The 54,040-nt window shown below is 66.5% G+C and carries 60 protein-coding genes (2 of these 60 running past the window's edge); 27 read left to right on the top strand and 33 right to left on the bottom strand.

What is annotated here, in order from left to right; translation table 11 throughout:
* From V9L21_RS18135 to V9L21_RS18125, 3 genes are all read right to left on the bottom strand, one after another.
* Positions 1-256, bottom strand: partial view of a hypothetical protein gene (locus V9L21_RS18135; RefSeq protein WP_337314212.1) — the beginning only. Its footprint begins 743 nt before the window's first position; 256 of the gene's 999 nt are visible here — the first part of the coding sequence; it begins with the start codon at positions 254-256; the stop codon falls past the left edge of the window.
* Positions 257-335: 79 nt separating this feature from the next.
* Positions 336-2,099, bottom strand: a complete 1,764-nt coding sequence (locus V9L21_RS18130; protein ID WP_337314210.1) for an ATP-binding response regulator — start codon at positions 2,097-2,099, stop codon at positions 336-338.
* A gap of 11 nt (positions 2,100-2,110) precedes the next feature.
* Positions 2,111-2,821, bottom strand: a complete 711-nt coding sequence (locus V9L21_RS18125; protein WP_337314208.1) for a response regulator transcription factor — start codon at positions 2,819-2,821, stop codon at positions 2,111-2,113.
* Positions 2,822-3,000: 179 nt separating this feature from the next.
* Between V9L21_RS18125 and V9L21_RS18120 the strand changes: the two genes are divergently transcribed.
* Positions 3,001-3,465, top strand: coding sequence for an Mpo1 family 2-hydroxy fatty acid dioxygenase (locus tag V9L21_RS18120; RefSeq protein WP_337314206.1), 465 nt, complete (start codon positions 3,001-3,003; stop codon positions 3,463-3,465).
* Positions 3,466-3,611: 146 nt separating this feature from the next.
* Positions 3,612-4,553: an RNA polymerase sigma factor RpoH gene (gene rpoH / locus V9L21_RS18115; RefSeq protein ID WP_018906715.1), complete on the top strand. Its 942-nt coding sequence runs from the start codon at positions 3,612-3,614 to the stop codon at positions 4,551-4,553.
* A gap of 59 nt (positions 4,554-4,612) precedes the next feature.
* Here rpoH and V9L21_RS18110 read toward each other — a convergent pair whose 3' ends face one another.
* The 6 genes from V9L21_RS18110 to V9L21_RS18085 are packed head-to-tail and all read right to left on the bottom strand — an operon-like array spanning position 4,613 to position 9,708.
* Entirely contained in the window at positions 4,613-5,455 is an 843-nt protein-coding gene (locus tag V9L21_RS18110) for a DNA alkylation repair protein (RefSeq protein WP_337314202.1), read from the bottom strand.
* 19 nt (positions 5,456-5,474) lie between these two features.
* Positions 5,475-6,092 (bottom strand): SCO family protein, encoded by a 618-nt coding sequence (locus V9L21_RS18105; protein WP_337314200.1) that lies wholly within the window; start codon positions 6,090-6,092, stop codon positions 5,475-5,477.
* Between the two features lie 17 nt (positions 6,093-6,109).
* Positions 6,110-7,015, bottom strand: a complete 906-nt coding sequence (gene cyoE / locus V9L21_RS18100) for a heme o synthase (RefSeq protein ID WP_337314198.1) — start codon at positions 7,013-7,015, stop codon at positions 6,110-6,112.
* Positions 7,012-8,226 (bottom strand): COX15/CtaA family protein, encoded by a 1,215-nt coding sequence (locus V9L21_RS18095; RefSeq protein ID WP_337314197.1) that lies wholly within the window; start codon positions 8,224-8,226, stop codon positions 7,012-7,014. The genes cyoE and V9L21_RS18095 overlap by 4 nt, the downstream gene beginning before the upstream one ends.
* Positions 8,227-8,231: 5 nt before the next feature.
* A complete protein-coding gene (locus V9L21_RS18090; RefSeq protein WP_337314195.1) occupies positions 8,232-8,915 on the bottom strand; it encodes an SCO family protein in 684 nt (227 codons plus the stop codon).
* Complete coding sequence (locus tag V9L21_RS18085) at positions 8,899-9,708, bottom strand: SURF1 family protein (RefSeq protein WP_337314193.1); 810 nt, start codon at positions 9,706-9,708, stop codon at positions 8,899-8,901. Before V9L21_RS18085 ends, V9L21_RS18090 begins: the two co-directional genes overlap by 17 nt.
* A gap of 36 nt (positions 9,709-9,744) precedes the next feature.
* On the opposite strand from V9L21_RS18085, the gene V9L21_RS18080 reads away from it, so the two are divergent.
* Entirely contained in the window at positions 9,745-9,966 is a 222-nt protein-coding gene (locus tag V9L21_RS18080; RefSeq protein ID WP_165442114.1) for a twin transmembrane helix small protein, read from the top strand.
* Positions 9,967-10,040: 74 nt separating this feature from the next.
* On the opposite strand, the gene V9L21_RS18075 is transcribed toward V9L21_RS18080, so the two are convergent.
* The 8 genes from V9L21_RS18075 to V9L21_RS18040 form a co-directional block, all read right to left on the bottom strand.
* The gene (locus V9L21_RS18075; RefSeq protein WP_126747068.1) at positions 10,041-10,922 is read right to left on the bottom strand and encodes a cytochrome c oxidase subunit 3; all 882 of its coding nucleotides are present in this window, start codon (positions 10,920-10,922) and stop codon (positions 10,041-10,043) included.
* A 75-nt stretch (positions 10,923-10,997) separates the two neighbouring features.
* Positions 10,998-11,213 carry a DUF2970 domain-containing protein gene (locus V9L21_RS18070; RefSeq protein ID WP_337314190.1) on the bottom strand — a complete coding sequence of 72 codons (216 nt, stop codon included), beginning with the start codon at positions 11,211-11,213 and terminating at the stop codon, positions 10,998-11,000.
* A complete protein-coding gene (locus V9L21_RS18065; RefSeq protein ID WP_337314188.1) occupies positions 11,210-11,836 on the bottom strand; it encodes a cytochrome c oxidase assembly protein in 627 nt (208 codons plus the stop codon). The genes V9L21_RS18070 and V9L21_RS18065 overlap by 4 nt, the downstream gene beginning before the upstream one ends.
* A 19-nt stretch (positions 11,837-11,855) precedes the next feature.
* On the bottom strand, positions 11,856-11,981 hold the full coding sequence (locus V9L21_RS18060; RefSeq protein ID WP_431769288.1) for a cytochrome oxidase small assembly protein: 126 nt from the start codon (positions 11,979-11,981) through the stop codon (positions 11,856-11,858).
* Positions 11,982-12,004: 23 nt separating this feature from the next.
* A complete protein-coding gene (gene ctaD, locus V9L21_RS18055; RefSeq protein WP_337314186.1) occupies positions 12,005-13,642 on the bottom strand; it encodes a cytochrome c oxidase subunit I in 1,638 nt (545 codons plus the stop codon).
* A gap of 55 nt (positions 13,643-13,697) precedes the next feature.
* A complete protein-coding gene (gene coxB, locus V9L21_RS18050) occupies positions 13,698-14,876 on the bottom strand; it encodes a cytochrome c oxidase subunit II (protein WP_337314184.1) in 1,179 nt (392 codons plus the stop codon).
* Positions 14,877-14,935: 59 nt separating this feature from the next.
* Complete coding sequence (locus V9L21_RS18045) at positions 14,936-15,412, bottom strand: DUF2244 domain-containing protein (protein WP_337314182.1); 477 nt, start codon at positions 15,410-15,412, stop codon at positions 14,936-14,938.
* 168 nt (positions 15,413-15,580) lie between these two features.
* Positions 15,581-16,495, bottom strand: a complete 915-nt coding sequence (locus V9L21_RS18040) for a biotin synthase (protein WP_337314180.1) — start codon at positions 16,493-16,495, stop codon at positions 15,581-15,583.
* Between the two features lie 23 nt (positions 16,496-16,518).
* On the opposite strand from V9L21_RS18040, the gene V9L21_RS18035 reads away from it, so the two are divergent.
* From V9L21_RS18035 to V9L21_RS18025, 3 genes are all read left to right on the top strand, one after another.
* Complete coding sequence (locus V9L21_RS18035) at positions 16,519-17,235, top strand: ComF family protein (RefSeq protein WP_337314178.1); 717 nt, start codon at positions 16,519-16,521, stop codon at positions 17,233-17,235.
* Positions 17,236-17,263: 28 nt separating this feature from the next.
* Positions 17,264-17,725, top strand: coding sequence for a tRNA (uridine(34)/cytosine(34)/5-carboxymethylaminomethyluridine(34)-2'-O)-methyltransferase TrmL (gene trmL, locus V9L21_RS18030; RefSeq protein WP_337314176.1), 462 nt, complete (start codon positions 17,264-17,266; stop codon positions 17,723-17,725).
* 126 nt (positions 17,726-17,851) lie between these two features.
* Positions 17,852-18,145 (top strand): DUF4148 domain-containing protein, encoded by a 294-nt coding sequence (locus tag V9L21_RS18025; RefSeq protein ID WP_337314174.1) that lies wholly within the window; start codon positions 17,852-17,854, stop codon positions 18,143-18,145.
* A gap of 13 nt (positions 18,146-18,158) precedes the next feature.
* Here V9L21_RS18025 and V9L21_RS18020 read toward each other — a convergent pair whose 3' ends face one another.
* Together V9L21_RS18020 and V9L21_RS18015 are read right to left on the bottom strand one after the other, a co-directional pair.
* Positions 18,159-18,629: a MaoC family dehydratase gene (locus V9L21_RS18020; protein ID WP_337314172.1), complete on the bottom strand. Its 471-nt coding sequence runs from the start codon at positions 18,627-18,629 to the stop codon at positions 18,159-18,161.
* 52 nt (positions 18,630-18,681) lie between these two features.
* Entirely contained in the window at positions 18,682-19,302 is a 621-nt protein-coding gene (locus tag V9L21_RS18015) for a ParA family protein (RefSeq protein ID WP_126747076.1), read from the bottom strand.
* A gap of 92 nt (positions 19,303-19,394) precedes the next feature.
* Between V9L21_RS18015 and kefF the strand changes: the two genes are divergently transcribed.
* Together kefF and kefC are read left to right on the top strand one after the other, a co-directional pair.
* Positions 19,395-20,147: a glutathione-regulated potassium-efflux system oxidoreductase KefF gene (kefF, locus tag V9L21_RS18010; protein ID WP_337314171.1), complete on the top strand. Its 753-nt coding sequence runs from the start codon at positions 19,395-19,397 to the stop codon at positions 20,145-20,147.
* Between the two features lie 2 nt (positions 20,148-20,149).
* Positions 20,150-22,000, top strand: a complete 1,851-nt coding sequence (gene kefC, locus V9L21_RS18005; RefSeq protein WP_337314169.1) for a glutathione-regulated potassium-efflux system protein KefC — start codon at positions 20,150-20,152, stop codon at positions 21,998-22,000.
* Between the two features lie 25 nt (positions 22,001-22,025).
* Here kefC and V9L21_RS18000 read toward each other — a convergent pair whose 3' ends face one another.
* Positions 22,026-22,892 (bottom strand): amidohydrolase family protein, encoded by an 867-nt coding sequence (locus V9L21_RS18000; RefSeq protein ID WP_337314167.1) that lies wholly within the window; start codon positions 22,890-22,892, stop codon positions 22,026-22,028.
* 104 nt (positions 22,893-22,996) lie between these two features.
* On the opposite strand from V9L21_RS18000, the gene V9L21_RS17995 reads away from it, so the two are divergent.
* The 6 genes from V9L21_RS17995 to V9L21_RS17970 are packed head-to-tail and all read left to right on the top strand — an operon-like array spanning position 22,997 to position 29,744.
* A complete protein-coding gene (locus V9L21_RS17995) occupies positions 22,997-23,770 on the top strand; it encodes a crotonase/enoyl-CoA hydratase family protein (RefSeq protein WP_337314165.1) in 774 nt (257 codons plus the stop codon).
* Positions 23,767-25,620 carry a feruloyl-CoA synthase gene (locus V9L21_RS17990; RefSeq protein WP_337314163.1) on the top strand — a complete coding sequence of 618 codons (1,854 nt, stop codon included), beginning with the start codon at positions 23,767-23,769 and terminating at the stop codon, positions 25,618-25,620. The genes V9L21_RS17995 and V9L21_RS17990 overlap by 4 nt, the downstream gene beginning before the upstream one ends.
* 24 nt (positions 25,621-25,644) lie before the next feature.
* The gene (locus V9L21_RS17985) at positions 25,645-26,409 is read left to right on the top strand and encodes an SDR family NAD(P)-dependent oxidoreductase (RefSeq protein WP_157615766.1); all 765 of its coding nucleotides are present in this window, start codon (positions 25,645-25,647) and stop codon (positions 26,407-26,409) included.
* 36 nt (positions 26,410-26,445) lie between these two features.
* Positions 26,446-27,435: a Bug family tripartite tricarboxylate transporter substrate binding protein gene (locus V9L21_RS17980; protein WP_337314161.1), complete on the top strand. Its 990-nt coding sequence runs from the start codon at positions 26,446-26,448 to the stop codon at positions 27,433-27,435.
* A gap of 19 nt (positions 27,436-27,454) precedes the next feature.
* Positions 27,455-29,212, top strand: coding sequence for an acyl-CoA dehydrogenase family protein (locus V9L21_RS17975; protein ID WP_337314159.1), 1,758 nt, complete (start codon positions 27,455-27,457; stop codon positions 29,210-29,212).
* A 40-nt stretch (positions 29,213-29,252) separates the two neighbouring features.
* Positions 29,253-29,744 (top strand): MarR family winged helix-turn-helix transcriptional regulator, encoded by a 492-nt coding sequence (locus V9L21_RS17970; protein ID WP_337314157.1) that lies wholly within the window; start codon positions 29,253-29,255, stop codon positions 29,742-29,744.
* A gap of 24 nt (positions 29,745-29,768) precedes the next feature.
* Here V9L21_RS17970 and V9L21_RS17965 read toward each other — a convergent pair whose 3' ends face one another.
* Positions 29,769-30,431 carry a TetR/AcrR family transcriptional regulator gene (locus tag V9L21_RS17965; protein WP_337314155.1) on the bottom strand — a complete coding sequence of 221 codons (663 nt, stop codon included), beginning with the start codon at positions 30,429-30,431 and terminating at the stop codon, positions 29,769-29,771.
* Positions 30,432-30,558: 127 nt separating this feature from the next.
* Between V9L21_RS17965 and V9L21_RS17960 the strand changes: the two genes are divergently transcribed.
* The 4 genes from V9L21_RS17960 (at position 30,559) to V9L21_RS17945 (ending at position 33,401) form a co-directional block, all read left to right on the top strand.
* Positions 30,559-30,993 carry a VOC family protein gene (locus V9L21_RS17960; protein ID WP_337314153.1) on the top strand — a complete coding sequence of 145 codons (435 nt, stop codon included), beginning with the start codon at positions 30,559-30,561 and terminating at the stop codon, positions 30,991-30,993.
* An 18-nt stretch (positions 30,994-31,011) separates the two neighbouring features.
* Positions 31,012-31,431 (top strand): VOC family protein, encoded by a 420-nt coding sequence (locus tag V9L21_RS17955; RefSeq protein ID WP_337314151.1) that lies wholly within the window; start codon positions 31,012-31,014, stop codon positions 31,429-31,431.
* A gap of 37 nt (positions 31,432-31,468) precedes the next feature.
* Positions 31,469-32,977 (top strand): DHA2 family efflux MFS transporter permease subunit, encoded by a 1,509-nt coding sequence (locus V9L21_RS17950; RefSeq protein ID WP_337314149.1) that lies wholly within the window; start codon positions 31,469-31,471, stop codon positions 32,975-32,977.
* 64 nt (positions 32,978-33,041) lie between these two features.
* Complete coding sequence (locus tag V9L21_RS17945) at positions 33,042-33,401, top strand: DUF1428 domain-containing protein (RefSeq protein ID WP_281148333.1); 360 nt, start codon at positions 33,042-33,044, stop codon at positions 33,399-33,401.
* A gap of 15 nt (positions 33,402-33,416) precedes the next feature.
* Here V9L21_RS17945 and V9L21_RS17940 read toward each other — a convergent pair whose 3' ends face one another.
* The gene (locus V9L21_RS17940) at positions 33,417-34,175 is read right to left on the bottom strand and encodes a sulfite exporter TauE/SafE family protein (RefSeq protein ID WP_258502288.1); all 759 of its coding nucleotides are present in this window, start codon (positions 34,173-34,175) and stop codon (positions 33,417-33,419) included.
* 223 nt (positions 34,176-34,398) lie between these two features.
* Between V9L21_RS17940 and V9L21_RS17935 the strand changes: the two genes are divergently transcribed.
* Positions 34,399-34,872: a DoxX family protein gene (locus tag V9L21_RS17935; protein WP_337314147.1), complete on the top strand. Its 474-nt coding sequence runs from the start codon at positions 34,399-34,401 to the stop codon at positions 34,870-34,872.
* Between the two features lie 18 nt (positions 34,873-34,890).
* Here the strand turns inward: V9L21_RS17935 and V9L21_RS17930 are convergent, their stop codons facing one another.
* A complete protein-coding gene (locus tag V9L21_RS17930) occupies positions 34,891-35,640 on the bottom strand; it encodes a Crp/Fnr family transcriptional regulator (protein ID WP_337314145.1) in 750 nt (249 codons plus the stop codon).
* Between the two features lie 29 nt (positions 35,641-35,669).
* Between V9L21_RS17930 and V9L21_RS17925 the strand changes: the two genes are divergently transcribed.
* Together V9L21_RS17925 and V9L21_RS17920 are read left to right on the top strand one after the other, a co-directional pair.
* Positions 35,670-37,337 (top strand): adenylate/guanylate cyclase domain-containing protein, encoded by a 1,668-nt coding sequence (locus V9L21_RS17925; RefSeq protein WP_337314143.1) that lies wholly within the window; start codon positions 35,670-35,672, stop codon positions 37,335-37,337.
* A gap of 119 nt (positions 37,338-37,456) precedes the next feature.
* Positions 37,457-37,819, top strand: a complete 363-nt coding sequence (locus V9L21_RS17920) for an alpha/beta hydrolase (RefSeq protein WP_337314141.1) — start codon at positions 37,457-37,459, stop codon at positions 37,817-37,819.
* Between the two features lie 9 nt (positions 37,820-37,828).
* On the opposite strand, the gene rtcA is transcribed toward V9L21_RS17920, so the two are convergent.
* The 7 genes from rtcA to V9L21_RS17885 all read right to left on the bottom strand — a co-directional run bounded on the left by rtcA (position 37,829) and on the right by V9L21_RS17885 (position 45,110).
* Complete coding sequence (rtcA, locus tag V9L21_RS17915; protein ID WP_337314139.1) at positions 37,829-38,866, bottom strand: RNA 3'-terminal phosphate cyclase; 1,038 nt, start codon at positions 38,864-38,866, stop codon at positions 37,829-37,831.
* On the bottom strand, positions 38,863-39,720 hold the full coding sequence (locus V9L21_RS17910; RefSeq protein WP_337314137.1) for a nucleotidyltransferase domain-containing protein: 858 nt from the start codon (positions 39,718-39,720) through the stop codon (positions 38,863-38,865). Before V9L21_RS17910 ends, rtcA begins: the two co-directional genes overlap by 4 nt.
* A 34-nt stretch (positions 39,721-39,754) precedes the next feature.
* Positions 39,755-40,726 (bottom strand): ribonuclease Z, encoded by a 972-nt coding sequence (locus V9L21_RS17905; RefSeq protein WP_337314135.1) that lies wholly within the window; start codon positions 40,724-40,726, stop codon positions 39,755-39,757.
* Positions 40,723-41,376 carry a zinc-ribbon domain containing protein gene (locus V9L21_RS17900; protein ID WP_337314133.1) on the bottom strand — a complete coding sequence of 218 codons (654 nt, stop codon included), beginning with the start codon at positions 41,374-41,376 and terminating at the stop codon, positions 40,723-40,725. Before V9L21_RS17900 ends, V9L21_RS17905 begins: the two co-directional genes overlap by 4 nt.
* A gap of 64 nt (positions 41,377-41,440) precedes the next feature.
* Positions 41,441-42,670: an RtcB family protein gene (locus tag V9L21_RS17895; RefSeq protein ID WP_337314131.1), complete on the bottom strand. Its 1,230-nt coding sequence runs from the start codon at positions 42,668-42,670 to the stop codon at positions 41,441-41,443.
* Between the two features lie 9 nt (positions 42,671-42,679).
* The gene (locus tag V9L21_RS17890; protein ID WP_337314129.1) at positions 42,680-43,681 is read right to left on the bottom strand and encodes a hypothetical protein; all 1,002 of its coding nucleotides are present in this window, start codon (positions 43,679-43,681) and stop codon (positions 42,680-42,682) included.
* A gap of 277 nt (positions 43,682-43,958) precedes the next feature.
* Entirely contained in the window at positions 43,959-45,110 is a 1,152-nt protein-coding gene (locus V9L21_RS17885) for a slipin family protein (RefSeq protein WP_337314127.1), read from the bottom strand.
* 702 nt (positions 45,111-45,812) lie between these two features.
* Between V9L21_RS17885 and rtcR the strand changes: the two genes are divergently transcribed.
* The 5 genes from rtcR (at position 45,813) to V9L21_RS17860 (ending at position 49,631) form a co-directional block, all read left to right on the top strand.
* On the top strand, positions 45,813-47,423 hold the full coding sequence (gene rtcR / locus V9L21_RS17880; protein WP_337314125.1) for an RNA repair transcriptional activator RtcR: 1,611 nt from the start codon (positions 45,813-45,815) through the stop codon (positions 47,421-47,423).
* A 33-nt stretch (positions 47,424-47,456) separates the two neighbouring features.
* Positions 47,457-47,879 carry an alpha/beta hydrolase gene (locus V9L21_RS17875; RefSeq protein WP_337314123.1) on the top strand — a complete coding sequence of 141 codons (423 nt, stop codon included), beginning with the start codon at positions 47,457-47,459 and terminating at the stop codon, positions 47,877-47,879.
* Entirely contained in the window at positions 47,824-48,300 is a 477-nt protein-coding gene (locus V9L21_RS17870) for an alpha/beta hydrolase (protein ID WP_337314120.1), read from the top strand. Before V9L21_RS17875 ends, V9L21_RS17870 begins: the two co-directional genes overlap by 56 nt.
* A complete protein-coding gene (locus V9L21_RS17865) occupies positions 48,297-49,244 on the top strand; it encodes an ornithine cyclodeaminase family protein (protein ID WP_337314118.1) in 948 nt (315 codons plus the stop codon). Before V9L21_RS17870 ends, V9L21_RS17865 begins: the two co-directional genes overlap by 4 nt.
* 135 nt (positions 49,245-49,379) lie before the next feature.
* On the top strand, positions 49,380-49,631 hold the full coding sequence (locus V9L21_RS17860; protein ID WP_337314116.1) for a hypothetical protein: 252 nt from the start codon (positions 49,380-49,382) through the stop codon (positions 49,629-49,631).
* Between the two features lie 38 nt (positions 49,632-49,669).
* On the opposite strand, the gene V9L21_RS17855 is transcribed toward V9L21_RS17860, so the two are convergent.
* From V9L21_RS17855 to V9L21_RS17845, 3 genes are read right to left on the bottom strand one after another with little or no spacing between them, the layout of a single operon-like run.
* The gene (locus V9L21_RS17855; protein WP_337314114.1) at positions 49,670-51,460 is read right to left on the bottom strand and encodes a cytochrome c biogenesis protein DipZ; all 1,791 of its coding nucleotides are present in this window, start codon (positions 51,458-51,460) and stop codon (positions 49,670-49,672) included.
* 28 nt (positions 51,461-51,488) lie between these two features.
* A complete protein-coding gene (locus tag V9L21_RS17850; protein WP_337314112.1) occupies positions 51,489-52,865 on the bottom strand; it encodes an ATP-binding protein in 1,377 nt (458 codons plus the stop codon).
* Positions 52,866-52,897: 32 nt separating this feature from the next.
* Positions 52,898-53,317 (bottom strand): organic hydroperoxide resistance protein, encoded by a 420-nt coding sequence (locus V9L21_RS17845; protein ID WP_337314110.1) that lies wholly within the window; start codon positions 53,315-53,317, stop codon positions 52,898-52,900.
* Positions 53,318-53,523: 206 nt separating this feature from the next.
* On the opposite strand from V9L21_RS17845, the gene V9L21_RS17840 reads away from it, so the two are divergent.
* On the top strand, positions 53,524-54,040 hold the 5' portion of the coding sequence (locus V9L21_RS17840) for a response regulator (RefSeq protein ID WP_126747108.1). 224 nt of this gene lie beyond the right edge of the window; only the first 517 of its 741 coding nucleotides appear in the window; its start codon is at positions 53,524-53,526; its stop codon lies off the right edge, out of view.

The following is a 54,040-nucleotide window of genomic DNA, read 5'->3' as shown; positions in this document are numbered from 1 at the left end:
AGCGAAAGGCTCTCGCGCCCTGTGCATTCAGCCGGTCGAGAAACGCCGATGCGTCGGCGGAGGGGGCCAAGGCCTCGTACATGAAAGTGCGCGTGGCGGGAGCCGGTGCCGGAGCGGGCGGCGGTGGAGCGGGGGGTGCGGGTGCGGGCGCCGGTATCACCGGCAGGCCGGCAAAGCCACCGCCGCCGCCATCACCTCCTCCACCGCAGGCCGCCAGAGTTGCGGCGAGTGCCGATATCAATAGTTTCGATTGCATGAAATCACTCCCTGAGAGCATTGATGTGTGAGACCGCGCAAAGGTAAAGCGCGCCCCACCCGCACACCAGTGCCAAAGGTCATGTCGCGCCGGTGGGCGCGAGTTCACTCAGGGTTCGAAACAGCTTGCCGGCGTCGACCGGCTTGAACAGCACGGCCACGCCCGAGGCCCGCACGCGCTGCAAGCGTTCGGGCGCGGTTTCGCCGGTGACCAGCAGTAGCGGCATGTCGGTGCCGCGGCGCCGGCGAAGACGCTGGCCGGCGTCGAGCCCGTCGCTGCCCTCGGCCAGGCGGTAGTCGCACACCAGCAGGTCGAAGGGCCGCGCCTGGCCTTCCGCCCGCGCAAGGGCCTCTTCCGCCCGCGCCTCGTCGGCCACGGCCTCCACCTCGATGGACCAGGAGCGCAGCAGCTCGCTCATGGCCTCCCGGATCTCCGCCTCGTCGTCGACCAGCAGCACGCGTCGGGGCAGTGCCTGGGCGCTTGCGGCGCGCTGCCGGTGAGCCTCGGTGCCTTGCATGCTGGAAGCCGCCAGAGGCGCGGCGGCGGGCAGCACCACGCGGAAGTGGGTGCCCCGCCCCGGGCGCGAATGCACCTGCAGCGGATGGTCCAGCAGGCGCGACAGGCGCTGCACGATCGACAGGCCGATGCCCAGCCCCTGCGACCGGTCCCGGCCCGGGTTGCCGACCTGGTAGAACTCTTCGAAGATGCGGCCGATCTGCTCGGGCGCGATGCCGACGCCGGTGTCGCGCACTTCGATCCACACGGCATCGCCGCGCGCCCGCGCCCTCACCGTCACGCCGCCGCTCACGGTGTACTTGAGTGCGTTGTCGATCAGGTTGGAGAGCATGCGGTGCAGCAGCTGCGGGTCGCTGCGCACCCACAATCCGCTCGCGCGCACGCGCAGCTGCAGCTCCTTCTGTTCGGCCTGCGGCGAAAACATGTGGTTGAGCGGCAGGAACAAGGCGTCGAGCTGCACAGCCCGGATCTCCGGCGTGACCACACCCGCGTCGAGCCGCGAAACATCGAGCATGGTGTCGAGCGAGGTGCCCAGCGCGTTCACCGCGCGCATCAGGCGCTCCGCGTGGGCGCCTTCGGGACGGCCGCGCAATTCGTTTTCCAGCGCGGCGCCGAACAGCGCAATGGCATGCAGCGGCTGCCGCAGGTCATGGCTGGCGCTGGCAAGGAAGCGGGTCTTTTCTTCGCTGGCGCGCTCGGTGGCGGCGATCTGCTCCTCCAGCCGCACGGCCAGTGCTTCCTTTTCGAAGCGCAGGGCCAGCGAATCCGCCAGCAGCTGGTGTTCCTGCACGCCCACGCGCAGCATCAGAACGAGATAGATCGTGGCAAAGGCCGCAAGAAAGAGATGGATGGAATCGCCCTGCCACGCCAGGGCAACGATCAGCCCGCCCATCATCGGCAGCGTGTGGCCGAACAGCGCCGCCTTCAGCGGCCGCAGCGATTGCACCGCGCGGGCGCAGTTGCCCATCATCACCACCATCAGCGCGGCGGTGACGGGCAGGTTGCCGGCCGGCACGAAGATCCACGGCGCGAGCGCATCGGCAAACCCGAGCAGCGTCACGATGCGGGTGATCTTGCGGGCCCACCAGGCGCTTTCCGCCGCCGGCACCGACGGGTTCCAGCGCGGCGTGAAATACATGCCCAGGTACAGCGCCAGGTGCAGCACGACGAACGGCAGCACCATGGGGTCGCCCAGTTGCAGGTACATGAACCCGCCGAGCACCAGAACGAAAACCAGGCGAGCCAGGAACGTCGCCTTGTAGTTGAAGTACACCGAAGCCACGTGCTCGCGCAGCACCCGCTGGCTCAGCGGCGTGTCGGCGGCCATGGGCGGCGGGCTCAACGCAGGCTGCTGATCAATTGCGCACGCGAACGCACGCCGAACAGCAGCAGGATGGTCGATACGTGGTTCTTCACCGTGCCTTCGCTCAGGTTTGCTATCTGGGCAATTTCCTTGTTCGCCTTGCCTTCGAGCACCCACTGCAGCACCTGCATCTGGCGCGGGGTGAGTTCCTGCCAAGCGCTGGCGTGGGCCGTTTCGGCGTAGCTGCCGAGCGCCTTCATGACGGGAGGAGGCGCTATTGGCCCTGCACCAGCGTCGAGCAGGCCGCAGGCGCGGATAAAGCCCACCACCTCTTTCAGATCCGCCGACTTGGGGAGGAACGCGCTCGCACCCAGGGCCACCGCGCCTTGGGCCAGCGACGTGTTGCCCGTGCCAGAAAGCACGACGATGCGGGCCGCCGGGTAGCGCAGGCGAAATTCGGCCAGGCCGCTGAGGCCATGGGTGTCGGGTAGCGCCAGGTCCAGCAGCACCAGGCCGATGGCGTCCCGATGCTCTTCGTAGAGCGCCAGCGCACGAGCCACATTGCCGGCTTCGAATACCTCGATGCTCGCGCCGGAAGACGCGGCCTGTGCCTGCACCAGTGCGCGCACGCCGAGCCGCAGCAGATCGTGGTCGTCCACCACCAGGATGGCAGTGGGCGGGCGGGCGGGGCCGGGTTCCACGGTCGAAGGCGACGAAGGGGATGAAGATTCGAGCGGAAGAGCCACGCAGCCGATCTTAGCGACGCCCCGAGTGCGGAACAGTGCCCTAAGTCATGACCCGCGGTTGCGAAAAGCAGGAAGGTTTTGCTACTTTTTCCATAGCACTTGCCGCGCTTGCCATCGCCTGCCGGCGGAGGCACCATGCAGGTACATCGCCGTACCGAGCGACGCTTTGGAGACAGAAAATGATGCACACCGCCGATGCCCCCGCCGCAGCGGGCGACCGCAAGGTCGACCGGCTGCTTGCCCACTATGGCGAAAGCCACCGCAATCCCACCAACGAGCTGATTCACTTCGTCGCGATCCCGGCCATCATGCTGAGCATCGTCGGCCTGCTGTATGCGCTGCACCCTTGGGTGGCGTACGGCTTCGTGGCGGCGAGCCTCGTCTACTACGCCACCCTGCGTTCGGCGGCCTTCCTGATCACCATGCTGGCCGGAACGGCCCTGGTGCTGGCGGCGGTTCAGGCCATGGGCACCCTTGTGCTGCCGATTTCCGCCGCCATCTTTGTGGTGGCATGGATCTTCCAGTTCATCGGCCACAAGATCGAAGGCAGGAAACCTTCGTTCTTCGAAGACATCCAATACCTCTGGGTGGGGCCGCTGTTCGTACTCTCGAGGCTGTTTTTGCGCCTGGGTATCCGCTGGTAAGCCCCGGGTCGGACGCCGCCTCGGGCCGCACCGCCCTCTTGCCGACAGCTTTGGCTATCGCCCCGATAGAAACTTAGGGGGAACCCTTGGCTTAGCACTCCCTCTAATCGAGTGCTAATATGCCCGATACAAAGGAGTTTCCCCTGATGACCACGCTGTCTGGAGCCTCTGCCAACCAGCTCGCCGTCGCCAATCCATGGTCGATGGTGCCGCCGCTGGGCAACCTGGATGCTTATATTTCGGCCGCCAACCGCCTGCCGATGCTCACGCTCGAAGAAGAGCAGGGCTTCGCACGCCGTTTGCGCGACCACAACGACCTCGAAGCGGCCGGTGCGCTGATCCTCTCGCACCTGCGCCTCGTGGTGTCCATTTCGCGCCAATACCTGGGTTACGGCCTGCCGCACGGCGACCTGATCCAGGAGGGCAACGTCGGCCTCATGAAGGCCGTGAAGCGCTTCGACCCCGACCAGGGCGTGCGGCTGGTGAGCTACGCCATGCACTGGATCAAGGCCGAGATTCACGAGTACATCCTGAAGAACTGGCGCATGGTCAAGGTCGCGACGACCAAGGCCCAGCGCAAGCTGTTCTTCAACCTGCGCTCGATGAAGCAGGGCTTCAAGGCCGATTCGGCCGCGGCCGACAACGGCACGCACCGCGACACGCTGAGCCCCGACGAGGTGTCGCAAATGGCGACCCGGCTCAACGTCAAGCCTGAAGAAGTGCTCGAAATGGAAACCCGCCTGTCGGGCGGCGACGTGCTGCTCGACCCGGGTCCGTCGGACGACGGCGATGAAGCCTTCGGCCCGATCGCCTACCTGGCCGACGCCACGCAGGAACCGACCGCCCTGCTCGAATCGCAGCAGCGCGACCGGCTCTCGAGCGACGGCATTGCCACCGCACTCGAGGCGCTGGACGAGCGCAGCCGCCGCATCGTGGAAGAGCGCTGGCTCAAGGTCAACGACGACGGTTCGGGCGGCATGACGCTGCACGACCTGGCGGCGGTGTACGGCGTGAGCGCCGAGCGCATTCGCCAGATCGAAGTCGCGGCCATGAAGAAGATGAAGAAGGCGCTGGCCGATTACGCGTAAGCCTCGCTCGGCTCTTCGCCTAGAAAAAAAGCCCGGCCATGCCGGGCTTTTTCATTCATTCATGCCTGCTTCGAAAGGGTTCGCAGCGCGCGCTTGGCGATGTACCGGGTTGCCGGCGTGTCCGACTCATCGATCCAGCGCGTGCAAAGCCGGTCGACCCACTCCGGCTGGGTCTTGCTCGCGTCGTTGAGCCAGTTGGCCACCGAGTTCTGCACATAGCGGCTGGTGTCGGCGCGCAGCGGCTCAATGAGCGGCAGCGCGCGCCAGGGCTCGGCCTTGAGCGCCTCGATCTGCGCGCACCACACGCCGCGCGGGCGCGTGAGTTCGCTGGCAAAGCGGCGGATGTTCGGGTCGGCATCGGCCACCCATGGCTGCAGCAGCGCCAGCGACTCGTCGAGCGAGGCAATGACCGCTTCGCGCACCGCCATCCAGGCGATTTCGCGCACGCCGAAGTGCGGATCGGCGGCGAACCGGTGCACCGCCTGCAGCTGCGCCGCCAGTGGCAACCCGGAAAGCGCCACCCACTGCGCGGCCCAGCAGCGCGCCACGTCGCTGGCGTGGGTGGCCAGCCGGTGCGCGACGGCATCGCGCTCGGCATGCAGCGCCGCCAGGTCGTAGAGCGCACGCGCAATGTGGCCGTGCCGCTGCATCGGCTTGAAGGCGCCGAGCATGGCGAGCGTGTCGGCCAGCCGCTCGCTCGCCGGATCCAGGCCGATATGGCCCGCAACGCTGCGCGCAAGCTGCGGCAGCTCCAGCGCCAGGAATTCGTTGAGGTTGACGGTCTCGAGCAAACCGTCGTTCAGCGCGCGCAGCACCTCGGGCGGAATGAGCGCAATGCGGAACGCGCCCTTGCGCGTCTTCAGGTGATCGACCGGCGCGAAGGCAACAACGGCAGCGTCCATCGGCTGGTTGAATGCCCGTTCAGGCCTTGAGCAGCGCCTTCACGTCGGACACCATGGGCGCCACGCCGGTGCCGTAGCGTGCGTAGAGCCGCACGCGGCCCTCGGTGTCGTAGACGAAGCTGGCCGCCGAATGGTCCATCGAGTAGCTGGTCGGGGTCTTGCCCTCGACCTTCTTGTAGTAGACCTTGAAGTCCTTGGCGGTCGCGGCGAGCTGCTCGGGCGTGGGAATCAGCGCGACGAAAGCCGGATCGAACGCGCCCATGTAGGCCTTGAGCACCTCGGGCGTGTCGCGCGCCGGATCAACCGTGACGAACACCACTTGCAGCTTGTCGCCGTCGCTGCCGAGCTGCTGCTTGACCTGGGCCATTTCGGTCATGGTGGTCGGGCACACGTCCGGGCATTGGGCGTAGCCGAAGAACAGCACCACCACCTTTCCCTTGAAGTCGGCCATGGTGCGGACCTTGCCGTCGGCGTCTTTCAGTGAAAAGTCCTTGGCGTAATCCGCGCCGGTGATGTCCACCGCGTTGAAGCTCGGCTTGGGTTCGCTGCAGGCCGAAAGCCCCAGGCCGAGGGTGGCGGCAGCGCCGGCCCATCCCGCACTGCCAACGATCAACCTGAGAGCATTTCGCTTGTTCATGGATACGGACATTTCGATCAGCGGAGATAGTGGTCGACGAGCAATGCCGCGAAGAGCACGCTCAGGTGAATGAGCGAAAACCGGAAGGTCTTGCGCGCCAGCGCGTCGGAGTAATTGCGCCAGAGCGCAAAGGCATAGCCCGTGAAACCGATGCTCACGCCCACCGCCACCGCCAGGTAGAGCCAGCCGCTCATGCCGTAGATGAATGGCATCAGGCAGGCCGCGAAAAGGATGAAGGTGTACAGCAGCACCTGCAGCCGCGTGAACTCGTTGCCGTGCGTCACGGGCAGCATCGGCAGGCCGGCCTTGCGGTAATCCTCGACACGGTAGAGCGCCAGCGCCCAGAAGTGGGGCGGCGTCCACAGGAAGATGATGAGAAAGAGGATCAGCGCCTCGGGGCCCACATCGCCCGTCATCGCTGCCCAGCCCAGCACCGGCGGCATTGCGCCCGAGGCGCCGCCGATCACGATGTTCTGCGGCGTCAGCGGCTTGAGGATGACGGTGTAGATCACCGCGTAGCCGACGAAGGTCGCAAAGGTCAGCCACATGGTGAGCGGGTTGACCTTGAACCACAGCAGCGCCGAGCCGGCCACGCACAGCAGCGCGGAGAACACCAGGGCCTGCAGGTCGCTGAGCTGGCCGCGCGCGGTGGGGCGCCACGCAGTGCGCTTCATCTTGGCGTCGATGCCCTTTTCGACCAGGCAGTTGAACGCCGCCGCCGCACCCGCGACCAGCCAGATGCCCGCGCACGCCAAGAGGGCGCGCTGCACGTCCGGCCATGTCGGCGCACCGGGTACGGCCAACACCATGCCGATGAGGGCGCAGAAAACGATCAGCTGCACCACGCGCGGCTTGGTCAGCGCATAGAACTGGCGCAGCACGTTGGCGGTGCTCGCCTGCTCCACGGAAATCGGCGTGCTCACGCGGTGGCTCCCCTCTGGTTGTCGTGCAGGGCGCCGGGCGCCTTGTCTTTATTGTGTACGGTGGCGGCAGCGGTTCCGCGGCGGCTTTCGCAAATCGCCCAGGTCAGCACCACGGCCAGCGCCGCGGCGCCGCCGGTGTGCAGCACGGCGGCCGCGAGCGGCCAGCCGAGCAGCACGTTGCCCAGGCCCGTGGCAAGCTGGAGCAAGGCCAGGCCCGCGAGCCATCCGGCTTGAGGCCGCAGCGGCTCGATGCGGCGCAGGCGCCACGCGAGCACGCCCAGCGCGGCAAACACCGCGTAGGCCATCAACCGGTGCGCATAGTGAATGGCGGTAAGCGCCGAAAAATCGAGCGGAGCGCCGCTGCCGGTCACGCCAAGGTGGCGCCAGATTTCGAAGCCCTGCGCAAAGTTCATCGGCGGCCACCAACTGCCTTGGCAGGTCGGAAACTGGGTGCAGGCCAGCACGGCGTAGTTGGTGCTGACCCAGCCGCCGAGTGCAATCTGCAGCAGGAGCAATGCAGAAGTGGCAAGCAACCCGTTGCGCATTGCGGGCGATACAGCAGTGGGTAGCCGGTCCGCGGCGGCCTGCCGGTAGCGCACGGCCTGGATGCATAGCAGCACGAGCAGCACCACAGCGCCCAGCAAGTGAAGCGTGACGATGGCGGGAAAGAGCTTCCAGGTTACGGTCAGCGCGCCGAATGCACCCTGCAGGCAGACCCAGACCAGCGTTACCGCCGGCCACCACGCGCTGAGCGTGGCGTGTTCGCCCTCCGCCGGCACGGGCAGGCGGCGCTGGCGCCGCCGCACGACCCAGGTGGCTCCCGCAAGCGTCAGGATGAGCACGCCCACGCCGGTGGCGAGATAGCGGTGGACCATCTCGACCCATGCCTTGCTGTGCGTGACCGGGCCGGTCGGCTGGGCCGACTGCGCCATCGCAATCTCGTGGCGCGCGCCGACCGGGCTCGCGTTGCCGTAGCAGCCGGGCCAGTCAGGACAGCCCAGGCCCGAATCGGTGAGCCGCGTGAAGGCGCCGAAGAGCGTGAGGTCGAAAGTGAGGAACAGCGTGAGCACGGTGAGCGCGTGCAGCCGGCGCGCCGGACCGGCGCCGGCATTGCGGCGCCACACCCACACCAGCGGGCCGAGCGCGATCAGCACGCCGGCCGCCATCAGCCAGGCGATCGGAGTGAGGTCGTAGAGCGAGCCGGTGTCCATGCGTGTCAGCGGCCGGACTCGTCCCAGGAGGCGGAGGCGCGCAGCAGGCGGTCGAGGTCGCGCTTGGCGCGGCTGGCGCCCTTGGCGTCCATGCCGGCCGGAAAACGCATCATCCAGTTGCCCATGGGATCGACCACGTACAGGTGCTCGGCCAGGAAATGGCCTTGGACGGGCGCAAACCACTGGGCAAGCTGCTCGGCCGGCACGCGCAGCACGGTGGCGCCGCGCAGGCCGTTCTCCAGGCGCGCGGGCACGGGTGCCGCGTCGCTCACGAGCCAGACGCGGTCGAGCCGGTCTTTCTCGCGGCCCAGGCTTTCGCGCAGCTGGCGCTGCAGATAGAGCTGTTGCTCGCAGAGCGCATTGCAGGCCGCGTCGGCCACCGCAACCAGCAGCCACTGCCCCTTGAGCGTGGCAACGTCGACCGGCGCGCCATTGCGGTCGGTGGCGGTGAGCGCCGGCAGCACGCGCTGCGGATCGATGAGCTCGCCGTAGACGCTGCGGCCCTCGGGCCGGATCACGTAGTAGGTGAAGTAAGACGCGATGACGGGGGCCGCGCACATCAGCATCACGGCAATCATCTTCCAGCGCCCGACGACCGTGCGGCGGCCTTCGGCGCCGTCGAGCGCCTGGTTGGGCGACGGCATCGAGTGCACCGTCAGGCCCAGGGGTTCGTCAGAGGCTGCTTGCATCGTGTGTGCGGCGCCTGGAGCGGCGGAAGGGGGCAATGAATTGGAACCAGACATAGAGGATGACCACGAGGGCTGAGAGCCCGAACCACTGGAATGCATAGCCGTAGTGCTTCTCCAGACCCAGGGCGGGGGCCGGCCAGTCGCGCTGCAACCCCTCGGAAGCGGGGCCGACCTGCTGCAGCGACACATCGGTGCGCAGCGGCAGCTTGGTTTCGGCGCGGAACGCTTCCAGGTCGAGATTCTGCCGGATGGGCGAAGACCTCTCGCCTTCCGGTGCCGAGGCGGCCGCGGCCGGCTTGCCGAGTTCAAACAGGTGGCCGGGCGGAGGCTCGATCAGCCCGGTGACTTCGACGATGCCGACCGGCGTCTCGACCGCGCCCAGTTGCTTGCGGTCATTGAAATTGCGCTGCACCCAGCCGCGCTGCACCATCACGGCCTGGTCGCTGCCTTCCAGGGCGAACGGGGTCAGCACGTAGAAACCGGGCACGCCGTGCATCTGCCGGTTGTCCAGGTAGACCGTCTGCGGCGTCAGCCAGAGGCCGCGCAGCCGCACGGGCCGATGCAGCGCGCCGGCGGGTGCCTCCAGCGCGAGAAATTCGGCCTGGTCGAGCGGCGGCTTCTGCTTCTGGGCCTCGATCTCGGCCTGCAGCGCCTCCTTCTGGGCGGCGCGCGAAAGCTGCCAGCGGCCGAGCGACACCGTGGCGGCCAAGGTCAGCACGGCGGCCAGCGTGACCAGCACGAAGCGGCCTCGCCTCGGCGCCCTGGCGGCGGGTTGCAGGGGTTCCGGCGTCACTGGAAGGGACGAGGCGCGCGGCCGATAATCGGGGTCATGAAATACTTCGTCGCCCTGGCATTCGTGGGCATCTTCGCGAGCCTTGCCTTCGCGCTCTTCTACATGCTGAAAGACGGGCGCAACGGGCGCGCCAAAAGCGGCGGCATGGCGCGCGCGCTCACCTTTCGGATCGGCATCTCCGTGGTTTTGTTCCTCTGCATGCTGCTCGCCTGGAAATTCGGGTACATCCAGCCCACCGGGCTCCCGCTCGGCAAGTAGATGGTGCTCGTTCCACGAGAACCATGAAAAAGGCGCCTTTCGGCGCCTTTTTGTTTGTATGCCGCGGGTTTCGCTCAAAGCCAGTAGACCAGCACGTAAAGGCCAAGCCACACCACGTCGACGAAGTGCCAGTACCAGGCCGCGCCTTCGAAGCCGAAATGGCGCTCCGGCGTGAAGTGGCCCTTTTGCAGGCGCAGCGTAATGAACAGCAGCATCAGCATGCCGATGAACACGTGCAGGCCGTGGAAGCCGGTCAGCATGAAGAAGGTCGAGCCGTAGGCACCCGAGCTGAGCTTGAGGTTCAGGTCGGTGTACAGGTGGAAGTATTCGTAGCCCTGAACACCCAGGAAGACCACGCCGAGCAGCACGGTGAGCCACATGAAGCGGATGCACTGGGCGCGATGGTCGGCGCGCAGCGCATGGTGCGCAATGGTGAGCGTGACGCCCGAGCTCAGCAGGAGCGCGGTGTTGATCGTGGGCAGCCAGAACGGGCCGACGGTCTGGAAGGGCTCGACGATGTCGGCCGGCGAACCGGTTGCGCCGGCGGCAATGCTGGGCCACACGGCCTTGAAGTCGGGCCAGAGCAGCGCGTTGTCGAGGCTGCCGAGCGCCGGCAGCGCATGGGTGCGGGCCCACCACAGCGCGGTGAAGAAGGCGCCGAAGAACATGACTTCGGAGAAGATGAACCAGCTCATGCTCCAGCGGTACGAGAGATCGATCTTGTGGCCGTACTGGCCGCTCTCGCTCTCGCCGATGGCAGCGCGGAACCACACGAACAACGTGGCAAGCCACACGACCATGCCGAGCAGCAGCGACCAAGCGCCCCACTGGTGGCCGTTGATCCACTGGCCGGCGCCAAGAATCACGAAGAACAGGCCGATCGAGGCCATGACCGGGTAGGCCGATGGCCCGGGCACAAAGTAGTAGGGCGTGGTGCCGTGGGTGGTTGAACTCATATCAGCTCCTGGCTTTCTTTCTTCTCTCGATTCGATTCGATGGGGTCTGGATGTCGTGGGCCCAGCGGCGTGTGCTCAGGGCGCAACCACGTAGCGCACCAGCAGCACCAGGCCGACGATGAAAACAATGACGGCGGCAAACGCCACCGCGATGATGTGCAGCGGGTTCAGCTTGGCCAGGTCGTCCTGGTAGGCGCTTTTCTTTCGCACCCCGAAGAACGACCAGCAGACGGCCTTCACCGTGTCCCACAGCGTGGCCTTGCGCGGCGGCGAATTCCGGTCGACGGTCACGAGCGGGGCTCATGGGCGGCTTTGGAAACAGCGGCGACCGGGGCCGGCGGCGTCTTGCCGCCGACTTCGAAGAAGGTGTACGACAGCGTGATCGTCTTCACGTCCTTGGAGATCTTCGGATCGATCACGAACGCGACCGGCCATTCCTTCTTCTCGCCGGGGTCGAGGGTGTACTGGTTGAAGCAGAAACACTCGAGCTTGTTGAAGTACGGCGCGGCCTGTTGCGGCGCATAGCTCGGGATGGCCTGCGCCGCCATGCGGCGGTTCTGCACGTTCTGGAACTCGTACACCACGGTGTTGAGCTGGCCGGGGTGCACCTGCATCGTCCGCGCGGCGGGCTTGAAGTCCCAGAGGCCGCCGCGAACGTTGGAGTCGAACTCGACCGTGATGGTGCGGGTGGTGTCGACCTGGGAGTTGTCGGGCACGCGCACGTTCTTGCCGCCGCTGGCGCCGCCCGGCACTTCGAGTTCGTTGAGCGCGAGGATGTTGATGCCGGTCATTTCGCAGATGGCGCGGTAGAGCGGCACCAGCGCATAGCCGAACGCGAACATGCCGCAGGCCACCACGGCCAGCTTGCCGACCATGCGGACATTGGCGCGCTTGATGCGTTGACCGAGGCTCATGCGTACGGCTCCGTTCGCTTCAGCGTCCGCTGAACCAGATCATGCGGACCAGGAATCCGAGAAAGAACATCACGGCGATGGAGGCCAGCGTGAGCCCCATGCGTCGGTTGTTCTTTCTTTGTTCGGGCGTGGTCATTGTCGTCATGCGGGCGGATGGCCGTGCAGCGTTCAGCCGATCACCTTGGTGGCGGTCGCGTCGAGCTTGGGCGGGTTCTCGAAGGTGTGGAAAGGCGCCGGCGACGGCACTTCCCACTCGAGGCCTTCTGCGGCTTCCCATGGCTTTTGCGGCGCCTTCTCACCCTTGCCGAGCATGGTCGGCAGCACGATGAAGAAGAAGAAATAAACCTGTGCAAGACCGAAGCCGAAGGCGCCGATGGACGCCACCGCGTTGAAGTCGGCAAACTGCATCGGGTAGTCGGCATAGCGGCGCGGCATGCCAGCCAGGCCCAGGAAGTGCATCGGGAAGAAGGTGATGTTGAACGAGATCAGCGACCACCAGAAGTGGATCTTGCCGCGCGTTTCGTCGTACATCACGCCGGTCCACTTGGGCGCCCAGTAGTAGTAGCCCGCGAACATGGCATATAGCGAGCCGGCCACCAGCACGTAGTGGAAGTGGGCCACCACGTAGTAGGTGTCCTGCAGCTGGATGTCGATCGGGGCGATGGCCAGGATGAGGCCGGTAAAGCCGCCCATCGTGAACACGAAGATGAAGCCCACGGCAAACAGCATGGGCGTCTCGAAGGTCATCGAGCCCTGCCACATGGTGGCAATCCAATTGAAGATCTTCACGGCCGTCGGCACGGCGATCAGCATGGTCGCGTACATGAAGAACAGCTGGCCCGTGACCGGCATGCCGGTCGTGAACATGTGGTGCGCCCAGACGATGAACGACAGGATTGCGATCGACGAGGTGGCGTACACCATCGAGGCGTAGCCGAACAGCTTCTTGCGCGAGAACGCCGGCACGATCTGGCTGATGATGCCGAAGGCCGGCAAGATCATGATGTAGACCTCGGGGTGGCCGAAGAACCAGAAGATGTGCTGGTACATCACCGGGTCGCCGCCGCCGGCGGGGTTGAAGAAGCTGGTGCCGAAGTGGCGGTCGGTCAGCGTCATGGTGATGGCGCCTGCGAGCACGGGCATCACGGCAATCAGCAGGTAGGCGGTGATGAGCCAGGTCCAGCAGAACATCGGCATCTTCATCAGCGTCATGCCGGGGGCGCGCATGTTCAGGATGGTGACGATGATGTTGATCGAGCCCATGATCGACGAGGCGCCCATGATGTGCATCGCGAAGATGCCGGCGTCCATCGAGGGGCCCATCTGCAGCGTGAGCGGAGCGTAGAGCGTCCAGCCGGCAGCGGGTGCGCCGCCGGGCATGAAGAACGAACCCACGAGCATCAGCGCGGCGGGAATCAGCAACCAGAAGCTGAAGTTGTTCATGCGCGCGAAGGCCATGTCGGATGCGCCGATCTGCAGCGGGATCATCCAGTTCGCAAAGCCCACGAACGCCGGCATGATGGCGCCGAACACCATGATCAGCCCGTGCATGGTGGTGAACTGGTTGAACAGCTCGGGGTTCACCAGTTGCAGGCCGGGCTGGAACAGCTCGGCGCGGATCAGCAGCGCGAGCACGCCGCCCACCATCAGCATCGTGAAGCTGAACAGCAGATAGAGCGTGCCGATGTCCTTGTGGTTGGTGGCGAACACCCAGCGGCGCCAGCCGGTGGGCGCTGCGTGGTGCTCGTCGTGATCGTGTGCGTGGCCGTCGTGGGCGTGACCGTGGGGGTCGAGGACTGCACTCATTTCATTGTTCCTTGCAATTTCTTCGTCGCGGGGCGCTTAGGCTCGATCTTCGCGATCACTTGCCGCGCAGGGCCAGAACTTCGGCCGGCTGCACCAACTGGCCCGTCTTGTTCGACCAGCTGTTCTTGGTATAGGTGGCAACGGCGGCCAGGTCGGTGTCGCTCAGCTGCTTCCAGGACGGCATCGCGCCGTTGTTCTGGCCGTTGAGCAGCACCAGCAGCTGCACCTTGTGGTCGGCGTCGACCACCTTGGGGCTTGCGTCGAGCGCCTTGATCGGACCGGCGCCCTTGCCGTTGGCCTGGTGGCAGGCCGCGCAGTTGGCGGCGTAGACCTTCTCGCCGCGAGCCATCAGGTCGGGCAGCGTCCAGACCTTGCTCGGGTCGTCGAGCTTGGCGGCGGCTTCCTTGCGCTTGGTGTCGACCCACGCCGTGTAGTCGGCGGCCGAAACCACCTTCACGTGGATCGGCATGTAGGCGTGTTCCTTGCCGCAGAGTTCCTGGCACTGGCCGTAGTAGTCGCCCACGGTTTCGGCGCGGAACCAGGTGTCGCGCACGAAGCCCGGAATCGCGTCCTGCTTGATGCCCAGTTGGGGCACGGCAAACGCGTGGATCACGTCGTTGGCGGTGGTGATGATGCGAACCTTCTTCTGCACCGGCACGACCAGCGGGTTGTCGACCTTGAAGAGGTAGTCGTCGGGCATCTGGCCCTTGGCGCCGGCGTCGGACATGGCACGCTGCGAACTGTCGAGCGTGGAGATGAAGGCCAGGCCCTCGCCTTCGCCCGTCAGGTAGTCGTAGCCCCACTTCCACTGGTAGCCGGTGGTCTTGATGGTGAGGTCGGCGTTGGTGGTGTCCTTCTGGGCCACCAGCACCTTGGTGGCGGGCAGCGCCATCACGATCACGATGATGAAGGGCACGATGGTCCAGATGACCTCGACCACCACCGACTCATGGAAGTTGGCTGCCTTGTGGCCGACCGACTTGCGGTGCTTCCAGATCGAATAGAACATGACCGCGAACACGGCGACGAAGATGACCGTGCACAGGATCATCATCACCGTGTGCAGGAAATGCTGTTCCTGCGCAATCTTGGTAACGCCAAGCGGAAGATTCAGCTGGCGCACCGACGGGCCGCCGGGCAGATCGTTGACTGCGTGCGCCGCGCCGCTGAAAGCCGCGCCGGCCGCCAGCAACAGATTCGCCGGCCTGTACTTATTGCGCCAAATGCTCTTCATCGTGTTCACGTTTCTCAATTTTTTCAACAAACCCAACCGTGCAGCGCCGCGCGAGCCGTTCAGGCGCCACGCAACGCCATGCGAATCTCGCGCGCCAGTGCGGCTCGCAACTCCGGGCGTACATAGCGCCCCACCCTGACCGATCGACCCTGACCCGAGACCTCGATCAGCGAGCGATCGCCGGCCTGCGGTTCGATCCGCACCTGGTGCGGCAGAAATTCCGTGCGCTCGTAGTCTCCACCGTTCTCGAGCTCCACCACCAGCCGTCCGCCCTGCAACACGATCTTTTCTCCGTCGGTCGCGTGCCGCGCGTACAGCATGAATACAAATCCCACCGCCGCCAGTTCGAGCCAGGCAAAGGGCAGCACCAGCGGCGCCCCGAGCAGCCAGAACACCGTACCGATACCGAGCGACACCACGCACAGCGAGGCGTAGAGCCAGCCCAGCTGGCTCGGCGTCACCGAGCAATTGCGCTTCAGGAACCAGTGGATGTTCTGGCCTGAAACGGTGGCAAAACGAAACACGGAATTCGACACGGGCGAGTTCAGCAAATCGGTGCGTCGACGCCGGCCAACCCCTTGTCTCCACAGGATCGGACAGACCTCGTTCGCGGAACAACACCCGCGAGTTTCACGCAACGGCGGATTGTAGCGGGTAGACACAGGTGCCCGCCCGCAAGATGCGCAGCTTGACGGGCCCGCCGTTCAGGCGCCGGGCCGGCCGCGCTGCAGCATCGAGCGCATCTCGCGCAGCGACACCGCGCTCTCGGCCGAAAGCGCCACGCGCGGCGCCGGCTTGAAGGCGTGGCCATAGATGACTTCGAAGGTCAGCGCAATTCGCCCGCCGCCCTCTTCCGCCGGCGCCAGCTCGGGCAGCGCCTGTTTCAGCGACCGGTGCCACGCCTTGCCGCGCAGCGCCGGAAAGCGCGCCGGATGCAGGTTGCGCCCGAGCGTGCGCAGCTCGGCAAGCGCCGCCTCGGGCGTGGCCCAGGTAAGCACGATGCGTTCCATGTCCATCACCGGCTCGGCAAAGCCGGCATGCACCAGCATGTCGCCCCAGTCGTGCATGTCGGTGTATTCGTGGCCCGCCGCCGGCCAGCCAAGCCGCGCATGCAGGGCCCGCAGTTCACGGACCGTGTCGGGGCCCAGGCACGAGAACATCAGGAAGCCGTCGGTCGCCACCAGCCGGTGCCATTGCGCGATGAGCGCCTCGGGGTCGGCCGCCATGTGCAGCGACATGTTGGCCCAGAGCAGATCGACCCCGTCTTCCGGCGGCGCATCGAAGCGCGCCTTGCCGCCCTGCCAGCGGCGCGCGCTCCACCAGGGTGATGCCAGCGCTTGGCTGGTTGCAGCGGCAAGGGCCGGTTCGGTTTCGATCACGAAGCAGGCGGCTTCGCGGTAGCGCCGGGCGACGAGTTCGTGCGCCTCGAGCCCGCCGCGCAGGGGCGACCAGTCGGCCCAGGTGCGCGGCTGCGCCTTGATCCATTGCAGCCGGTCTTCCATGCGGCGGCCGATTTCCTCATGCAGCCAGGGGGAGCCGTCGGCAGGCGCGAGCCGCCTCCAGCGTGCGGCCGCCGTGGGATCGATGGTCGGCGGTCTTCTTGCGGGGTCGGTGGCCATGGGGCCGTGAGTATATTGAGGCCATGTTCAGCCGTTGGGCCCGTAGGCCTTTGACCTCTCTGCTTGCACGGCTGCCCAGCCAGTGCGAGGTGTGCCGCGCCTGGCCTTCCCGGCGCGTTTGCGATGCCTGCGTGGCCCGCTTTGCGCCGCCGGCCGACCGCTGCGGCAGCTGCGCGCTGGCCGTGCCGCAGGGCGTGGTCCGGTGCGACGAATGCATGGGCGATCCGCCGCCGCTCGATGCCTGCCTTGCGGCCTGCGACTATGCATGGCCGTGGCCCGAGTGCATTGCCCAGTTCAAGTTCCGCGGCGAGGCGGGCTGGGCCGGCCCCCTGTCGACGCTGATGCGCAGCGTGCCCTGGGTGGAACCGGCGCTGGAAAACTGCGACACCGTGCTGCCGATGCCGATGGCGCCTGCCCGGCTGCGCCAGCGCGGCTTCAACCAGGCGCTCGAACTGGCGCGCCGGCTGGCGCCCGCCAAGACCGACGCCACGCTGCTCCTGCGCACCCGCGACACGCCGGCGCAAATCGGCCTCGCGCGCGCCGAACGCCTTCGCAACCTGCGCGGCGCCTTTGCGGTGGAGCCTCTGCGCGCCAGCCAGCTGCAGGGCCGGCGCGTGGTGCTGATCGACGACGTGATGACCACGGGTGCCTCGCTCTTCTCGGCGGCCGCGGCGCTGCGGCTGGCCGGCGCAGCGCACATCACGGCCGTGGTACTGGCGCGGACCGCTGCGCCGCACTGAGCGGGCGCGCCGCCGCGACAATCGGCGCATGTTCCATATCGTCCTGGTCCACCCCGAAATCCCGCCGAATACAGGCAATGTGATTCGCCTCGCGGCCAACACAGGCTGCGCGCTGCACCTGGTCGAGCCGCTGGGCTTTTCGATGGACGACCGTCTGCTGCGCCGCGCCGGGCTCGACTACCACGAGTACGCCGAGGTCAAGCGCCATGCCAGCTGGCAGGCCCTGCTCGACACCGAAAAGCCAGCTGCCGACCGCATGTTTGCACTCACCACGCGCGGCACGCGCGCCGTGCACGATGTTCGCTTCCAGCCCGGCGACTGGCTGGTGTTCGGTTCAGAGACGAGCGGGCTGCCGCCCACGGTGCGCGAAGGTTTCGCCGAGCCCCAGCGGCTGCGGCTGCCGATGCGCGAGGGGCAGCGCAGCCTCAATCTTTCGAACGCGGTGGCAGTGACGGTATTCGAAGCCTGGCGGCAAAACGGATTCGGTTGAAAAAGGCGGCCCTGTCGCGGCAGGGACGAATCCGATCGGCAAGAAGCGTCGTATGACAGGCATGCCCGGTCGTCCGGTCGGGCATACGAGTGAGTCCATCCACCGCTTGCCTCAAGGAGTTTCGCCATGAATGCCAAGTCAATTGCCTTCGCGACCTTTGCCGCCCTCGGCCTCGCCACCGGCGCGCAGGCTTTTCAGGGTGAACAGAATCCGCTGCCGCCGGCACCTTTCCAATCGACCCTGTCGCGCGCCGAGGTCCAGGCCCAGGCGCGCCAGCCGCTTCAGATCGGCAATGGCGGCACCGGCGTCGCAGCCCCGAGAGCCGGCACAACCGACCGCGCGGCCGTTCGTGCAGGCGCACTCGGCGTTACGCGCCAAGGCTCCGCCACGTATGGCGAAGTGACCGACCGCCGGATGTAGGAGCGAAAACCGCTCAGCGGTAGCGGCGCACCACCGACTCCGCCACACAGGCCGGCTTGGCCGTGCCTTCGAGCTCGATCGTGGTTTCCCAGGTCATCTGGATGCCGTCGTCCGCAATCGGCTCGGCAGTAAGCAACTTCATGCGCGCCCGCAGCCGCTTGCCGACCGGCACCGGCGACATGAAGCGCACCCGGTTCAGCCCGTAGTTCACGCCCATGCGCGACTCAACCACTTCCAGCGCCGTCTCATAGAAGCGCGGCAGCAGCGAGAGCGTCAGGAAGCCGTGGGCGATCGGGCCGCCGAAGGGGCCCGCCTTGGCGCGCTCGACGTCGACATGAATCCACTGGTGGTCGCCCGTGGCTTCGGCGAACTGGTTCACCTGCTCCTGCGTGATGGAGATCCAGTCGCTCACGGCGACTTCCTGGCCAACGCAGGCGGCAAGATCCTGAAGAGTCTGGAATGTCTTTTTGGTCATGCGCGGCATTCTGGCGTCAAGGGCGCGGGCGCGGGTGTCGGCATTGCGACAGCCGAAAGCCTCAGCCTTCCAGCCACTCGCAGATCGGCTGCCACTGCTCCAGGTCGCGCTGCACGCGCCCCGGCGCAATGTCGAACAGCGTGAGTCCGCGCGCCGCAAGCTGAACGTAGTTCTGCGTGTCGCGGAGTTCGCCCAGCACCGGCACGCCCAGGCTTGCGATGAACTCGTTCAACCGGTCGGCGGCCAGGGTGCGGGCGTTCACCCGCATGCCCACGAGGCTGATCTTCGTTTTTTCGGCACGGCGCTGTTCCATCAGCCGGTCGAGAAAATCGCGCGTGGCGTAGATGTCGAAGATGCTCGGCTGCAGCGGCACGATCACCCGGTCAGCCAGGGCCAGCACCTCCTTGAATCGCCATCCGTGCAGGCCGGCCGGCGTGTCGAGCACGGCATGCGTGGTTCCGCGCGGCGGCCGCACCACGGCGCTGTCGCCCGTGGCCTCCCAAGTGGCGATGGGCCGCGCCTGCGGCGGCCGCAGGCCGAGCCAGAGGCGCGACGATTGCTGGCGGTCCACGTCGCCGAGCATCACGGCATGGCCGCGGCTCGCGAAATAGCCTGCGATGTTTGTCGCGAGCGTCGACTTGCCTACGCCACCCTTGGGGTTGGCGACCAGAACCACCGGCATGAGCATCTCCTCCAGAGCTGGAACACCCCGCATCGTAGCGACACGAGACGCACCTGCCCCGGCAAGAGCCGATCTTGAGCTATGTTCGCGGCATGACGACAACAACATCCGCGGCCGCCGCCGGCGCCGAATCCGGCGGCATCTATGTGCTCGCGGCCCATCCGCACTGGCGCGACTCCCGCGTCAACCGCCGGTTACTGGCCGCCGCGCGTTCGGTGCCCGGCGTGGAGGTGAACGACCTCTACGGCAGCTACCCCGACTTCTCCATCGACATCGAGACCGAGCAGGCGCGGCTTGCCAAAGCCAGCCTGGTGGTGCTGCTGCACCCGATCCAGTGGTACTCGATGCCCGCGCTGCAAAAACTCTGGCTCGACGACGTGCTCGGCTACGGCTGGGCCTACGGCCCGGGCGGCACCGCCTTGCAGGGCAAGGACTTGTGGCTGGCCGCCACCACAGGCAGCCCCGAGCAGAGCTACCACCCCCAGAGCTACCACCGCTATTTCTTCGACGCCTTTTTGCCGCCCTACGAGCAGACCGCGGCCCTCTGCGGCATGCGCTTTTTGCCGCCACTGGTCTTTCACGGTGCGCGCAGCGCCAGCGAGGCCGACGTGGCTGCGCATGTCGACGTGTTCGCCCAGCGACTCGGCAGCTACCCCGACTGGCCCGAACTCGAGGAGCTCGATGTGTGCGTGGCCTGCCCGGTGCCCGAGACAGATCGCCCCGCCGAGCATGACGACCCGGGCGCAGCGACCTCCGGCGCGTTCCAATCCGCGATGACCCACGGTCTGGCTTTCATGTCTGCAGCCAACGAAGAAGAAGACAGCGACAAGAAAGGCTCGGCCTGAGCATGGAGCACGCACCCGCCTGGCTGACCAGCAGCCTTATTTACCTGAGCGCCGCCGTGCTGGTGGTGCCGCTTTCCAAAGCCCTGGGCCTTGGCTCCATCATCGGTTACCTCGTGGCCGGCATCGCCATCGGCCCCTGGGGGCTGGGCCTTGTTTCCAGCGTGGAAGACGTGCTGCATTTCGCCGAATTCGGCGTGGTGCTGATGCTGTTTCTCGTGGGCCTCGAACTCGAACCCAAGCGCCTGTGGAACCTGCGCCGCCCCATCTTCGGCTGGGGCGCCGCGCAGGTGCTGAGCTGCGCGGCGGTGCTGTTTGCCGTCGGCTGGGCCGCGGGCGCCGAATGGCGCGTGGCGCTGGTGGCGGCGCTCGGCCTGGCGCTGTCGTCCACCGCCATTGCGCTGCAGGTGTTCGGCGAGCGCAACCTGCTGAAAACGCCCAGCGGCCAGGCGGGATTTTCGATCTTGCTGTTCCAGGACGTGGCGGCGATCCCCATCCTCGCGCTGCTGCCCCTGCTGGCGGGCGCCACGGCGGCCGAACAGTCGCTCAGCGGGCTCGACCGCACGCTCGAGGGCCTGAAGATCGTCGGCGTGATCGCCGGCATCATCCTCGGCGGCCGGCTCGCCTTGCGCCCGCTGCTGCGCTGGATCGCGCGCAGCGACACGCCCGAGATCTTCACCGCCGCGGCGCTGCTGCTGGTGGTGGCCATCGCAGCGCTGATGCAATTCGTGGGCCTTTCGATGGCGCTGGGCGCATTCCTTGCTGGCGTGCTGCTGGCCGAAAGCGAATACCGGCGCGAGCTCGAAACCGACATCGAGCCGTTCAAGGGCCTGCTGCTCGGCCTGTTCTTCATCGCCGTGGGCATGTCGATCAACTTCGGCGTGCTGATCGCGAGCCCCTGGCTCATGGCCGCGCTGGTGGTCGGCTTCATGGCCATCAAGCTGGTGGTGATCTACGCGCTGGCCAAGGCCATGGGCCTGGCCTACCAGGAGCGCCCCGTCTTCACGCTGCTGCTGGCGCAGGGCGGCGAGTTCGCGTTCGTGGTGTTCCAGGCCGCGGGGCCCGACGTGCTGCCGCCTGAAATCACCTCGCTCCTGATCGGTGCCGTGGCGCTGTCGATGCTGCTGTCGCCGCTCTTGCTGGTGCTGCTCGACAAGTTCGTGCTGCCGCGCTACAGCCGCAACAACGGCGTGCAACTGGAAGAAATTTCGGAGCAGCAGGACGCCAAGGTGCTGATCTGCGGCTTCGGCCGCTACGGCCAGATCGTCGGCCGGATGCTGATGTCGCAGGGCCTGCGCGTGACGGTGCTCGACCATGACGCCGACACCGTCGAAGGCCTGCGGCAGTTCGGCTTTCGCGTGTTCTATGGCGACGCGACGCGGCTCGACCTGCTGCGCACCGCGGGCGCCGGTACGGCCAAGGCCATTGTGGTCGCGGTGGACGACATCGAGCAGTCGCTCAATATCGTCGACCTGGTGAAGGAGCACTTTCCGCAGGCGCGCATCATCGCGCGGGCCCGCAACGTGACGCACCTTTTCCAGCTGCGCGACCGCGGCGTGACCGATGTGGAACGCGAGGTCTTCGAATCGTCGCTGCGCAGCGCCCGCACCACGCTCGAGGCGCTGGGCTGGCCCGCCCACGAGGCGCGCGAAACGGCCATGCGGTTCCGTCGCCGGAACATCCTGCTGAGCGACGAGATCTACCCGCACTACAAGGACCGCGCCAAGCTCATTGCCGCCAACAAGGCCGGCCGCCAGCAGTTCGAGGAGCAGATGGCGCGCGAACGCGAGGAGCGGCAGCGCCGCTCGGGCCGCGATTGGGACCGGTTCGAAGAAAAGGAAGAGGCGGACGGCTGAGCCCGCCCTTCGGCTGACCCTGGGGTCAGCCTTCCAGCTTGAGCAGCCGCACCGCGTTACCCTTCAAGATGCCCGGCATCACCTCGGGCTTGAACCCAGCCGCCTCGAAGTCCTTCATCCAGCGGTCGGGCGTGATCAGCGGGTAGTCGCTGCCGAACAGGATGCGGTCCTTCAGCAGCGTGTTGGCGTACTGCACCAGCTGCTTCGGAAAATACTTCGGGCTCCAGCCCGACAGGTCGATCCACACGTTGGGCTTGTGCGTGGCCACGCTCAGGGCCTCGTCCTGCCACGGAAAGCTGGGGTGCGCCATCACGATCTGCATGTCCGGAAAGTCGATGGCCACGTCGTCCAGGTGCATCGGGTTGCTGTACTCCAGCCTGAGGCCGCCGCCGCAGCGCATGCCTGAGCCGATGCCGCTGTGGCCCGTGTGGAAGATGGCCGGCAGGTTGTACTCGGCAATCACCTCGTAGATCGGCCAGGCCATCTTGTCGTACGGGTGGTAGCCCTGCACCGTGGGGTGGAACTTGAAGCCCTTCACGCCGTGCTCTTCGATGAGCCGCCGCGCCTCGCGCGCACCCATCTTTCCCTTGTGCGGATCGATGCTGGCGAAGGCGATCATCATGTCGCTGTTCTGCTTGGCGGCCTCGGCGATTTCCTCGTTGGGAATGCGCCGGCGGCCCATGTTCGACTCGGCGTCGACCATGAACATCACCAGGCCTATCTTTCTTTCACGGTAGTACGCCACGCTCTCGGCAATGGTCGGACGGCCGCTCGAGCCGAAGTATTTGTCCGCGGCGCGGTCGTATTCCTCGCCGTAGTTGTCGAACGGGTTCCAGCAGCTCACTTCGGCGTGGGTGTGGATGTCGATCGCGATGAGGTTCTTGTGGTCCATCTCGTTGTCTCCAGTACGGGTAAGTCCCTAGGATTTGGGGCGCTCAAGTGCCTTGAATTGATTATTTATCATAACCATAATCCAACTCACACACGAATGCAATCATGACCAATCCCGACCTCCAACTCGACATTCGCGACGAAGTCGCCATCGTTCGCCTGACGCGCGGCGCCAAACGCAATGCCCTTTCGGACGGCCTGATCCTCGCATTGCGCAACGCCTTCGAGACGCTGCCCTCCACGGTGCGCGCCGCGGTGCTCGACGGCGAAGGCCCGCACTTCTGCGCCGGCCTCGACCTGAGCGAACTGAAAGAGCGCGACGCGGGCCAGGGCATGCAGCATTCGCGCCTGTGGCACGCCGCGCTCGACCTGATCCAGCACGGCCCGGTGCCGGTGGTTGCCGCGCTGCACGGCGCGGTGGTGGGCGGCGGCCTGGAGTTGGCCAGCGCCTGCCACATCCGCGTGGCCGACCGCTCCACCTTCTATGCACTGCCCGAAGGCTCGCGCGGCATCTTCGTGGGCGGCGGCGGCTCGGTGCGCATTCCCAAGCTGATTGGCGTGGCCCGCATGACCGACATGATGATGACCGGCCGCGTCTACAACGCGGAAGACGGCGAGCGTGCCAACTTCGCGCAATACCTGGTCGACGAAGGCGCGGCTTTCGACAAGGCCTTCGAACTCGCCAAGCGCATTGCCACCAACGCGCCGCTCACCAACTACGCGCTGATGCATGCGCTGCCGCGCATTGCCGAGCAGTCGGCCGACCACGGCTTCTTTACCGAGGCGCTGATGTCCGGCATCGTGCAGAACGCGCCAGAGGCCAAGGAGCGCGTGCGCGATTTCCTCGAAGGCCGCGGCGCCAAGGTGAGCAAGGGATGACCACGATCCGATACCGTCCGCTGGCGTTCGGCGTCACGCGCGCAGTGCTGCGCGAAGGCGCGCCAGGCACGCAATACCTGCGGGCCGAAACAGAGCTCGGCCCCTACCGCGACCGCATGACCGACCGCCTGGCGCACTGGGCCGAAGCCGCGCCCGAGCGCACCTTCATCGCCCGCCGCGAACGGCTGGCCGACGGCAGCACCGGCGACTGGAAGCGCGTGAGCTACGCCGAGGCGCTGCAGAAGGCGCGCAGCATCGGTCAGGCCCTGCTCGATCGCGGCCTGAGCCCGGACCGCCCGGTCGCGATCCTCAGCGAGAACAGTATCGAACACGCACTGCTGGCCCTTGGCTGCCTTTATGCCGGCGTGCCGTATTGCCCCGTGTCCCCGCCCTATTCGCTGGTGAGCCAGGACTTCGAAAAGCTGCGCCACGTGCTGGAGACGCTCACGCCGGGTCTCGTGTTCGCCGCCGACGCCGCGCGCTATGCCCGCGCCATCCAGGCCGTGGTGCCGGCTGGCACCGAAGTCGTCCTCGCCGAAGGCCAGCTCGAAGGCCGCGCCACCACCAGCCTGGACGCACTCGCCGCCACGCCTGCAACATCGGCCATCGACGCCGCGATGCGAGCCACGGGGCCGGACACCATCACCAAGTTTCTCTTCACCTCGGGCTCCACCAAGATGCCCAAGGCGGTGATCAACACGCACCGCATGTGGTGCGCCAACCAGCAGCAGCTGCGGCAATCGATTCCCGCACTGGGCGAGGAGCCGCCGGTGCTGGTCGACTGGCTGCCGTGGAACCACACCTTCGGCGGCAACCACAACGTGGGCATCGTGCTGGACAACGGCGGCACGCTCTACATCGACGACGGCAAGCCCACGCCCGGCGGCATGGCCGAGACGCTGCGCAACCTGCGCGAGATCGCGCCCACCATCTACTTCAACGTGCCCACCGGCTTCGAGGCCATTGCGCACGCGATGGAAACCGATGCGGTGCTGCGCCGCAACCTGCTGTCGCGCGTGAAGATGTTCTTCTATTCCGGCGCGGCGCTCGCGCAGCCCATCTGGGACAGCCTGCACCGCACGCAAGAGGCTGAAGTGGGCGAGCGCATCGTCATGGGCACGGGCCTGGGCATGACCGAGTCGGGCCCCTTCGCGCTGTATGTCACCGGCCCCGAAGTCAAGTCGGGCGACATCGGCCTGCCGGCGGCGGGCATCGAGCTCAAGCTGATCCAGGTCGACGGCAAGACCGAGGTGCGCTACCGCGGCCCCAACATCACCCCCGGCTACTGGCGCGCGCCCGAGGCCACGGCCGAGGCGCTGGATGAAGAGGGCTTCTTCTGCACCGGCGACGCAGTGAAGTGGATCGACGAAAACAACATCCACCGCGGCCTGCGCTTCGACGGCCGCATTGCCGAAGACTTCAAGCTGGCCACCGGCACCTTCGTGAGCGTGGGCCCGCTGCGCGCCAAGATCATCGCGGCCGGTGCGCCCTACGTGCAAGACGCGGTGCTCACCGGCATCAACCTGAAGGAAGTCGGCGCGCTGATCTTCCCCACGCAGAAGGTGCGAGAGCTTGCCGGCTTGCCTGCAGACGCAACGATGCAGCAGGTGCTCGAAAGCGCGCCGGTGCAGGCGCACTTCCAGCAGGTGGCCAACGAACTGGCCGCCATGGGCACCGGCAGCGCCAACCGCATCGCGCGGCTGCACCTCATGGCCGAGCCGCCTTCTATCGACAAGGGCGAAGTGACCGACAAGGGCTCCATCAACCAGCGTGCCGTGCTCAAGCACCGCGACCACCTGGTCGAGGCGCTGCACGCCGACACCCTGCCCTTCACGCTGAAGCCCCGCTGAACCGCATCCAAGGAGACAAACACCATGAAGATCGAAGGACAAGCAGCACTCGTCACCGGTGGCGCATCGGGCCTCGGCGAGGCCACCGCGCGCGAACTCTCGCGCCTGGGCGCCAAGGTGGCCGTGCTCGACCGAAACGCGGAGCTCGCCGAAAAGGTGGCTGCCGAAATCGGCGGCGTGGCGTGCGTTTGCGACATCACCGACACCGAGAGCGTCAATGCCGCGCTCGACAAGGCGGCCGCGGCGCACGGCCCCGCGCGCATTCTCATGAACGTGGCCGGCATCGGCAGCGCGAAGCGCATCGTCGGCAAGGACGGCAACCCGGCGCCGCTCGAAGACTTCGTGCGCGTGGTCAATATCAACCTGATCGGCGGCTACAACATGGCGCGCCTGTTCGCGGCGCGCTGCGCCAAGCTCGATGCGCTCGACAACGGCGAAAAGGGTGTGATGCTCTTTACCGCGTCGGTGGCGGCCTTCGACGGCCAGGTGGGCCAGCAGGCCTACAGCGCATCGAAGGGCGGCCTGGTCGGCATGACGCTGCCGATGGCGCGCGACCTCGCGCAGCACGCCATTCGCGTGTGCACCGTGGCGCCGGGCCTCTTTGCCACGCCGCTCTTGATGGAGCTGCCCGAGGCCGTGCAGCAATCGCTGGCCGCGTCGATTCCGTTTCCACCGCGCCTCGGCAAGCCTTCGGAATTTGCCGAGCTGGCCTGCCACATCGTGACCAACGGGCATTTGAACGGCGAAGTGATTCGCCTCGACGGCGCCTTGCGCATGGCGCCGCGCTGATTCCAGCCCCTCGAAAAAAATACAGGAGACAAGACCATGACCAATCGACGTCAGTTCGTGACAGCACTCGGCGGCGCAGCCGCATTCGGCGCACTGCATCCGTTTGCCGCACTCGCCCAGGCGGTGCAGCAGGCAAAAATCTATTACGGCTTTCCGGCCGGCAGCGCTGGCGACAGCGTGGCGCGACGCGTGGCCGAGAAGCTCGGCGATACGCCGTTCTCGAAGACCAACGCAGTGGTCGAGAACAAGCCCGGCGCGGGCGGGCGCATTGCGCTCGAAACGCTCAAGACTTCGGTGGCCGACGGCTCGGTGCTGTGCCTCGCGCAGGCCTCCGCGCTGTCCACCTACCCGCACATCTATACCAAGCTGAGCTACGGCCTTGCCGATTTCGCGCCCGTTTCCATCGGCGCCGTCATGACACATGGCCTGGCGGTCGGACCGATGGTGCCGGCCAGCGTGAAGACGCTGAAAGACTACATCGCCTGGGCCAAGGCCAATCCCGGCCAGGCCAGCTACGGCTCGCCGGGCGCGGGCTCGACGCCGCACTTCCTGGGCGCGCTGCTCGGCCTGAACAGTGGCACCGACCTGCGCCACATTCCCTACCGCGGCTCGCTGCCGGCCATCAACGACGTGGTGGGCGGGCAGATCGCATCGAGCATGACGCCGGTGGGCGACTACCTGCCCTTCGCCAAGGCCGGCAAGCTGCGCGTGCTGGCCACCTCGGGTGCACAGCGCGTGGCCTACCTGCCCGACGTGCCCACCTTCATCGAGCAGGGCTTCCCGGAAATCGTGGCCGATGAATGGTTCGGCTTTTTCGCCCCCGCCAAGACGCCGGCCAGCGTTGTCGCTGCGGCGAGCACCGCGATCCAGGCTGCCCTCAAGGACAAGACCGTGGCCGAGGGCCTGCTGTCGGTCGGCCTCATCGCGCACGGCTCCTCACCCGAAGACATGAAGAAATCGCTTCAGTCCGAATACGAACGCTGGGGCCCGCTGGTCAAGAAGATCGGCTTCACCGCCGAATCCTGATCCTGTTCCTGATATCTCGATGGATTACCGCCCCCGCCCCGAAGACAGCCGATTCATCCTGAACGCGGTGCTCGATGCGCCTGTGCGGCTGGGCGCGCTCGCGCCCTTTGCCGAAGTCGACGAGGCGCTGCAGGCCCAGGTGCTGGAGGAAGCGGCACGCTTCGTGGCCGAGGCGGTGGCGCCATCGAACCGGGGTGGAGACGAGATCGGCTGCCGTTTCAGCCAAGGCGAAGTCACCACGCCGCCAGGCTTTCGCGAGGCCTACCGGGCACTGGTCGACGGCGGCTGGCCCAGCCTTTCGGCGGCGCCGGAAGACGGAGGCCAAGGTTTGCCGACCGTGCTCGAAGCCATCCTCTACGAATGGCTGAGCGCAGCAAACCACGGGTTCACCATGGCGCCGGGCCTGCTGCACGGCGCCTATGCCTGCCTCAAGCATCACGGCAGCGACGAACTGAAGGCCCGCTACCTTTCGAAGATCGCCAGCGGCGAATGGCTCGCCACCATGTGCCTGACCGAAGCCCATGCGGGCAGCGACCTGGGCCAGGTGCGCACGCGCGCCGTGCCGCAGGCCGACGGCAGCTGTCGCGTGAGCGGCGGCAAGATCTTCATTTCAGGTGGCGAGCACGACCTGACGCCGAACATCGTGCACCTGGTGCTCTGCCGCTTGCCCGATGCGCCCGCCGGGCCCAAGGGCCTGTCGCTGGTGTTGGTGCCCAAGCAGCTGGAAGACGGCACGCGCAACGCGGTGCACTGCGAACGCATCGAAGAAAAAATGGGCCTGCACGGCAGCCCGACCTGCGTCATGCGCTTCGACGAAGCCACCGGCTGGCTGGTCGGTGAGCCGGGCCGCGGCCTGGCCGCGATGTTCGTCATGATGAATGCGGCGCGCCTGCATGTGGCGCTGCAGGGCGTCGGGCTGCTCGATGCCGCCTGGCAGAAGGCCGATGCCTACGCCGCGGAGCGCCGCCAGATGCGCGCGCCCGGCGCGGTGCCCGCAAGCCGCGGCAGCGAAGCCGCCGACCTGATTGCAGAACACCCCGCCGTCCGGCGCATTCTGGACACGCAGCGCGCGTGGGTCGAGGCCGGCCGCACGCTCGCCTACCGCACCGCGCTCATGCTCGATGTGGCCACGCACGACGCCGACGCCAAGGCGCGCGACCGTGCGCAGCGCTGGTGTTCGCTGGTCACCCCGGTGCTGAAGGCCGCCTGCACGCAGCAGGCTTTCCATGGCGCGAGCGAATGCCTGCAGGTGTTCGGCGGCCACGGCTACGTGCGCGAATGGGGCATCGAGCAGATCGTGCGCGACGCGCGGGTCACCATGATTTACGAGGGCACCAACGAGATCCAGGCGATCGACCTGCTGGTGCGCAAGGTGCTGCCCGACGCCGGCGCCGCCATGTCGGCCGTGCTGATCGAACTGCGCGACACGCTCGATGCTTCGCGCGAGGCCGATGCCGACGTGCAACGCCGGCTCGCGCAGCTGCGCTACCTGGGCACCACCATTGCCATGGCCGCGCATGCCGACCCCGTGCTGCCCTACGAAGTGGCCGACGACTACCTGCGGGTGGTAATGCTCACCTTGATGGCCTGGGCCTGGGCGCGCATCGATGCGACCGAGGCATCGGATGCGGAGCGCGCCGCCAGGGCCGGCCCGGCGGCGGCATTCCGGCGCTGGGTGCTGCCCGAGTTCGAAATGCGGCTGGGCATCGTCAAGCGCGCCTGCGAGAGTGTTGCCATGTCGCACGACGCCGCAAAAACCCCCGCTGCTTCAAGCTGACGGCGCGCCGGCCGGGCCGGCCGCGGGTTACGCTCGGGCCATGCCTCGTCCATCCAAGAACAGTTCCGCCAAGGCAGAGCCGGCAGCGCCCGGCAACGGCAAGTCCGACCAGCTCGACGCCCGCATGCTCGAAGCCCTGGTCGGCTACAACGCGCGCCGCGCCTGGCTGATCATCAGCGGCGTGTTCGCCGAACGCATGGCGCCTTACGGGCTCAAGCAGATCGACTTTTCGGTGCTATCTCTGCTGGCGCACAACCCGGGCGCCACGTCGCGCCAGCTGTGCAACGCGCTCGACATCCTGCCGCCCAACCTGGTGAGCCTGGTGGCCACGCTGGACAGCCGCGGGCTCATCGAGCGCAAGCCGCATCCGCACGACGGCCGCGCCGTGGGCCTGCATCTCACCGAAGCGGGCGACAAGCTGATCCGCGAGGCCGAGCAGACGGTGACGCAGCTCGAGGCCGATGCCAGCGCACGGCTCACGGCGCGCGAGCGCGAAACGCTGATCCGGCTGCTGCAGAAGATCTACCTGTAGCCCTCCGCCTCCGGGGAGCTGCGGCTAGAGGCCGCGCTCCACCATGTCGATCAGGCGCTGCCCGAGCGTGTGGGCGGCTTCGGCGCCGATGCCTTTCAGCGGCCCGTCGATGATCAGCAGTGCCAGCCCGTGCACGGCCGACCAGGCCAGGTATTCGGCATCCGGCCGGCGAGAAGCCTCGAGCGCGCCCGCCTCCACGAGCCGGTCGATCGCGGCGCCCAGCAGCTGAAAGGGCCCCATCCCGCTGGCGCCCACGCTCGCCGGGCCCACCTCGCCTTCGGCATCTTCAGACGACACCACGAAAGCCGTGCGAAAAAGCCCCGGCTCCGCCTGCGCAAAACGCAGATAGGCCGTACCGATGGCCCGCACCTGCGCCCGTGCGAAGTCCAGCGGCGGCTGTTCGCGGGGTAGCACCGCCAGTTCCTTTTCCATGGAGACGGCGGCCGCCGAGAGCGCCGCCGCGCGCACCGCAAGCAGCAACTCGCGCCGGCTCGCGAAGTGCCGGTACGCCGCGTTGGGCACCACGCCCGCGCGCCGCGTTACCTCGCGCAGCGCCACCGCATCGGGGCCGCCGTCGCGCGCCAGCTCCACGCCCGCTTCGAGCAGCGCCCGTCGCAAGTCGCCATGCCGGTAAGTACTTCGGGCGGCAGGCGGAACGGGTGCGGGCGGGACGACGGGGGGGCTCATCGGAATCTCCATGTGGACAGTGTCCATTATGTCTGCTATTCTTTGTGGACGGTGTACACAAACTAGGTATTCCGTACTCGCGCAGGTCTTCTGCGCACCCTTTCCTCCTCAGTCCAAAGGATCTGCCATGAAAGTCCAGTCTTATCTGTCGTTCGAAGGCCGCTGCGACGAAGCCATCGCGTTCTACAAGAAGGCGCTCGGCGCCGAAGTCGTGCAGCTCATGCGCTACAGCGATGCGCCCGAAATGCCGGCGGGCGAAGCCGAAGCAGGTTGCGCCGGCGGCATGCCCGCCGCCGACAAGGTGATGCACTCCGTCTTGCGCATCGGCGAAACCGAGTTGATGGCTTCCGACGGACGGTGTTCCGGCCAGGCGGAATTCAAGGGCATCATGCTCGCCCTCAGTGCCAGCACAGACGCCGAGGCGCGCCAATGGTTCGGCGCGCTGGCCGACGGCGGACAGGTGATGCAGCCGCTGACGCCGACCTTCTTCAGCTCGAGCTTCGGCATGCTCACCGACCGCTTCGGCATTGGCTGGATGCTGGTGGTGGACGCCGAAAAGTAATCACCGAAAGGAAACACCATGTCTCCCATCCACGCTTACCTCACATTCGACGGCAATGCAGCCGAAGCCATGCGCTTCTACGAGAAGACGCTCGGCGGCACCATGCAGATGATGATGACCATCGGCGAAGCGCCCGGTACCGAGCAGATGCCTGCCGACGCCAAGAAACGCATCATGCATGCCTCCCTTGTGTACGGCGACGGCATGCTCATGGCCTCCGACACCATGCCCGGCCAAGCCTACGAAGGCATGAAGGGCTTCGGCGTTGCGCTGACGCTCGACACCGTTGCCGAAGCGCGCCGCGTGTTCGACGCCTTCGCCGAGGGCGGCACCGTCTCCATGCCCTTCGAGAAGACCTTCTGGGTCGAGGGCTTCGGCATGGTGACCGACCGCTTCGGCACGCCGTGGCTCATCAACGGCGGCAAGCCGCTGGTCTGAAACAACCTCACTCGCAATCTGCAGGGAATCTTTCTTCATGACCGACACACTCGACAACAACCGGAAGCGCTGGCTCGCATTGATGGTGCTGTGCCTCGGCGTGCTGATGATCGTGCTCGACACCACGATCGTGAACGTGGCGCTGCCTTCGATCCGCACCGACTTGGGCTTCACCGAGACCTCGCTGGTCTGGGTAGTGAACGCCTACATGCTGACCTTCGGCGGCTTCCTGCTGCTGGGCGGTCGGCTCGGCGACCTGTGCGGCCACCGCAGGCTCTTCCTCGTCGGCCTCGTGCTCTTCACGCTCGCGTCGCTGGCCTGCGGCATTGCCAACTCGCAAGGCGTGCTGATTGCGGCGCGCGCGGTGCAGGGGCTGGGCGGCGCGGTGGTCTCGGCCGTCTCGCTTTCGCTCATCATGAACCTGTTCACCGAACCGGCCGACCGCGCGAAGGCGATGGGCGTGTACGGATTCGTCTGCGCGGGCGGCGGCAGCATCGGCGTGCTGCTGGGCGGGCTGCTCACGAGTTCGCTGAGCTGGCACTGGATCTTCCTGGTGAACCTGCCGATCGGCGTGGCGGTGTATGCGCTGTGCGTGGCGCTGCTGCCCAATGCGCGTGGCCAGGCGCACGGCGAAAAGCTCGACGTGGCCGGCGCCGTCACCGTCACGTTGTCGCTCATGCTCGCTGTCTACGGCGTGGTCAACGGCAACGAAGCCGGCTGGGGCTCCCCACAAACGCTGGGCCTGCTCGGTGCTGCGGTGGTGCTGCTCGCGATCTTCATCACCATCGAGGCGCGCGTGCAGCACCCGCTGATGCCGCTGGGCCTCTTTCGCCTGCGCAGCGTGTCGGTCGCCAACGTGGTGGGCGTGCTGTGGGCGGCGGCGATGTTCGCGTGGTTCTTCATTTCCGCGCTGTATATGCAGTTGGTGCTGAACTACACGCCAATGCAGATCGGCCTCGCCTTCCTGCCGGCCAACATCATCATGGCGGTGTTCTCGCTCGGCCTCTCGGCCAAGCTGGTGATGCGCTTCGGCATCCGCAAGCCGCTCGCGGCCGGGCTTTGGCTCGCGGCCATCGGCCTTGCGCTCTTTGCGCGCGCGCCCGTCAACGGCAGCTTTGTCGTCGACGTGCTGCCCGGGATGATGCTGCTCGGCCTGGGCGCGGGCATGGCGTTCAACCCGGTGCTGCTCGCGGCCATGAGCGAGGTCGACCCGGCCGACTCGGGCCTTGCCTCCGGCGTGGTCAACACCGCCTTCATGATGGGCGGCGCACTCGGGCTCGCGGTGCTGGCCAGTGCCGCCGCGGCGCGAACCGGCTCCATGCAGGCAGCCGGGGCGCAGTTGCCTCTTGCCCTCACCGGCGGCTACAACCTTGCGTTTCTTGTCGGCGCCGTGTTTGCGGCGGTGGCGGGATTGCTCGGCGCCTTGCTGCTTCGCACCGCATCTCCGGGGTCGACTCAGAACGACAAGAACAACAGCAACAACAACATCAACAACGAAGAGGCCGCGGCATCCGCAAGCACGGCAAACCGTGCGGCGGCGTCTTGAGGGCTCGCCCATTCGGCGGCCCGCCTTTCTTTTCTACTTTCCGTTTCTTTCAAGGAGACTTCCAATGGCTCGCTATGTCGATGGCTTTCTGGTTCCCGTTCCCTCGAACAACGTCGAGGCGTATCGCAAGCTGGCGCGCAAGGCCGGCAAGATCTGGATGGAATACGGCGCGCTCGAATACGTGGAGTGCATCGCCGACGATGTGAAACCCGGCAAGTTCACTTCGTTTCCGCAGAGCGTGAAGCAGAAGGCGGACGAAACGGTGGCCTTCTCGTGGATCGTCTACAAGTCGCGCAAGCACCGCGACACGGTCAACGCCAAGGTCATGGCCGACCCGCGCATTGCCGCGATGGACCCGAAGACCATGCCCTTCGATGCGAAGCGGATGATTTTCGGCGGGTTCAAGTCGATCGTCGAGTTCTGACCGGGCGCGCCGGGCTCAGGCAAGAAACCCGTCGTAGACGAGCTTGAGCCCGGTCAGCAGCATGCCGAGGTACAGGAAGCGGTAGAACCACGTTGCGCTGATACGCCGCGCAATGCGAATGCCGACCCACACGCCGAGCGGCGCAAGAGGCATCAGCACCGCCGATGTGGCCAGGGTGCGCAGGTCGATGAGGCCGAGCCAGGCGTACGGAATCCACTTGCTCAGGTTCACCACGAAGAAGAAGTAGGCCATGGTGGCCGTGAACACCACCGGCTTGAGCCGCAGCGGAATCACATAGGCGTTGATGGGCGGCCCGCCGGCGTGGGCAATGAAGCTCGTGAAACCCGACACCGCGGTGAGCGCCGCGCCCACGGCGCGCGAAGGCAGCGGGTCGTCCGGCTTGGGCGGAAACACCAGCCGCTGCGCAAGAAACAGCAGCGTGAACACGCCGACGATGCCCGCCACGGTGGGCGCCGAAAGCGTTCGAAACAGCAGCGTGCCGATGACCGTGCCGAGCAGCCCGAACGGAACCAGGAACTTGAGCAAAGCCCGGTCGAAGTCGCGCCGGAAGGCGGCAATCCCGAGCAAGTCCATCAACAGCAGCAGCGGCATCAGGATGGCCGCGGCCTGCGGCACCGTGACCGCGAGCGCCATCAGCGGCACCGCGAGCGAACCGAAGCCGGCGCCGAACCCGCTCTTGCTGATGCCGAGCAACAGCACGGCCGGAACGGCAACCGCATAGAAATGCGGATCGGTGATGACAGGAAAGAGCATGGAAGGCTGCGCAGAAAAAGCCCGCCGTGTGGCGGCGCAGAAAAAAGCCCGCCGTGTGGCGGGCGGTGCAAGCGTAGCAGGACGGCGTCGGGCCTGCAGGATTCTTCGGGCACCTGTGCAAACGTGTGCGTAAACGCACAGCCGCGCCGGCCGCGGCTGCGCACACTGGAACCGCAACCGCCGCACTCCGCGGCGGGCTTTCAACTTTCCTCAAGGATCTGCCATGAACACCCAGGCCGTAGCCGCCGACTCCGCGCGTGCGCCGATCGCATCTTCGTTCGCTTCTCCCTCGCCCGCCACGCTGGACGATTCCGGCAAGCTGCTGCTGCGCGTGGCCATCGGCGTGCTCGTGCTGCTGCACGGCATTTTCAAGATCTCGGCCGGCGTGGGCTTCGTCAGCGCCATGCTGGTGAAGGCCGGCCTTCCGGGCGGGCTGGCTTACCTGGTGTACGTGGGCGAGATCGCGGCGCCGCTGCTCATGATTGCCGGCTTCTGGACCCGCGCCGCCGCCGGCGTGGTCGTCATCAACATGCTTGCGGCCTTCGGCCTGGTGCACATGGCCGACCTGTTCGCCCTGACCAAGCAGGGCGGCTGGGCGCTCGAACTGCAGGGCCTGTACCTGTTCGGCGCGCTGGCCGTGGTGCTGCTGGGCGCGGGCCGCTTCAGCCTGGCAGGCCTGCGCGGACGCTGGAACTGATTCGGCCAGGCCGCTGGCTCAACCCGCGTCGCCGCGCACTTGCGACACCATGCGCTCGAGCCGCGCGGCGTCGGCCACCAGCAGGGCCTTGCCGTCCTTGCGCAGCACGCCGCTGCGCACCAGCACGTTGAGTTCGCGGGTCACTTGCTCGCGGTTGGTGCTGATCTGGCTGGCCAGGGCCGCGTGCTTGGGCGCCGGGTCGAGCCTCGACTGGTTGCCTTCAACGCCTGCGATCCGTGCGAGCCGCAGCAGCTCGGCATGCAAGCGGTTCTGCACACCCAGCGTGCTCAGGTCGATCACGCGTTCCGACAGCTGCCGCACCAGTGAAGCGAGCCGCTGCATCACGCGCTCGGCCACCACCGGCTCGTCGCGCAGCAGGGCCATGAAGGAGAGCCGGTCCAGGCTGGCGAGCACACTGGGTTCGAGCGTGACCACGTCGGCGGAGCGCGGCCCGCCGTCGATGGCGGCAATGTCGCCGAAGTGCTCGCCGGCTTCCGAATCCCTGAAGGTGACCTGCCGGCCGTTGGCAGAATAGGTGGTCACCCGCACCCGCCCCGAAACCAGCAGGAACACGTCGCCTTGCTGTTCGGCGCGCAGCAGCAACGGCTTGCCGGCCTCCACGCTGTGCCACAGGCACTGCTGCGCGAGCAGGTCCAGCCGCTGGTCGGAAAGGCCCTCGAGCAGCGCGATGCGGCGCAGCGCAAGGCTGGAGCGAAGAGTGGTCGAAGGAGTGGTTGGGGCCATGCCGGGTGAGAGGGGCGCGCGCATTATGCTCGGGTGCCCCTTCGAACCCGTTCATGGACAGACGTTCCCCTCTAGCCCCTTTTTTGCCGAGACTGCCGACCCGGCGCAATCTCCGTTGGGCGAGCGGGCTCGTGCTGATGGCCTATGTGACGGCGCATTTGCTCAACCATTCGCTGGGCATCGTCTCCTTTGCCGCGGCCGAGACGGTGCTGCGCGGCGTGCAGCACTTCTGGCACGGCCTGCCGGGCACGCTGCTGCTGTACGGTGCCGCCACCGTTCACCTGGCACTTGCAGTGGCCGCGCTGTGGGAGCGCCGCACGCTGCGCATGCCGCCGCTCGAGGGTCTTCGCATACTGCTGGGATTCGCGCTGCCGCTGCTGATGGCCGCGCACCTGACGGCCATGCGCGGCGCCCACCAGGCTTACGGCATCGAAGGTTCCTATGTACGCGTGGTCTGGGGGCTGTGGAGCCTGCCGGGCGCAAGCGCACAGCTCGCGATGATGTTCGCGGCCTGGACCCATGGCTGCATCGGCATGCACTTTGCGCTGCGGGCACGGCCGGGCTACCGCCGTTTCTCCCATTTGCTCCTGGCCTTCGCGGTCGTGCTGCCGCTCACCGCGGCGATGGGCTTCGTTTCGATAGGGCGCGAGTTCCAGTGGACCGGCGTGCCGCCCGCAGTGCTGCCGACGCCGGCCCAGGGCCGGGCACTCGACGCCGCGGAAACCAGCATCAAGTTCTTCTACGCACTCGGCCTGGCCGCCCTGCTGGCAGCCTATGGAGCGCGCAACTGGTTCGCGCGCCGGCCGCGCGGGCCTTCGATTTTGCTGCGCTACCCCGGCCGCACCGTGCAAGTGCCGCGCGGCTGGAGCGTGCTGGAAGCAAGCCGCTCGCACGGCATTGCCCATCTTTCGGTGTGCGGCGGCCGGGCGCGCTGCTCGACATGCCGCGTGCGCGTGCTCGGCCCCGCCGAACACATCGGCGAGCCCGGCCGCGACGAGCAACGGACGCTGGAGCGTGTGCGTGCGCCCAACGACGTGCGGCTCGCCTGCCAGCTGCGGCCGCGCGGCGACATCGAGGTCACTCCGCTGTTTGCGCCACCGCCCAACGGCGGACGGCCCGCGCCGGTCAGCAGCTTCGGCCGCGAGCACGACGTGGCCATCCTGTTCGTGGACCTGCGGCGCTGGTCGGGCTTGTCGGAGAGGCAATGGCCATTCGACCTGGCCTATGTGCTCGACCGCTACTTTGCGACGGTGGGTGCCGCCGTGCGCGAAAGCGGCGGCGTGCCTAACCAGTTCATCGGCGACAGCGTGATGGCGATCTTCGGACTCGAGACCGACCTGCCCACCGCATGCCGCCAGGCGCTGCGCGCGACAGAGCTCATCGGCGAGCGCATGGACGCCTGGAGCGAAGGCTTCGAGGCCCAGTTCGGCCAGCGGCTGGACTTTGGCATGGGCCTGCACGCCGGGCGCGCGGCAGTGGGCGAAGTGGGCTACCTCGACACGACCACCTTCACCGCCATCGGCGAAGTGGTCAACACGGCAAGCCGGCTGCAGGACCATTCCAAGGTGGCCTCATCGCGGCTGGTAGTTTCTCTGTTCGCGGCGCAGCAGGCCGGCCTTGCGCACGCCGCGGAGCAGGTCGACACACTGGTGGTGCGTGGGCGTTCCGAACCGCTTGCGGTGATCTGTTCGCAGCACGCCCCCTCGGCAGCGCCCCTGTAGCAGTTGCCAAAAGCGGTGCGCAAACGCACAGCGCAGGCCGCGGCGCAGTTTCACACTGCATCTGTGGCAACGACGAATGTCCGCCGACCACACCACTTTCAGTCAAGGGGACTCTCACCATGAACACGAAGCAACTCATCGCCGTTTCCGCCGCCGCACTCGCCATGCTGGGCGCCGCGGGTGCACATGCCGAAACCTACGAAGGCGTGCAGGCCCTCACGTCGTACGCCAACCGTGTGGACGTGCAGGCCGAAGCCGTGGCCGCCGCACGCGGCGGCAACACGTATTCGGACAGCGCCGCCGAAGGCGTGGTGGCCGTCCAATCCTCGCTCGACCGCAATGCGGTGCACGCCCAGGCCGTGGCCGCCGCGCGCGATCCGCTGCAGAACCTCCTGGACAACCGCGCCTCCTTCTACCGCGACCAGGTGCCATCGGCTTACAGCAAGCCCGCCGTTTCGTTCACGCAGCAAGCCGGCCTGTAAGGCCCCCGCTCAGGCCCGCGCCACCTTCACGGTGGCCGCGTCCGCGGCTTCTTCGATGGCATAGCGCACCGGCAGAAAGCGCTCGATCACGGCGCAGTTGGTTCGCGTGTGCTCGGTCACCTCGCTGCACGTAAAGGTGCCGGCACCGCCGCTTTGCCATGCGGCCAAGCCCAGCAGCAGCGCCAGCTGGTCGGCCAGATGCGGCCCCACGGCCGCCTGGCTCTTCTGGAAGTCGCGCAGCTCCCTTACCAGTGCATGCGCCACCTGCTCTGCGCTGAGCGTCTTTTCGCCGAAGGCCGTGAAAACCTCGGTCACGTGCTCGTAGGCCAGCGTGGCGAGCAGCGCGTTGCCCGGCCCCTCGTTCTGCCGCGCCGTGCCAACGCGCAGTTGCTCGCCCGACCAGCCCATCGCCTTGCCCAGCGTTTCCAGCTCGCGGGCGGCAATGTGCCGTGCCAGCCCCGGCGCCAGGCACTCGGCATGGCCTGACAGCAGCACGCCGCGTTCGACGAGGTCGAAGGGCTTCAGCCCGTCGGCCGACGGAACGATGGTCGCATCGACCTCGCCGCCGCCGGCGGGATAAAAGCCGCAGCGGCGCAGCACCAGTTGCAGGTCCGCGCCCATGCGGCGCACCAGCGGCGCAAAGGCGCGCTCCAGAAAGTGGAACGGGGGCGCCATCGGGTTGTGCGTGCCGCCGCGCAGATGCACGAGGCTCGGCGCACCGGCCAGCAACAGCGGCGGCAGCACCGTTTGCAGCACCAGCATGCAGCTGCCTGCGCTCGCAATCGTGAAGCTGTATTCACCCGCACGCACCGGGCCGGGCACGAAGCGCAGCGATTGCGATCCGAGTTCGGCCCCTTCAACCTGCGCGCCGCTGATCTCGGCCGCGGCGTTGACGCAGGCGAGATGCTGCCGCATCAGGCCCGGCTTGGCGCGGCCTGCGCGAATCTTCTCGATGGCGACAGGCTGGCCCGTCGCCGCCGACAGCGCAAGGCCGGTGCGCAGGATCTGGCCGCCGCCCTCGCCTTGGGAGCCGTCGAGTTCGATCATGCGAGGCCTCCTTTCTTTGCACCGGAAGCGGCCGCGTCGAAGCGCAGCACGGTCTCGCAAAGAAACGCATCGAGCCCCGCACCCTCGGCCTGCGGCAGCGGCGTGATCGGTTCGGCCGCGTTGGCCGCCAGCTCGCTTTCGATGAACGCGTGAATGCCCGACCAGCGCGGGCTCGTCGCGGCTTCGCCGGCACGCATCTTCACTTCGAGCAGCGCGTTGATTTCTTCGATCAGCGCGGCGTCGCGCACGGGGTCGAGCGTTTTCTGCGCCAGGTCGGCAAAGCGCATCGGCGGCACGCCGGGCTGCGTACGGATCCATCGCGCGGCCAGCAGCGGGCGCAGCACGTAGAGGTATTTCTTGTAGCGCACCTCGTCAGCCTGCAGGTGCTCGCGGAAGTTCTTCTTCGCCATCGACGCGTAGTGATGCCAGCCGCGCGCATTGGAAAACACCGCCTCCGAGAGCGCACGAAAACGCGGCATGGCCGCTTCGTCTTCGCGGTACACCACCGGCGAGCGCAGCCATTCGAGCAGCGTGGGGTTCGACTCGCGCATCAGGCCCAGCGCCTTGCGCAGGTCCCAGCCGTTGATGTCGAGGTCGCCGCTGATCGGCACTTCAATCACGTCGCGGCGCGGCGTGACCGTGAGGTACCACGGCAGGCGGTTCACGTAGATGAAGCGCACGTCGTAGTCGCTGTCGGGCGAGGCAAAACCCCAGCCGCGGCTGCCGGATTCGCAGGCGAACAGCACCGTCACGTCATGGCGCGTTTCGATGTCGCGCAGGGCATCCATGATCTGCACGCGCATGGCGGGATCGATGGGGTGCGCCGAGCGCAGGAATTCTTCTTGGTTGCTCATGGATGAAAAATCTTCTTCTTGCCGCCGGATGCTCTCATTCATCCGATCGGGCACGGGTGACAGCCACGTTGCCGGCGCTGTCGAGTTCAAAAACGTCCAGGTCGTTGGCCAGGAACGCGTGGCCGCTGTAGTGGGCCTGGGTTTCCGCCATCAGCGCCGCCACTCCCTCTTCGTTCTGGTGGCGCGGGCTCAGGTGCGTCAGCACCAGGTTGGGCACTTTGGCGGACTGCGCAAACTCCGCCAGCAGGCGCGCGGAGCTATGCATGGGCCCGGGGCCGACCTTGTCCAGCGCCTCCTGCGTGTAGGTGGCCTCGTGCACCAGCAGTTGAGCGTCTTCGCAGGCCGCACGCAGCAGCGCAGGCTCCGCGTTGTCGCCGCCAAGCACCGCGCTTGCCGTGTCGATTTGCGTCTCCGCAAAGTCGGCACTGCGCAGCACCGCGCCGTTGAAAGGTACGTCTTCGCCGTTCTGCAGCGCGCGCCATGCGGGGCCGGGCGGCAGGCCGGCGGCACGCAGCGCATCGGCCTTCAACCGCACGCGCCGGGTTTCGACCTGCACGCGGTAGGCGTGGCTAGGCACCCGATGCCGCAGCACATGGCGCTCGATGCGTAAGCCCGGGGCTTCGTACACCAGCGCCCCGGTTTCAAGGTCGACATGCTCCACTTCGTACGGCAGATGCAGGTCCGTCAACCGGCGCGTCGCTTCGAACCATTGCCACACCGGCAGCGGCGCAATCAGCTTCAGCGGCCTGGTGCGCTTGCCCATGCCCGCGCTCGCGAGCAGGCCCGGCAGGCCGTAGCAGTGGTCACCGTGCACATGCGTGATGCAGACCGCCGCCATGTCGTGCAATGACAGCCGGGTCTGCTGCAGCCGGTGCTGCGTGCCCTCGCCGCAATCGACAAGGAACCAGTCGGTGCCGAGCACGGTCTGCACCGCAAGGCCGGAGACGTTGCGCTGGCGCGTGGGGACTCCTGAGGACGTGCCCAGGAAGGTGAGCTTCAACATCATTGCCGCAGCTCCACCAGACGACGCAGCGCCTTGGCTGCAGCGTCCGCCGCCTCGCGCTCCCAAACACGATGGTTCTGTCCGCCTGGGCGGGCGGCCACCATAGCCTCCAGCTGCGCAATCTGTTCAGCGCCGCCCCAGCATCCCATGACTTCAATGGCGACCACGCGCAGGCTGCGCCACTTGCTTTGCAATGCAGCCTCCACCTGCGCGAGCGCGTCGGCGCCGGGCTTTTGCATGGCGAGCGCACGCAGCCGGCCTACCTCCTCGCCCAGCAGGTTCGCACCTTCGTTCCGAAGCGCCGCATCGCGCAGGGCCCGGCGGGCATGCCGGCATGCACGGCATCGCACGGCGTGGCTGTACACCGAGCCTTGCGCAACCTCATGCCACCACTTCTGCTGCTTCGCCGTCCACACCTCCTGGGCGCGGCAATCGCGGCATGTGAAAGCCTGGTCGAGATAGAAATCCGGCACCTCGCCGAAAGTGGTGTTGTAGTGCGCAAGCCGCGACTTGTCGGCCATGACCATGCCAGGCACGAGTCCGCCCGCCGAGAGCTGACGGGCGTCCTGCGCGCGGAGTTGCACCTTCAGCGCGGCGGCGCGTTCGAGGCGATGCGCCTTGATTTCGGCGCGGCGTTGCTTGTTGCTTTTCATTGTTTGTCTACTTGATTGCCGTTGCACACGCCCGCGCCCTCCATCCTCAGACCAGCGCGGGTTTCTAACCCTTCACGCAAACCACCTGCTTGAGCGTGTAAACCACCTCGACCAGGTCTTTCTGCGCCTCCATCACAGCGTCGATGTCCTTGTAGGCCATCGGAATCTCGTCGATCACGTCGGCGTCCTTGCGGCATTCCACGCCCTCGGTCGCGGCGATCTGGTCGGCGATGGTGAAGAGCTTCTTCGCCTTGGTGCGGCTCATCTTGCGACCGGCGCCGTGGCTGCAGCTCATGAAGCTCTCGGGGTTGCCCTTTCCGCGCACGATGTAGCTCTTGGCGCCCATGCTGCCCGGAATGATCCCGAGTTCGCCCGCCTTGGCGCTTACCGCACCCTTGCGCGTGACGAGCACGTCTTCGCCGAAGTGCGTCTCGCGGCTCACATAGTTGTGGTGGCAGTTCACCGCTTCCACATGCGCCTCGAACGGCTTGGCAATGACCTTGCGCGCGGCCGCGACCACGCGCTGCATCATCACCTCGCGGTTGGCACGCGCGAACTTCTGGGCCCAGCCCACCGCGCGCACGTAGTCGCCGAAGTACTTGGCGCCTTCTTCGAAGTACGCCAGGTCCTGGTCCGGCAGGTTGCGCTGGTGCAGTTCGGCGTCCTTCTTCGCGAGTTCGATGAAGTGCGTGCCGATGGCATTGCCCACGCCGCGCGAACCCGAGTGCAGCATGAACCACACCGCGCCCGCTTCGTCGAGGCACACCTCGATGAAGTGGTTGCCGGTACCCAGCGTGCCCAGGTGCTTGTGGTTGTTCGTGTTCTTGATGCGCGGGTAGTCCTCGCAGATCAGGTCGAACTCATCCACCAGCTTGGCCCAGGCCGCATCGGTTTCGTCGGGCGGCGTTTCCCACGAGCCCTTGTCGCGGCCCATGCGCTTGGGGTTCGATCCGTGCGGCACGGCCTTCTCGATCGCCGAACGCAGCGGGCCCAGGTTGTCGGGCAGGTCGCGCGCGTTCAGCGTGGTCTTGCAGGCCATCATCCCGCAGCCGATGTCCACGCCCACTGCGGCCGGGATGATGGCCTTGAAGGTCGGGATCACCGAGCCCACGGTCGCGCCGATGCCGTAGTGCACGTCGGGCATGGCCGCGATGTGCTTGAACACGATGAGCAGGCGCGCCGCATTCTCGAGCTGCTTTTGCGCCTCGTCTTCCACGGGCACGCCGTTCGTCCACATTTTTACGGGGACGCCGTTGGCTACTTGGTGCAGTTTGTAGTTCTTCTTGATTTCCATAATCTTCTTTCAACTGTTGAGGCTGACATTCGCCAGTAGTTTTTCAATAGCCCACGACGGCACCATCAGATCGCAAACCTCTTCCATACCCGGCAACTTAGAGAGCGAAAAGGCAACCTTTGAAGTCTCGTCATACACAACAAGGCCTCTTTCTGTAGCGCAGAGGGAAAGAATCGGCGCACCCGCATCAATACCTTGCAAAGTTTTCGCTACTTGACCATCTCCCTCGGATACGAACCGCGACAGTTCGTCAACCGTCTCACGCAGTCGGTTCATGATCAAAGTCACCTTCGTCGGAGTGGACGCACTGGTTATTCCCATTCCGGGGGACGCGTACATCGAGTCACCGAGAACAATGAATGGACTGAGTCCTCCCTCTCTAAGGGAATGGATCTCCGATTGACTCAAACGACTACCCGGCAAGACTCCTTTCAGCTTGAACCTCTCCATGTACGCCGGCCAGTTCCGATGAACGGTTTCGAGCAGCGAAAAATCGCTGAACCCGTCTCCGTTGGGATGCCTCAGTACATCGACAAAGACAACAGACTCGGCATCGACAATGCAGAAAGCAAGATAGTCGGCCGGAAACGAAAAATATCGGTCTGAAGGAATCGGTGTTGCATCGAGATGGAAGTGGGTAATTCCCCAGTCGGCCCACAGCAAGTCAGTCCTGTTTCCGCGCAGTTCGCGACTCACATCATGTTTGAGAAGGCCACGTCCCTGATAGGGATTGATATCTCTACCCTCCTCCATCACGCGAATCAACTGACTGAGGCCCTCTTGTGCTTTTACGGGAAGTTGAGAAACGGGAAAATTGTCGGAAAAGACGGTCCGGCGCGGAGAAGGGTCTACGTAGCGAAGTCTGAACTCCAGCCATCGAAATAGTGGTGAGCTCAGACTCTCAATCTCTTGGCTAAATTTAAGAGCGTGCGAACGAATAAGATCAGTTGCGATTCCATCCACACTTTCCTGAAAAGTGGAGGCGACTTCCTGTGCATTCAGCTTGTACATGGTCAATATCTACTTAACAAAATTGGTGGACACGGTGGGATTCGAACCCACATCAATACGGCGACCATGGTGTTTGAATCCGATGGCCCAGTCGACGATTGGAAACGCGCGCCAGTGACAGACCCGTCATCGGAGCCAGCACCTGCATCCTCAACCTTGCTCGTCGACCGGCTTGCCCGCCGCATCCGGTGCTACCCGGACTGCCGGCAATAACAACATTTTTGGCAGTGGCGCTCCCTTCTGTGCCTGCGTGCCCGTATCTCTTTTCTCTGTTCGCTCAAGAACCGTTCGGCCGAAGCGTCACGAGCCCGTTGAGCACCTGGTCCAGACCGCCGACCACTGAGATCTTGTCGATCCGTTCGGCCACGCGTTCCAGCGTTTCGAGTTCCTTCATGCGCAAGGCGACGGGGTTGCCCTCCATCACCTTGGCCGTGTTCAGCAGAGAGCGCGTGGCCGCGGTTTCCTCGCGGCGGCGGATCACGTTGGCCTGGGCCGACTTCTCCGCCTCCACCACCTGGGCGAGGATGGTCTTCATCTCGCCGGGCAAGATGATGTCCTTCACGCCCACGCTTTCCAGCGCAACGCCCGAACCCTCCAGCCGCTCGCGCACTTGCGCCAGCACCGTCTGGTCGATGGCCGCCTTGTTCTCCAGCAGCGCGTCGAGCGTTTGCTCGCCAACTGCGGCGCGCAGGCCGAACTGCAGCTCGCGGTACACATGATCGGCCGGCTTCGGCATCTGCGCCATCGCCTGCCGCACATCGACGAAGCGCCACACGGCCGACAGGTTCAGTCGCAGGCCCACCTTGTCGCGGGTTAGGATTTCCTGGCCGCTTACCTCGGCGATCTGCGAACGCAGGTCCACGCAAGTCACGGCCACCTGGCGGTTGAAGCGCCAGAAACCGTGGTTTCCCGGCGGCAGCATTGCCTGCATTTGCCCCTCGAGCGTCAACACGCCGGCATGAAACTCGGGCACCTGCACCAGCAGCACGCCTTCAAGCCCCTGCACCGCACGCGGACGCAAGGCCACGCTCTGCAGCTTGGCCAGCAGTTCGGCCGGCAGGCGCGCATCGCCTGCCACGTCGATCACCTCAACCCGCTGCTCGCGCAGCCCACGCCAGTACAGCTTGCGCGTGGCAGGCGGCAGGATCTGCACCAGCACGCCGTCTTCATGGCGCAGGCCGACCTGGGTCTCGCCGAGCGAAACGTGCACGAACTCGCGCTCGACCAGCTCGGGCTCGCGCGCCAGGAAGTAGTCGGCCAGCTCGTGCTCGAACGACGGCTCGGCAAGCGAGAAGCGCTCCAGCTTGATGGTGTCGAAAGCCGAGAAGACGCGGTGCTTGCCCGGGCCGAGCAGTTGCTCGAAGTCGCCATTGCGCAGCAGCAGCGCGCGTTCGTTCTTCTTGATCGTGTATTGATTGAAACCCAGCATTTTTTTCTCCCACTCGTTGTTCGGTTCAGTTATTCGATTCGTTCGTTCATTCATTCAATCCAGGCCCTCGAAAGGGCAGGCGGCGGGCACTGCGGTGGGCCAGGGCTGACGTGCAGCGGTCGCGCGGTTCGGTGGATGCCTCCCGGTGTCGCATGTGCAACGCCGTCACTTCCCTCGCCGTCGATGACTGCACGCAGTTCCTTTCCGCACACGCGGTGCGCAAGCCGCCTGCGCTTGGCACGGTGTCGCGCGCCGCAGGGCTTTGTCGGCCCTGCGCCATCGCTCCGGTGTGCCGGGGCGGGGGGCTTTCGCCCCAACAGATGGCAGTGCAAGCACTGCCAGGTTTTTCGCGGGAATCGAACCCGCAACGCCATGTGGTTAGCACGGTGCTCAACCATGAGCAGAACTGAATCAAGTTCAGTCGCCAGCCAGTTCAACAGCGGCATACCGCGAGCCCAAGACAGGTCTGGCCTGCGGCACCGGGCCGCTTTCATGCGGCACCTGCGAGCGGATGAACTGCATCCGGACGGGTTATCTATTGCAGCAGGCGTGCCAGCTTGCGAAAAATCACTCAACCCGAGGGACAGGTACAGCACAAGTCATTGATTTGTAAAGAAAAATTCAATTCTCCGGCTCCTTGCCTCAGCTCTCACACCTGATAAGATTTCCAAAGAATTTATAAATTTAGCTAGATCAATATCCATGAAGCCAATCGTCGTCATCGGCTTTCTCGGCACCCAGCTCGATGCCGGCCAAGGCACCGGCCGCTGGGAGAAGTGGCGCCCCACCGTCTCGCTTGCGCAGCACGAGGACATGGTCATCTCGCGCATGGAGCTGCTCTACACGCTCAAGCACAAGGCGCTGGCCGAGGTGGTGAAGGCCGACATCGCCACCGTGTCGCCGGAGACCACGGTCAACCTGGTGCCGCTCGACCTGGCAGACCCGTGGGATTTCGGCGAGGTGTACGCGCGCCTGTACGACTGGGCGCGCACCTACACCTTCGACGCCGAACGCGAGCAGTACTGGACGCACATCACCACCGGCACGCACGTCGCTCAGATCTGCATGTTTTTGCTGGCCGAATCGCGGGTGATTCCGGGCGTGCTGGCGCAGACCTCGCCGCCCAAGCGGCAGCGCGCGGGCAACCCGGGCGAGGTGGCGCTGATCGACCTTGACCTGTCGCGCTACGACGCGATTGCGCGCCGCTTCGATGCCGAGCAGCGCGATGCGGTGGCCTTCCTGAAGAGCGGCATCGCCACGCGCAATGCGCGCTTCAATGCGCTCATCGACGAGATCGAACGCGTGGCGGTGCGATCGCGCGCGCCGATCTTGCTGGTGGGGCCGACCGGTGCGGGCAAGTCCTTTCTGGCGCGGCGCATGTTCGAGCTCAAGCAGGCGCGGCACCAGATGACGGGGCCGTTCGTGGAAGTGAACTGCGCCACGCTGCGGGGCGACGGCGCCGCATCCACATTGTTCGGCCACAAGAAGGGCGCATTCACCGGCGCGGCGGGCGAGCGCGCGGGCCTGCTGCGCACGGCGCACCAGGGCGCGCTTTTTCTGGACGAGATCGGTGAGCTCGGCCTCGATGAACAGGCGATGCTGCTCAAGGCCATCGAAGAGAAGCGCTTCTTCCCCGTGGGTGCCGACAAGGAAGTGGAGAGCGACTTTCAACTCATTGCCGGCACCAACCGCGACTTGCGCAGCGACGTGGCGGCCGGTCGCTTTCGCGAAGACCTGTTCGCGCGCATCAACCTCTGGACTTACGACCTGCCGGGCCTGGCCAAGCGGCCGGAAGACATCGAGCCCAACATCGACCACCTGCTGGCCATTCACGCGGCCGAGAACCACCGCGTGGTGCGCTTCAACGCCGAGGCCCGCGCGGCCTACCTGCGGTTTGCGCAAAGCGCCGAAGCGCTGTGGTGCGGCAACTTCCGCGACCTCTCGGCCAGCGTGACGCGGCTGGCCACGCTGGCGGACGGCGGGCGCATTCCGGTCGCGCTGGTCGAAGCCGAGATTGAACGGCTTCGTTGGCTGTGGAACCGCGAGAGCCCGAAAACCGCTGGCGGTGGCGCCGAAGACGTGGACCTGGACGCTCTGCTGGGCGATGAGCGCGCGGCGGCGCTCGACCTGTTCGACCGGCTGCAGCTGGAGGCGGTGGTGCGTGTGTGCCGTGATTCGCGCAGCCTGTCGGACGCGGGGCGCCAGCTTTTCCAGGCGTCGCGCGCGCAGCGCAGCGTGGTGAACGACGCCGACCGGCTCCGGAAGTACCTGGCAAAGCATGGGCTCGAATGGAGCCGCATTGCCGCGGGCTGAGCTATCCTCCGCCGGAATGGCGACACCCCGCGCATGACACCCATGAACTGGAAACTGGCCTTGCTCGCGCTGCCCGTGTTCCTTACCGGCTGTGTTCAGTCGATGTTCTATTACCCCGACCGGGTGCGCTACGAAACGCCCGATGCGCTCGGGCTGCGCTACGAGGCGGTGCAATTTGCCAGCGCCGACGGCACGCGCCTGAGCGGCTGGTTCATTCCCGCCGCGAGCCGCCAGAACCCGAAGGATGCCAAGGGCACGGTGGTGCACTTCCACGGCAACGCGCAGAACATGTCCGCGCACTGGCGCTTTGTGGCCTGGCTGCCGAAGCAGGACTTCAACGTGTTCGTGTTCGACTACCGCGGCTACGGCGAGTCCGAAGGCAAGCCGGGAGCCCAAGGGCGTGTTCGAGGATTCCAATGCCGCGCTGGACCATGTGCGCTCGCGCGCCGACATTGACCCCGGGCGCCTTTTCGTCTTCGGCCAGAGCCTCGGCGGCACCAATGCGGTGGCCGCGGTGGGTTCAGGCAACCGGGCCGGGGTGAAGGCAGCGGCCATCGAAGCGACCTTTTATTCGTACTCATCGATTGCCAGCGAAAAGCTCCCGGGCGCCGGCCTGCTGGTAAGCGACGAATATGCCGCATCGAAGTACATTGCGGCCGTTTCGCCGATTCCGCTGCTGCTCATCCATGGCACGGCCGATGCGGTGATTCCGCATTCGCATTCGCGCCGCCTGCTCGAGGCCGCACGCGAGCCCAAGCGGCTGATCGAAGTGGCCGGTGCCGCTCATCTGGAGCCCATGACCCATCGCTTTAGCACCACTTACCAGCGCGCACTGGTCGAATTTTTCGACGCTGCGCTGCAACCACGGCAACCATGAAGCACTTCGACGAAACCGCCACCCGCGAGCCGCTGGCTTTTGCACGGCTCGTACCTGCGCTGCGCGCCGCCTTCGCGGCCGAGGCGCAGGTGCCGCCGCGCCATGTGCACAGCATCGAGACGGCCGGCGGCGACAAGGGCACCGTGCTCATCATGCCGGCGTGGAGCGATGCGGGGTTCCTCGGCATCAAGACCATCAATGTCTTTCCGGGCAACGGCGCGCGTGGCCTGCCCGGCCTGCATGCCACCTATGTGCTGTACGACGCGCGCACCGGCGTGCCGCTGGCGATGATGGACGGCAACGAGCTCACCGCGCGCCGCACGGCGGCCGCATCGGCGCTGGGCGCAGCGTTTCTGGCGCGGGCCGATGCACGCCGGCTGCTGGTGGTGGGCACCGGGCGCATCGCAAGGCTGCTGCCTGCCGCGCATGCGAGCGTGCGGCCCATCGACGAGGTGCAGGTGTGGAACCACCGGCCCGAAGGCGCCGAGGCCCTGGCCGCGCAGTGGCGCGCAGAGGGCTTCAACGCCCGCGCCGTCACCGGGCTCGAAGCAGCCGCGCGCCACGCCGACATCGTGAGTTGCGCCACGCTCGCGACCGAGCCGCTGGTGCGCGGCGAATGGCTGAGCGCGGGCTCGCACCTGGACCTGATCGGCAGCTTCACCCCCGCGATGCGCGAGGCCGATGTGCGCTGCTTCGCGGGCGCCCGCACCTTCATCGACACCACCGAGGCATTGCAGAAAGCGGGCGAACTGCTCGACGCAATGGCGGCCGGCACGCTGCGCGCCGATGAGGTGCAGGGCACGCTTGCCGCACTCTGCCGGGGCGAGCGCGCGGGCCGCACGGACAGCGGCGAGCGCACCGTTTTCAAGGCCGTGGGCAGCGCGCTCGAAGACCTGACGGCCGCCACGCTGGTGTGGCGCCATGCCGAATCGGCGCCAGCCTAAGGCTTAAGGCCTAGAAAACTGCGGCTGTTTGCCGGGATGGATAGCCATTTACTGACAAACACATACGTCAAGCGGCTGATGGCACGCGTCTTGCGCCAAGGCTAATCTGATGCCCATATTCCAGAGGCCAGCCGCATGCTCACCATTTTTCAGAAAGCCACCATCCTCAGCAAAGCCGGTTTCGAGGTTCCCGCCTGCCCGGCCGAAGACCTGTCGGCATCGTCGACCAGCGTGGTCTCGCAAAAGATGCACGAATGGGGCAAGGCCATCGAGACGATGTACGTGGCCTACGTGGCCGCCCGTGCAGCCAAGAGCCTGCGGGACGCCGAAGAGTCGCGCCAGACGGACATGCTTCGGCGGCTTTCGTTGACCGCCTGGGCTGCGTAAGTAGCGTTTCTTGCCTCCCGCCCGGGCCGCGTCAACGTTCAGCCGAAGGTGAACGCGTAGGCCTGCGCGCCCGCGTCCAGAAATTCGATCTCGAACAGCCTGTCTTTCCCGTCAGTCCCATTGGTGGCCTGGCGCACTAGCTGATAGAGCTTCTGCGCATCGATCACGCCGTAGCCCTGCGCGTCGGTGTCGGCGCCATGATCCGCCAGCGGCGGCTTGCCATCCACCAGCACCCTGAATCGCACCGGCTTGCCATTAGCTGCCGGACCGAGCACCAGGTGCAGGTCGCGCGCCTGAAAGCGGTAGGCGACGCGGCCGTTGGCACTGTTGAGCACAGCGCGCTCGGCTTCCACGGTCCAGTCGCCGGCCAGCACCCACTGGTTGGTGCGCAGCGAAGAAGCCGCCTGGTAGACCTTTGCACGATCTCGCACCAGGCCGCCAGGCGAGGCAAAACCGTGCGCGCGCTCGTGGCCCAGGTAGGTTTCGCCGGACAAGGCGGGCTCGGGGCCGGGCTGCGCCTGGGTACCCTGCCCTGAGGGAGCGACCAGCCCGGCGGGAACGCGGGCCTGCCCCGCCTCGGCCAGCAGTTGCTGGATGACTTGTTCGGCCTTGTCGTACCGGCCCTCGCCGAACTGATGATGGCGGATGCGTCCCTCGGCATCGATGAAATAGAAAGCGGGCCAGGCCCGATTACCGAAGGCGCGCCAGATCGCGTAGTCGTTGTCGGTGGCCACGGGGAAGCCGATGCCCAGGTCCTTGGTCGCCCGGCGCACGTTGGCCGAGCGTTTTTCGAACGCGAACTCCGGCGTGTGGACGCCAAGCACCACGAGGCCCGCGTCCTTGTACTTCTCGGCCCATGCATTGAGGTAGGGCAGCGTGCGCAGGCAGTTGATGCACGAATAGGTCCAGAAGTCGACCAGCACCACCTTGCCGCGCAGCGCCTGCGGCGTGAGCGGCGGGGAGTTGATCCATTCGGTGGCGCCGTCAAGAGAAGGAAAGTTGCCCTCCACCCTGAGTTCGCGCGCAGGCACGGCGGCCGGGCGGTTGTCCGACACCCGCACGAAGCCCGCGTCTTCCTGCGCGGCGACCGGCTCCCCATGCGGCTTGCCGGGCTTGATCTTGTCTACCAGCGCCTGCTCCAGCGCCGACGTGGTGCCGACCGACAGGCGCGCAAGCAGGCCGGTGTCCAGCCCCAGTGCGATGGCGCCCACGCCCACCAGCACGGCCGCGCCCGCGGCACGCCGCACCCATTCGCCGCCATGCAGCGACCGCTTCATGACCGAGAACACGCGCCCGCCGAACAGCAGCGCGGCCGCCAGCGACGTGCACGCACCCGCGGCATAGGCAAGCAGCAGCAGCGAGGTACCCACGCTCGCGCCATTGAGCGCCGCGCCGGTCAGGATGAGGCCGAGGATCGGACCCGCGCACGGCGCCCAGAGCAAGCCGGTGCCCACGCCCAGCATGAGCGGCGAGAACACGGAGCCCGGCATGGCATTGCCTTGCGGCTCGGACATGCGCACGCCCAGCGCCACCAGGGGCCGGCTCATGCGGTCTGCGATGCGCGGAAACAGCAGCGTGACGCCGAAGAGCGCAAGCATCGCAATGGCGGCATAGCGCCCGTATTCGTTGAGCGTAACTATCCAGCCGCCACCCACTGCCGCCAGCGTGGCAACGGCGGCAAAGGCCAGCGCCATGCCCAGCAGCATCGGCAGGCCGTGCGATCGAAACGGACGGTCGGCGCGTGCGAACACGAAAGGCAGCACCGGCAGGATGCAGGGGCTCAATATGGTGAGCACCCCGCCCAGGTAGGCAATGAGGAGGATGAGCATGATCGGGGTCGTCCGTTAAAGGATGTGTTCAGTGCGCGGGCGCGGCGCCCAGCGTGAGCCGGGCCTCCAGCCCGCCTTCGGCGCGGTTGTTCAGCGTGAGCTCGGCGCCCATGGCCATGGCAAGCTGGTGCGCAATGGCCAGGCCCAACCCGGTGCCGCCGGTGCTGCGGTTGCGCGAGCTTTCGACGCGGTAGAAGGGCTTGAGCACCGCCTCGAGCTCGTCGGGCGGAATGCCCGGTCCGTTGTCGAGCACGGCAACCACCAGCTTGCCGCCCTCGGCATGCACATGCACGCGCACGTCGGTGCCGAACTTCAGCGCGTTGTCGATCAGGTTCATCAAGATCCTGCGCAGCGCGTTGGGGCGGCTCACAATGGGCGCGCCGGCCTTGCCTTCGAGCCGCACCTGCTGGCCCACGTCTTCGTAGTCGGCCACCATGCTCTCGAGCAGCGCGTCGGCATCGATGCGCAGCGGCGGCTCGGTCGCGCCGTGCAGCGTGCGTGCATAGGTAACGCCTTCGCGCACAAGGGAGTTCATGGCGTCCAGGTCTTGCCGGAACTTCTCGCGGTCGTGCTCGTTGTCCATCAGGTCGGTGCGAAGGCGCATGCGCGTGATGGGCGTCTGCAGGTCGTGCGAAATGGCCGCAAGAATCTCGACGCGCTCGGCCATGTAGCCCGCGATGCGCTGCTGCATGGCGTTGAAGGCGCGCGCCGCATGCGCGACTTCGCTGGGCCCGTCTTCCGCGAGCGCCTGGCCTTTGAGGTCAGGGCCCAGCTCGTCGGCCGCGGCGGACAGCTGCGCAAGTGGCCGCGTGACCAGCCTCACCGCATACCAGGCGCAAACGGCCAGCACCAGCAGTTGAACGACAAGCAGCCACATCACCCAGCCCGACACAGGCATGCCCACGCGCCTGGCATGCACCACCACGGAAGACCCGTCACCCAGCCGCACCTGGATTTGCAGCCCCTCGGGCGGCCAGGCCACCTCACCCACCTTGACGATCTCGAAGGGGCGCATCGCTTCTACGATGGCGGCGGCAAACTGGCGCGAAGCGGGCGAGCCGGGCTCGGTACCCTCCGCGCTGCCGCCCAGCACAAAGCGGTAGTTGCGCCGCTCCAGCCGATCGAGCCAGCTTGCGCGCTCCGCTGCGGGAAGGCGATCGAGAATGGCGACCGAGCTGGCGATGTCGCGCTCGATGCCGATCATCATCAGCTCGCGAAGCGCCATGTTCCGCTCGTAGCGAATCGCGGCGAAAGTGAGCAGTTGCGCAACGGCCAGGCCCACCACGATGATCAGCGTCACGCGGTAGAACAGCGAATCCGGCAGCAGCCTGCGCCACCCCTTGGCGGCACTTGCGGCATTCGCGGCACGGGCCGTGTTCGCAGAAAGGTTCGCGGGAGTGGGCATGGGCGCTTTCTTCTATGGGCGGCGTGACCGGGTCACACCAGGTTGATGGCAACGTCGATGTTGCCTCGGGTGGCCTTGGAGTATGGGCAGGTCTGGTGCGCCGCGTCGGTCAGGGCTTGTGCCACTTCGCGGTCCAGGCCCGGCAGGCTCACGTTCAGGCGCGCCTGCAGAAAGTACTCGTTGCCGGCCACGCCCAGGTCGACTTCGGCGTCCACAGCCAGGTCGGGCGGCAGCGTGACTTTCATCTTGCCGGCCGCCTTGCCCATGGCGCCGATGAAGCAGGCGGACCAGCCGGCGGCAAACAGTTGCTCGGGGTTGGTGCCAGCGCCGGCGCTGCCGGGCGAAGAGAGCTTGATGTCCAGGCGGCCGTCGGAGCTGCGCGCTTCGCCGTCGCGGCCGCCCGAAGAGGTGTGGGTCTTGCCGGTGTAGAGGACTTTTTCGATGCGGGTCATGGTGATTCCTTGATGGAGGTTGACATACGTTGGTTTGCGAACGAACGGATTGTTGGGCTGCCCCTGCCCTGCCGACCCGCATTGCGTATGCCTATGTATCCGCGCAAGAAATCCACACACTACGTTTCACTGTCCCCCGTCTTCGGGCGGCGGTGACGCTACATTGCGGCTGCGGCGCCTCCGCGCCATACCTTCTTCTCACTGCCATGACACCCAAGACTTCCGATCACATCCTCATCGTCGACGACGACCGGGAAATCCGCGAGCTGCTCACCACCTACCTGGTGAAGAACGGCCTGCGGGTGGTCGCGGTGCCCACCGGCCGGCACATGCGCGCCGCGCTGGAAGAGTCGGGCCCGTTCGACCTGATCATTCTCGATTTGATGCTGCCCGGCGAAGACGGGCTCACGCTGTGCCGCGACCTGCGCACCGGCAAGTACAAGGCCACGCCCATCCTCATGCTGACCGCGCGCAGCGAGGAGGCCGACCGTATCCTGGGCCTGGAGATGGGCGCCGACGACTACCTGGCCAAGCCTTTTTCCGCGCGCGAACTGCTCGCGCGTCTACGTGCCGTGATGCGCCGCACCCGCATGCTGCCGCCCAACATGAATGCCGCCGAGCCCGCGCAGAAGCTGGCATTCGGCGAATGGGAGGTCGACACCGTGGCCCGCCACCTGATCGACGAAAGCGGCGTGATGGTGGCGCTGAGCGGCGCCGAGTACC

It is taken from the genome of Variovorax sp. CCNWLW235, from assembly GCF_037204085.1.
Classification (GTDB): Bacteria; Pseudomonadota; Gammaproteobacteria; order Burkholderiales; family Burkholderiaceae_C; genus Variovorax.
The sequence above is the reverse complement of the archived record's forward strand: the minus strand, read 5'-3'. Positions and strand labels throughout refer to the sequence as shown.

Excerpts from the sequence above, each read along its gene's own strand:
- V9L21_RS17910 (WP_337314137.1), bottom strand. The coding sequence starts at position 39,720 with ATGAGCAACCAAGAAGAATTCCTGCGCTCGGCGCACCCCATCGATCCC.
- V9L21_RS17875 (WP_337314123.1), top strand. The coding sequence starts at position 47,457 with ATGACACCCATGAACTGGAAACTGGCCTTGCTCGCGCTGCCCGTGTTC.
- kefF (WP_337314171.1), top strand. The coding sequence starts at position 19,395 with ATGACGACAACAACATCCGCGGCCGCCGCCGGCGCCGAATCCGGCGGC.
- V9L21_RS18065 (WP_337314188.1), bottom strand. The coding sequence starts at position 11,836 with ATGAGCCTCGGTCAACGCATCAAGCGCGCCAATGTCCGCATGGTCGGC.
- V9L21_RS18090 (WP_337314195.1), bottom strand. The coding sequence starts at position 8,915 with ATGCAAGCAGCCTCTGACGAACCCCTGGGCCTGACGGTGCACTCGATG.
- V9L21_RS17985 (WP_157615766.1), top strand. The coding sequence starts at position 25,645 with ATGAAGATCGAAGGACAAGCAGCACTCGTCACCGGTGGCGCATCGGGC.
- V9L21_RS18110 (WP_337314202.1), bottom strand. The coding sequence starts at position 5,455 with ATGGACGCTGCCGTTGTTGCCTTCGCGCCGGTCGATCACCTGAAGACG.
- V9L21_RS18075 (WP_126747068.1), bottom strand. The coding sequence starts at position 10,922 with ATGAGTTCAACCACCCACGGCACCACGCCCTACTACTTTGTGCCCGGG.
- rpoH (WP_018906715.1), top strand. The coding sequence starts at position 3,612 with ATGACCACGCTGTCTGGAGCCTCTGCCAACCAGCTCGCCGTCGCCAAT.
- V9L21_RS17860 (WP_337314116.1), top strand. The coding sequence starts at position 49,380 with ATGCTCACCATTTTTCAGAAAGCCACCATCCTCAGCAAAGCCGGTTTC.
- V9L21_RS17895 (WP_337314131.1), bottom strand. The coding sequence starts at position 42,670 with ATGGAAATCAAGAAGAACTACAAACTGCACCAAGTAGCCAACGGCGTC.
- rtcA (WP_337314139.1), bottom strand. The coding sequence starts at position 38,866 with ATGATCGAACTCGACGGCTCCCAAGGCGAGGGCGGCGGCCAGATCCTG.
- V9L21_RS17955 (WP_337314151.1), top strand. The coding sequence starts at position 31,012 with ATGTCTCCCATCCACGCTTACCTCACATTCGACGGCAATGCAGCCGAA.
- V9L21_RS17890 (WP_337314129.1), bottom strand. The coding sequence starts at position 43,681 with ATGTACAAGCTGAATGCACAGGAAGTCGCCTCCACTTTTCAGGAAAGT.
- V9L21_RS17975 (WP_337314159.1), top strand. The coding sequence starts at position 27,455 with ATGGATTACCGCCCCCGCCCCGAAGACAGCCGATTCATCCTGAACGCG.
- V9L21_RS17885 (WP_337314127.1), bottom strand. The coding sequence starts at position 45,110 with ATGCTGGGTTTCAATCAATACACGATCAAGAAGAACGAACGCGCGCTG.
- ctaD (WP_337314186.1), bottom strand. The coding sequence starts at position 13,642 with ATGAGTGCAGTCCTCGACCCCCACGGTCACGCCCACGACGGCCACGCA.
- V9L21_RS18120 (WP_337314206.1), top strand. The coding sequence starts at position 3,001 with ATGATGCACACCGCCGATGCCCCCGCCGCAGCGGGCGACCGCAAGGTC.
- V9L21_RS18025 (WP_337314174.1), top strand. The coding sequence starts at position 17,852 with ATGAATGCCAAGTCAATTGCCTTCGCGACCTTTGCCGCCCTCGGCCTC.
- V9L21_RS18105 (WP_337314200.1), bottom strand. The coding sequence starts at position 6,092 with ATGAACAAGCGAAATGCTCTCAGGTTGATCGTTGGCAGTGCGGGATGG.
- V9L21_RS17980 (WP_337314161.1), top strand. The coding sequence starts at position 26,446 with ATGACCAATCGACGTCAGTTCGTGACAGCACTCGGCGGCGCAGCCGCA.
- V9L21_RS17935 (WP_337314147.1), top strand. The coding sequence starts at position 34,399 with ATGAACACCCAGGCCGTAGCCGCCGACTCCGCGCGTGCGCCGATCGCA.
- rtcR (WP_337314125.1), top strand. The coding sequence starts at position 45,813 with ATGAAGCCAATCGTCGTCATCGGCTTTCTCGGCACCCAGCTCGATGCC.
- V9L21_RS17950 (WP_337314149.1), top strand. The coding sequence starts at position 31,469 with ATGACCGACACACTCGACAACAACCGGAAGCGCTGGCTCGCATTGATG.
- V9L21_RS17965 (WP_337314155.1), bottom strand. The coding sequence starts at position 30,431 with ATGAGCCCCCCCGTCGTCCCGCCCGCACCCGTTCCGCCTGCCGCCCGA.
- V9L21_RS17970 (WP_337314157.1), top strand. The coding sequence starts at position 29,253 with ATGCCTCGTCCATCCAAGAACAGTTCCGCCAAGGCAGAGCCGGCAGCG.
- V9L21_RS18015 (WP_126747076.1), bottom strand. The coding sequence starts at position 19,302 with ATGCCGGTGGTTCTGGTCGCCAACCCCAAGGGTGGCGTAGGCAAGTCG.
- V9L21_RS17940 (WP_258502288.1), bottom strand. The coding sequence starts at position 34,175 with ATGCTCTTTCCTGTCATCACCGATCCGCATTTCTATGCGGTTGCCGTT.
- V9L21_RS18095 (WP_337314197.1), bottom strand. The coding sequence starts at position 8,226 with ATGGACACCGGCTCGCTCTACGACCTCACTCCGATCGCCTGGCTGATG.
- trmL (WP_337314176.1), top strand. The coding sequence starts at position 17,264 with ATGTTCCATATCGTCCTGGTCCACCCCGAAATCCCGCCGAATACAGGC.
- V9L21_RS18130 (WP_337314210.1), bottom strand. The coding sequence starts at position 2,099 with ATGGCCGCCGACACGCCGCTGAGCCAGCGGGTGCTGCGCGAGCACGTG.
- V9L21_RS18080 (WP_165442114.1), top strand. The coding sequence starts at position 9,745 with ATGAAATACTTCGTCGCCCTGGCATTCGTGGGCATCTTCGCGAGCCTT.
- V9L21_RS17990 (WP_337314163.1), top strand. The coding sequence starts at position 23,767 with ATGACCACGATCCGATACCGTCCGCTGGCGTTCGGCGTCACGCGCGCA.
- V9L21_RS17855 (WP_337314114.1), bottom strand. The coding sequence starts at position 51,460 with ATGCTCATCCTCCTCATTGCCTACCTGGGCGGGGTGCTCACCATATTG.
- V9L21_RS18035 (WP_337314178.1), top strand. The coding sequence starts at position 16,519 with ATGTTCAGCCGTTGGGCCCGTAGGCCTTTGACCTCTCTGCTTGCACGG.
- V9L21_RS17945 (WP_281148333.1), top strand. The coding sequence starts at position 33,042 with ATGGCTCGCTATGTCGATGGCTTTCTGGTTCCCGTTCCCTCGAACAAC.
- V9L21_RS17865 (WP_337314118.1), top strand. The coding sequence starts at position 48,297 with ATGAAGCACTTCGACGAAACCGCCACCCGCGAGCCGCTGGCTTTTGCA.
- coxB (WP_337314184.1), bottom strand. The coding sequence starts at position 14,876 with ATGAAGAGCATTTGGCGCAATAAGTACAGGCCGGCGAATCTGTTGCTG.
- V9L21_RS17850 (WP_337314112.1), bottom strand. The coding sequence starts at position 52,865 with ATGCCCACTCCCGCGAACCTTTCTGCGAACACGGCCCGTGCCGCGAAT.
- V9L21_RS17845 (WP_337314110.1), bottom strand. The coding sequence starts at position 53,317 with ATGACCCGCATCGAAAAAGTCCTCTACACCGGCAAGACCCACACCTCT.
- V9L21_RS18000 (WP_337314167.1), bottom strand. The coding sequence starts at position 22,892 with ATGGACCACAAGAACCTCATCGCGATCGACATCCACACCCACGCCGAA.
- kefC (WP_337314169.1), top strand. The coding sequence starts at position 20,150 with ATGGAGCACGCACCCGCCTGGCTGACCAGCAGCCTTATTTACCTGAGC.
- V9L21_RS17995 (WP_337314165.1), top strand. The coding sequence starts at position 22,997 with ATGACCAATCCCGACCTCCAACTCGACATTCGCGACGAAGTCGCCATC.
- V9L21_RS17960 (WP_337314153.1), top strand. The coding sequence starts at position 30,559 with ATGAAAGTCCAGTCTTATCTGTCGTTCGAAGGCCGCTGCGACGAAGCC.
- V9L21_RS17900 (WP_337314133.1), bottom strand. The coding sequence starts at position 41,376 with ATGAAAAGCAACAAGCAACGCCGCGCCGAAATCAAGGCGCATCGCCTC.
- V9L21_RS18040 (WP_337314180.1), bottom strand. The coding sequence starts at position 16,495 with ATGGCCACCGACCCCGCAAGAAGACCGCCGACCATCGATCCCACGGCG.
- V9L21_RS17925 (WP_337314143.1), top strand. The coding sequence starts at position 35,670 with ATGGACAGACGTTCCCCTCTAGCCCCTTTTTTGCCGAGACTGCCGACC.
- V9L21_RS18020 (WP_337314172.1), bottom strand. The coding sequence starts at position 18,629 with ATGCCGCGCATGACCAAAAAGACATTCCAGACTCTTCAGGATCTTGCC.
- V9L21_RS18060 (WP_431769288.1), bottom strand. The coding sequence starts at position 11,981 with ATGACGACAATGACCACGCCCGAACAAAGAAAGAACAACCGACGCATG.
- V9L21_RS17930 (WP_337314145.1), bottom strand. The coding sequence starts at position 35,640 with ATGCGCGCGCCCCTCTCACCCGGCATGGCCCCAACCACTCCTTCGACC.
- V9L21_RS17905 (WP_337314135.1), bottom strand. The coding sequence starts at position 40,726 with ATGATGTTGAAGCTCACCTTCCTGGGCACGTCCTCAGGAGTCCCCACG.
- V9L21_RS17920 (WP_337314141.1), top strand. The coding sequence starts at position 37,457 with ATGAACACGAAGCAACTCATCGCCGTTTCCGCCGCCGCACTCGCCATG.